The organism is Kitasatospora sp. MAA19, from assembly GCF_029894125.1.
Lineage (GTDB): Bacteria > Actinomycetota > Actinomycetes > Streptomycetales > Streptomycetaceae > Kitasatospora.
In genome coordinates, this window is sequence record NZ_JARXYZ010000012.1 from 115344 (window position 1) to 172245 (window position 56902).

General features: G+C 74.3%; 46 protein-coding genes and 4 pseudogenes (2 of these 50 only partly in view). 29 read left to right on the forward strand and 21 right to left on the reverse strand.

Going from position 1 to position 56902, the window contains the following annotated elements; all coding sequences use genetic code 11:
* Window positions 1-1483, reverse strand: the 5' portion of a protein-coding gene (locus tag P3T27_RS20010) for an FAD-dependent oxidoreductase (RefSeq protein WP_280680446.1). 128 nt of this gene lie to the left of the window's left edge; only the first 1483 of its 1611 coding nucleotides appear in the window; the start codon lies at window positions 1481-1483; the stop codon falls past the left edge of the window.
* A 108-nt stretch (window positions 1484-1591) separates the two neighbouring features.
* Between P3T27_RS20010 and P3T27_RS20015 the strand changes: the two genes are divergently transcribed.
* Window positions 1592-2212, forward strand: a complete 621-nt coding sequence (locus P3T27_RS20015; RefSeq protein ID WP_280680447.1) for a TetR/AcrR family transcriptional regulator — start codon at window positions 1592-1594, stop codon at window positions 2210-2212.
* 154 nt (window positions 2213-2366) lie between these two features.
* On the opposite strand, the gene P3T27_RS20020 is transcribed toward P3T27_RS20015, so the two are convergent.
* Together P3T27_RS20020 and P3T27_RS20025 are read right to left on the reverse strand one after the other, a co-directional pair.
* On the reverse strand, window positions 2367-2648 hold the full coding sequence (locus P3T27_RS20020; protein ID WP_280680448.1) for a metal-sensitive transcriptional regulator: 282 nt from the start codon (window positions 2646-2648) through the stop codon (window positions 2367-2369).
* Window positions 2649-2804: 156 nt separating this feature from the next.
* Window positions 2805-3128, reverse strand: coding sequence for a cation transporter (locus P3T27_RS20025; protein WP_280680449.1), 324 nt, complete (start codon window positions 3126-3128; stop codon window positions 2805-2807).
* 251 nt (window positions 3129-3379) lie between these two features.
* Between P3T27_RS20025 and metF the strand changes: the two genes are divergently transcribed.
* The 3 genes from metF (at window position 3380) to P3T27_RS20040 (ending at window position 8128) form a co-directional block, all read left to right on the forward strand.
* A complete protein-coding gene (metF, locus tag P3T27_RS20030; RefSeq protein ID WP_280680450.1) occupies window positions 3380-4387 on the forward strand; it encodes a methylenetetrahydrofolate reductase [NAD(P)H] in 1008 nt (335 codons plus the stop codon).
* Between the two features lie 120 nt (window positions 4388-4507).
* A complete protein-coding gene (locus P3T27_RS20035; RefSeq protein ID WP_280680451.1) occupies window positions 4508-5677 on the forward strand; it encodes a permease in 1170 nt (389 codons plus the stop codon).
* A 210-nt stretch (window positions 5678-5887) separates the two neighbouring features.
* Complete coding sequence (locus P3T27_RS20040) at window positions 5888-8128, forward strand: heavy metal translocating P-type ATPase (RefSeq protein WP_280680452.1); 2241 nt, start codon at window positions 5888-5890, stop codon at window positions 8126-8128.
* 89 nt (window positions 8129-8217) lie between these two features.
* Here P3T27_RS20040 and P3T27_RS20045 read toward each other — a convergent pair whose 3' ends face one another.
* A complete protein-coding gene (locus P3T27_RS20045) occupies window positions 8218-10008 on the reverse strand; it encodes a protein kinase (RefSeq protein ID WP_280680453.1) in 1791 nt (596 codons plus the stop codon).
* 288 nt (window positions 10009-10296) lie between these two features.
* Between P3T27_RS20045 and P3T27_RS20050 the strand changes: the two genes are divergently transcribed.
* The 7 genes from P3T27_RS20050 (at window position 10297) to P3T27_RS20080 (ending at window position 20743) form a co-directional block, all read left to right on the forward strand.
* On the forward strand, window positions 10297-14415 hold the full coding sequence (locus tag P3T27_RS20050) for a hypothetical protein (protein ID WP_280680454.1): 4119 nt from the start codon (window positions 10297-10299) through the stop codon (window positions 14413-14415).
* An 85-nt stretch (window positions 14416-14500) separates the two neighbouring features.
* Window positions 14501-14926, forward strand: a complete 426-nt coding sequence (locus P3T27_RS20055) for a hypothetical protein (protein ID WP_280680455.1) — start codon at window positions 14501-14503, stop codon at window positions 14924-14926.
* Window positions 14923-15678 (forward strand): nucleotide exchange factor GrpE, encoded by a 756-nt coding sequence (gene grpE / locus P3T27_RS20060; protein ID WP_280680456.1) that lies wholly within the window; start codon window positions 14923-14925, stop codon window positions 15676-15678. The genes P3T27_RS20055 and grpE overlap by 4 nt, the downstream gene beginning before the upstream one ends.
* 31 nt (window positions 15679-15709) lie before the next feature.
* Window positions 15710-18277 carry an Hsp70 family protein gene (locus P3T27_RS20065; RefSeq protein WP_280680457.1) on the forward strand — a complete coding sequence of 856 codons (2568 nt, stop codon included), beginning with the start codon at window positions 15710-15712 and terminating at the stop codon, window positions 18275-18277.
* Window positions 18274-18624: a hypothetical protein gene (locus P3T27_RS20070; RefSeq protein WP_280680458.1), complete on the forward strand. Its 351-nt coding sequence runs from the start codon at window positions 18274-18276 to the stop codon at window positions 18622-18624. Before P3T27_RS20065 ends, P3T27_RS20070 begins: the two co-directional genes overlap by 4 nt.
* Before the next feature lie 91 nt (window positions 18625-18715).
* The gene (locus P3T27_RS20075; RefSeq protein WP_280680459.1) at window positions 18716-18955 is read left to right on the forward strand and encodes a chaplin; all 240 of its coding nucleotides are present in this window, start codon (window positions 18716-18718) and stop codon (window positions 18953-18955) included.
* A 165-nt stretch (window positions 18956-19120) separates the two neighbouring features.
* Entirely contained in the window at window positions 19121-20743 is a 1623-nt protein-coding gene (locus P3T27_RS20080) for an AMP-binding protein (RefSeq protein ID WP_280680544.1), read from the forward strand.
* A gap of 138 nt (window positions 20744-20881) precedes the next feature.
* On the opposite strand, the gene P3T27_RS20085 is transcribed toward P3T27_RS20080, so the two are convergent.
* Together P3T27_RS20085 and P3T27_RS20090 are read right to left on the reverse strand one after the other, a co-directional pair.
* Window positions 20882-21886 (reverse strand): alpha/beta hydrolase, encoded by a 1005-nt coding sequence (locus tag P3T27_RS20085; protein ID WP_280680460.1) that lies wholly within the window; start codon window positions 21884-21886, stop codon window positions 20882-20884.
* A gap of 90 nt (window positions 21887-21976) precedes the next feature.
* Window positions 21977-23005 (reverse strand): LysR family transcriptional regulator, encoded by a 1029-nt coding sequence (locus P3T27_RS20090; protein WP_280680461.1) that lies wholly within the window; start codon window positions 23003-23005, stop codon window positions 21977-21979.
* A 144-nt stretch (window positions 23006-23149) separates the two neighbouring features.
* Here P3T27_RS20090 and P3T27_RS20095 point away from each other — a divergent pair, with 144 nt between their 5' ends.
* Window positions 23150-24241, forward strand: a complete 1092-nt coding sequence (locus tag P3T27_RS20095; RefSeq protein ID WP_280680462.1) for a YncE family protein — start codon at window positions 23150-23152, stop codon at window positions 24239-24241.
* An 80-nt stretch (window positions 24242-24321) separates the two neighbouring features.
* On the opposite strand, the gene P3T27_RS20100 is transcribed toward P3T27_RS20095, so the two are convergent.
* Window positions 24322-25017, reverse strand: a complete 696-nt coding sequence (locus tag P3T27_RS20100) for an SDR family NAD(P)-dependent oxidoreductase (RefSeq protein WP_280680463.1) — start codon at window positions 25015-25017, stop codon at window positions 24322-24324.
* Window positions 25018-25106: 89 nt separating this feature from the next.
* Between P3T27_RS20100 and P3T27_RS20105 the strand changes: the two are divergent.
* Window positions 25107-25250 (forward strand): annotated as a pseudogene (locus P3T27_RS20105) (TetR family transcriptional regulator); the annotation flags it as partial.
* A 144-nt stretch (window positions 25251-25394) separates the two neighbouring features.
* Here the strand turns inward: P3T27_RS20105 and P3T27_RS20110 are convergent.
* The gene (locus P3T27_RS20110) at window positions 25395-25796 is read right to left on the reverse strand and encodes a YccF domain-containing protein (protein ID WP_280680464.1); all 402 of its coding nucleotides are present in this window, start codon (window positions 25794-25796) and stop codon (window positions 25395-25397) included.
* A 74-nt stretch (window positions 25797-25870) separates the two neighbouring features.
* Window positions 25871-26062 carry a hypothetical protein gene (locus tag P3T27_RS20115; protein ID WP_280680465.1) on the reverse strand — a complete coding sequence of 64 codons (192 nt, stop codon included), beginning with the start codon at window positions 26060-26062 and terminating at the stop codon, window positions 25871-25873.
* Between the two features lie 193 nt (window positions 26063-26255).
* On the opposite strand from P3T27_RS20115, the gene P3T27_RS20120 reads away from it, so the two are divergent.
* From P3T27_RS20120 to P3T27_RS20130, 3 genes are all read left to right on the forward strand, one after another.
* Complete coding sequence (locus P3T27_RS20120) at window positions 26256-26654, forward strand: DUF6153 family protein (protein WP_280680466.1); 399 nt, start codon at window positions 26256-26258, stop codon at window positions 26652-26654.
* A gap of 97 nt (window positions 26655-26751) precedes the next feature.
* Window positions 26752-28404, forward strand: coding sequence for a multicopper oxidase family protein (locus P3T27_RS20125; protein WP_280680467.1), 1653 nt, complete (start codon window positions 26752-26754; stop codon window positions 28402-28404).
* 442 nt (window positions 28405-28846) lie between these two features.
* Window positions 28847-30658 carry an amino acid transporter gene (locus P3T27_RS20130; RefSeq protein ID WP_280680545.1) on the forward strand — a complete coding sequence of 604 codons (1812 nt, stop codon included), beginning with the start codon at window positions 28847-28849 and terminating at the stop codon, window positions 30656-30658.
* Window positions 30659-30753: 95 nt separating this feature from the next.
* Here the strand turns inward: P3T27_RS20130 and P3T27_RS20135 are convergent, their stop codons facing one another.
* Entirely contained in the window at window positions 30754-31428 is a 675-nt protein-coding gene (locus tag P3T27_RS20135) for a transglycosylase family protein (protein ID WP_280680468.1), read from the reverse strand.
* Window positions 31429-31679: 251 nt separating this feature from the next.
* On the opposite strand from P3T27_RS20135, the gene P3T27_RS20140 reads away from it, so the two are divergent.
* The gene (locus P3T27_RS20140) at window positions 31680-32543 is read left to right on the forward strand and encodes an S-methyl-5'-thioadenosine phosphorylase (protein ID WP_280680469.1); all 864 of its coding nucleotides are present in this window, start codon (window positions 31680-31682) and stop codon (window positions 32541-32543) included.
* Here P3T27_RS20140 and P3T27_RS20145 read toward each other — a convergent pair.
* The gene (locus P3T27_RS20145) at window positions 32506-33015 is read right to left on the reverse strand and encodes a hypothetical protein (protein WP_280680470.1); all 510 of its coding nucleotides are present in this window, start codon (window positions 33013-33015) and stop codon (window positions 32506-32508) included. The two genes, P3T27_RS20140 and P3T27_RS20145, sit on opposite strands and share 38 nt — an antisense overlap.
* Window positions 33015-34118: a molybdopterin-dependent oxidoreductase gene (locus tag P3T27_RS20150; RefSeq protein WP_280680471.1), complete on the reverse strand. Its 1104-nt coding sequence runs from the start codon at window positions 34116-34118 to the stop codon at window positions 33015-33017. Before P3T27_RS20150 ends, P3T27_RS20145 begins: the two co-directional genes overlap by 1 nt.
* A gap of 113 nt (window positions 34119-34231) precedes the next feature.
* Here P3T27_RS20150 and P3T27_RS20155 point away from each other — a divergent pair, with 113 nt between their 5' ends.
* A complete protein-coding gene (locus P3T27_RS20155; protein ID WP_280680472.1) occupies window positions 34232-35593 on the forward strand; it encodes a glycosyltransferase 87 family protein in 1362 nt (453 codons plus the stop codon).
* Between the two features lie 22 nt (window positions 35594-35615).
* Here P3T27_RS20155 and P3T27_RS20160 read toward each other — a convergent pair whose 3' ends face one another.
* From P3T27_RS20160 to P3T27_RS20170, 3 genes and pseudogenes are all read right to left on the reverse strand, one after another.
* On the reverse strand, window positions 35616-37988 hold the full coding sequence (locus P3T27_RS20160; protein ID WP_280680473.1) for an ATP-binding domain-containing protein: 2373 nt from the start codon (window positions 37986-37988) through the stop codon (window positions 35616-35618).
* A 147-nt stretch (window positions 37989-38135) separates the two neighbouring features.
* Window positions 38136-38300: pseudogene (locus P3T27_RS20165) on the reverse strand (glycosyltransferase); the annotation flags it as partial.
* Window positions 38301-38586: 286 nt separating this feature from the next.
* Window positions 38587-39084 (reverse strand): hypothetical protein, encoded by a 498-nt coding sequence (locus P3T27_RS20170; RefSeq protein ID WP_280680474.1) that lies wholly within the window; start codon window positions 39082-39084, stop codon window positions 38587-38589.
* A 240-nt stretch (window positions 39085-39324) separates the two neighbouring features.
* Between P3T27_RS20170 and P3T27_RS20175 the strand changes: the two genes are divergently transcribed.
* Together P3T27_RS20175 and P3T27_RS20180 are read left to right on the forward strand one after the other, a co-directional pair.
* Window positions 39325-40038: a molybdopterin-dependent oxidoreductase gene (locus P3T27_RS20175; RefSeq protein WP_280680475.1), complete on the forward strand. Its 714-nt coding sequence runs from the start codon at window positions 39325-39327 to the stop codon at window positions 40036-40038.
* Entirely contained in the window at window positions 40022-40630 is a 609-nt protein-coding gene (locus tag P3T27_RS20180) for a cytochrome b/b6 domain-containing protein (RefSeq protein ID WP_280680476.1), read from the forward strand. Before P3T27_RS20175 ends, P3T27_RS20180 begins: the two co-directional genes overlap by 17 nt.
* Window positions 40631-40937: 307 nt before the next feature.
* Here P3T27_RS20180 and P3T27_RS20185 read toward each other — a convergent pair whose 3' ends face one another.
* The 3 genes and pseudogenes from P3T27_RS20185 to P3T27_RS20195 all read right to left on the reverse strand — a co-directional run.
* A complete protein-coding gene (locus tag P3T27_RS20185) occupies window positions 40938-41627 on the reverse strand; it encodes a class I SAM-dependent methyltransferase (RefSeq protein ID WP_280680477.1) in 690 nt (229 codons plus the stop codon).
* Complete coding sequence (locus tag P3T27_RS20190; RefSeq protein WP_348534115.1) at window positions 41624-42313, reverse strand: DUF2064 domain-containing protein; 690 nt, start codon at window positions 42311-42313, stop codon at window positions 41624-41626. Before P3T27_RS20190 ends, P3T27_RS20185 begins: the two co-directional genes overlap by 4 nt.
* Window positions 42287-42964, reverse strand: a pseudogene (locus tag P3T27_RS20195) (glycosyltransferase family 2 protein); the annotation flags it as partial. The gene P3T27_RS20190 and the pseudogene P3T27_RS20195, both read right to left, overlap by 27 nt.
* Window positions 42965-43165: 201 nt before the next feature.
* On the opposite strand from P3T27_RS20195, the gene P3T27_RS20200 reads away from it, so the two are divergent.
* Window positions 43166-43915 carry a response regulator transcription factor gene (locus tag P3T27_RS20200; protein ID WP_280680478.1) on the forward strand — a complete coding sequence of 250 codons (750 nt, stop codon included), beginning with the start codon at window positions 43166-43168 and terminating at the stop codon, window positions 43913-43915.
* On the forward strand, window positions 43912-45069 hold the full coding sequence (locus tag P3T27_RS20205) for a HAMP domain-containing sensor histidine kinase (protein ID WP_280680479.1): 1158 nt from the start codon (window positions 43912-43914) through the stop codon (window positions 45067-45069). Before P3T27_RS20200 ends, P3T27_RS20205 begins: the two co-directional genes overlap by 4 nt.
* A 68-nt stretch (window positions 45070-45137) precedes the next feature.
* Here P3T27_RS20205 and P3T27_RS20210 read toward each other — a convergent pair whose 3' ends face one another.
* Both P3T27_RS20210 and P3T27_RS20215 read right to left on the reverse strand, forming a co-directional pair.
* Window positions 45138-46709, reverse strand: coding sequence for an AMP-binding protein (locus tag P3T27_RS20210; protein ID WP_280680480.1), 1572 nt, complete (start codon window positions 46707-46709; stop codon window positions 45138-45140).
* Between the two features lie 63 nt (window positions 46710-46772).
* Complete coding sequence (locus P3T27_RS20215) at window positions 46773-47840, reverse strand: NAD-dependent epimerase/dehydratase family protein (protein WP_280680481.1); 1068 nt, start codon at window positions 47838-47840, stop codon at window positions 46773-46775.
* Between the two features lie 289 nt (window positions 47841-48129).
* Between P3T27_RS20215 and P3T27_RS20220 the strand changes: the two genes are divergently transcribed.
* The 4 genes from P3T27_RS20220 (at window position 48130) to P3T27_RS20235 (ending at window position 53648) form a co-directional block, all read left to right on the forward strand.
* Window positions 48130-49644, forward strand: coding sequence for a metallophosphoesterase family protein (locus P3T27_RS20220; RefSeq protein WP_280680482.1), 1515 nt, complete (start codon window positions 48130-48132; stop codon window positions 49642-49644).
* Window positions 49645-50059: 415 nt separating this feature from the next.
* Window positions 50060-50530: a hypothetical protein gene (locus P3T27_RS20225; RefSeq protein WP_280680483.1), complete on the forward strand. Its 471-nt coding sequence runs from the start codon at window positions 50060-50062 to the stop codon at window positions 50528-50530.
* A 135-nt stretch (window positions 50531-50665) separates the two neighbouring features.
* Window positions 50666-51283, forward strand: a complete 618-nt coding sequence (locus tag P3T27_RS20230; protein WP_280680484.1) for a hypothetical protein — start codon at window positions 50666-50668, stop codon at window positions 51281-51283.
* Between the two features lie 382 nt (window positions 51284-51665).
* Entirely contained in the window at window positions 51666-53648 is a 1983-nt protein-coding gene (locus tag P3T27_RS20235; RefSeq protein ID WP_280680485.1) for a putative Ig domain-containing protein, read from the forward strand.
* A gap of 59 nt (window positions 53649-53707) precedes the next feature.
* On the opposite strand, the gene P3T27_RS20240 is transcribed toward P3T27_RS20235, so the two are convergent.
* Complete coding sequence (locus P3T27_RS20240) at window positions 53708-54187, reverse strand: hypothetical protein (RefSeq protein ID WP_280680486.1); 480 nt, start codon at window positions 54185-54187, stop codon at window positions 53708-53710.
* 533 nt (window positions 54188-54720) lie between these two features.
* Here P3T27_RS20240 and P3T27_RS20245 point away from each other — a divergent pair.
* The 3 genes and pseudogenes from P3T27_RS20245 to P3T27_RS20255 all read left to right on the forward strand — a co-directional run.
* Window positions 54721-55383, forward strand: a pseudogene (locus tag P3T27_RS20245) (FAD binding domain-containing protein); the annotation flags it as partial.
* A 65-nt stretch (window positions 55384-55448) separates the two neighbouring features.
* Window positions 55449-56576, forward strand: coding sequence for a molybdopterin cofactor-binding domain-containing protein (locus tag P3T27_RS20250; RefSeq protein WP_348534116.1), 1128 nt, complete (start codon window positions 55449-55451; stop codon window positions 56574-56576).
* An 84-nt stretch (window positions 56577-56660) separates the two neighbouring features.
* A protein-coding gene (locus P3T27_RS20255; protein ID WP_280680488.1) for an alpha/beta hydrolase-fold protein crosses the window boundary here: on the forward strand, window positions 56661-56902 show its beginning. Its footprint extends 934 nt past the window's final position; 242 of the gene's 1176 nt are visible here — the first part of the coding sequence; the start codon lies at window positions 56661-56663; its stop codon lies beyond the right edge, outside the window.

Below are 56902 nucleotides of genomic sequence, written 5' to 3' on the forward strand. Positions count from 1 at the left end.
GGGCGTCCCCGCTGATCCCGTAGGCGCGGTGGGCGTGGCCGTCGGGGTCGAGGACATCGGCCCGGCGCACGCCCGGGAGTTCGGGCAGGGATGCCAGGGCGGGGTGCTCGCCGAAGGCCAGCAGGGTGGCGTGCGGGCCGCGGAGGAGGTCGAACAGGCGGGTGGGGGTGCCGTCGGCGGTGCGGCAGGGGGCGTCCGGGGCGCGGTCCCCGGCGCGGATGCCGGTGGCGTCGTCGAGGTCGCGGCCGAGCGGCCCGCCCCGGTAGTGGACGGACAGTCCGGTGAGGTCGCCGCCGGCCGAGTCGGTCAGGCTGCGGAACTGGTCGGCCAGGGCCTGGCCCCCACTGCCGCTGCTGAACAGCGCCCGGTGCTGGGTGGAGGAGGCGGCGAGGGAGGCGCGGGCGACCGGCAGCCGCTCGGCCTGGTAGCTGTCGAGGAGTCGCTCGGGGGCGCCCTGCAGCACGGCCGCCAGTTTCCAGCCCAGGTTGTGCGCGTCCTGGATGCCGGTGTTCATGCCCTGGCCGCCGGCCGCGGACTGGCAGTGGGCGGAGTCTCCGGCGAGGAGGACGCGGCCGTCGCGGTAGCGCTCGACCAGGCGGACGGTCGGCCGCCAGACGGTGGACCAGGTCGGCGCGTGCAGCCGGACGCCGGGCAGGCCGGCCCGTTCGGCGAACAGCCGCTGGAAGGTGTCCAGGGTGGGGGCGGGGAGCCGGCCGTGCTCGTCCGGGCTGACGGCGGCGTGGACGGCCCAGGTCCCGTCCTGGCGCAGCGGGACCAACACCAGGGCGCCGACGCCGAGTTGTGGGTGGTTCCAGACGTGCATGCAGTCCGGGTCGACCCCGTCGATGCGCATCGTGGCCATCAGGAACCGCTCCTCCTCCCAGGTCTCGCCGAGGAACGGGATGCCGGCGCGCTTGCGGACGGTGCTGCGGCCGCCGTCGCAGCCGACCAGGTAGCGGGCGCCGATCCGTTCGGTGCGCTCCCCGCCGCGGACGGTCCCGCCCGGGCCGGCCTCGGTGGGCTCCCCGCGCCGGACGGTGGTGAGGACGCCGTCCGCGTCCTGGGTGTAGTCGAGGAGTTCGGTGGCCGGCTCGACCGTGACGCCGTGGTCGGCGAGCCGGTCGCGCAGCACGGCCTCCGTCTGGTGCTGGGCGAGCAGCAGCATGCCGGCGTACGGGCGGTCGGTGGTCGGGGCGTTGGCGGGACCCGGGTCGACCTCCTGGACGAGCCGGGCGCCCTCGTAGCTGCGGACCCTGAGGTTGACGTCGCCGCGGGCGAGGATCTCGTCGACCACGCCGAGGTCGTCGAACACCTCCAGCGTCCGGGGGTTGACGCCCTTGCCGCGGACGCCGCGGTCGCGGAACTGCGGATCCCGTTCGATGATCCGGCAGTCGACCCCCGCGCGGGCCAGCCCGAGGGCGAGCGTCAGACCGACCGGGCCGGCGCCGACCACGAGGACGTCGGTCGTACGGGCAGTGCTCATGAGGGGTCCCCTCCCGAAATAAGATACGTCGCGTTTCTTGGTCTCGACTGTAGACTCGCCCTAATAAGAAACGCAACGTATCTACGAGAATCTGGTGCGGCACTCGTGATGACCGGCAGAGCGGCGGAAGACGGACCGGCGGGCGCCAAGGCCTCGCGTCGGCGCGGTGACGAACTGGAGCGGGCGATCCTCGACGCCGTCTGGGCCGAACTCGCCGAACACGGCTACGACCGACTCACCATGGACGGCGTCGCCGCCCGCGCCCGGACCAGCAAGCCGGTGCTCTACCGCCGCTGGTCCAACCGCGCCGCACTGGTGATCGCCGCCCTCGACCGCAACGCCCCCGACTACCGGGAGCCGCCCGACACCGGCGAGTTGCGGGCCGACCTGGCGCTCTTCCTGCGCAGCCTGCTGCACCGCTTCGACGATCTGCCGCCGGACGCCGTGCACGGCCTCCTGATCGACCTGATGCGAGACCCCGAACTGCGCGAGCACTTCCGCGGACTGGCCCTGCGGGGCCCGGTGGACGGCCTGACGGCGATGCTGCGCCGGGCCGCCGACCGGGGCGAGATCAACCCCGCGCGGCTGACCCCGCGCACCTGCTCCCTCCCGCTCGACCTGCTGCGCGAGTCCTTCCTGCTCGGCGGGGGCGTCCCGCCCGACCACGTCGTCGACGAGATCCTCGACGACATCGTCCTTCCGCTGCTCAGGGCGCCGTCCGCGGGCTGAACGGCGAGGCATACCCCCACCCCGTACATCCGGCCTGGCCTTGCGCCCCCCGCGCGCATACCCCCACCCCGTAGCCGAAAGCCCCTGACGCCGCTCACCAAGTGCCGGACGGGACCCAGGGCCCGCCCGGTCGTCAGGGACTTTCGGCGGCCGGTCAGGAGCGGACGAGGCGGGCGATGGCCTGGTTGGCTTCTCTGACCCTGGTGCCGGCCTGCTGGCCGCCCTCGGCGATGGCGTCGCGGACGCAGCATTCGATGTGCTCGTCGAGCAGCCGGAGGGCGAAGGACTGAAGGGCGCGGCTGGCGGCGGAGACCTGGGTGAGGACGTCGATGCAGTAGGTGTCCTGTTCGACCATGCGCTGCAGGCCGCGGATCTGGCCCTCGATGCGGCGCAGCCGCTTGAGGAAGTCGTCCTTGTGGGGGCTGTGGCTGGCCATGGCCGACTCCGGTTCCTGCGCGGTCCGGGGAGGCCCGGGGCGCGGCGCCTCCGGGCGGGGGTTCCCCACTCTACCGGGGTGCGCCGGACGGGCTTTCGGCCCGGACGGGCGGAGCCGTCCGGGCCGATGGGGGCAGGCGGGTGGTCGGGTGGCCGGTCAGCCGTCGAGGCGGCCGACCAGGTCGTAGCCGGCCTCGTCGATGGCGGCGGCGACGGCGCTGTCGGCGAGCGGCAGGGTGCTGTCGACGGTGACCGTGCCGGTGGCGAGGTCCACGGCGACGTCGGTGACGCCGTCGATCTTCTTCAGCTCGGCGGTCACCGAGGTGACGCAGTGGCCGCAGGTCATGCCCTTCACCTGGAAGGCGGCCCGTCCGGCGATCCCGGCGTCGGGGGTCGCGGTGGCGCCGGTGCCGCACGAGCCGCAGCAGGAGGTGGCGGTCTCGGTGGCGGCGGACTCGACGGTGACGGCGGTCTCGGTCATGGGTGTGCTCCTGTCGTCAGTGCCCGGCGCCGGCCGCAGGTGCGGTCGGCTGCTTCGACCGAGAACATACCATACCCCCCTAGGGTAATCTGGAGTCCGAATCCGAACACCTCCGGACGGTCTTGGCCGATCGTCAACCAGCCCTTGTGGCGCTCTCGTTGCGCCCTGCCGGGCAGGGTGGACGCGGCCGCCCGCGTCCCGGGCGGCCGGCCCTGACCGGCGACCGACCCCACCACCCGAGGTGACACCCCATGGACCACACCACCCGCCCCGGAGCACGTGGCCCGCGCGGCCTGCGCGAGATCCTGGCGGCCGGCGAACGGACGTACTCCTTCGAGTTCTTCCCCGCCAAGGACGACGCCGGCGAGCGCGCACTGTGGGCCGCGATCCGGCGGGTGGAGGCGGTCGCGCCGACCTTCGTCTCCGTCACCTACGGTGCGGGCGGCTCCTCGCGCGACCGCACCATCGAGACCACCGAGCGGATCGCCGCCCAGACCACCCTGCGGCCGGTGGCCCACCTCACCGCCGTCGGCCACTCCACCGCCGAGCTCCAGGCCGTCCTGCGGCGCTATGCGGACGTCGGGATCCGTGACGTCCTCGCCCTGCGCGGCGACCCGCCGGGCAATCCGAACGGCGCCTGGGAGCCGCATCCCCGGGGCCTGCGGCACGCCGCCGAACTGGTCGAACTGGTCAAGGACTGCGGCGCGTTCACGGTCGGGGTGGCGGCCTTCCCGGAGCGCCACCCGCGCTCGGCGGACTGGGCGGACGACATCCGGCACTTCGTCGCCAAGTGCCGGGCCGGCGCCGACTACGCCGTCACCCAGATGTTCTTCGAGGTCGAGCACTACCTGCGGCTGCGCGACCGGCTCGCCGAGGCCGGCTGTGACACCCCGGTCATCCCGGAGATCATGCCGGCCACCGACGTCCGCCAGATCGCCCGCTTCGCCGAACTCAGCGGTGCCTCCTTCCCGGCGGGCCTGGCGGCACGGCTGGAGGCGGCCCGCGGGGACCGGGTGGCGGCCCACCGCATCGGCGTGGACCACGCCACCCGGATGGCCGAACGTCTGCTCCAGGAGGGCGCGCCCGGCCTGCACTTCATCACGCTGAACCGCTCCACCGCCGCCCTGGAGATCCACCGCAACCTCGGGCTGGACCGCTCCGGGCCGCGACCCGTCCCGCGCCCGTCCCCGTCGGCCGTCCCCGCGTCGCAGGCCGTCGCGACGGCGGCGGCCCGGCCACTGATCGGCGGCCGGGCCTGACGAGGGGCCGGCCTGACGGGGGAGCGTCCGGCCCGGCGGGGCGCGGTAGGTTCATACCCCGTATGGGTATATGGTCCTCGGCGCTGGCGAACCCGTGGCACCAGGGAAGGCGGACCCACCATGCACGCGATCCTGCACGCGCTGTCCATCGCCGGATCGATGACCTGGGAGATCACCTGGGCGCTGATCCTCGGCTTCCTGCTCTCCGCCGTCGTCCAGGCCGTCGTCCGCAAGTCCACCGTCGTCCGGCTGCTCGGCGACGACCGCCCCCGCACCCTCGCCGTGGCCTCCCTGCTCGGTGCGGCCTCCTCCTCCTGCTCGTACGCGGCCGTCGCGCTCGCCCGCTCGCTGTTCCGCAAGGGCGCGAACTTCACCGCCGCGATGGCCTTCGAGATCGCCTCGACCAACCTGGTCGTCGAACTCGGCGTCATCCTGGCCCTGTTGCTGGGCTGGCAGTTCACGGCGGCCGAGTTCATCGGCGGTCCGGTGATGATCCTCGTCCTCGCCCTGCTCTTCCGGCTCCTGCTGCGCGACGGACTGCTCCGCGAGGCCCGCGAACAGGCCGGCCGCGGCCGGGCCGGCTCGATGGAGGGCCACGCGGCGATGGACATGTCCGTCGCCGGGGAGGGCTCCTTCGCCCGCCGGCTGCTGTCCCGGCAGGGCGTCACGTCCGTCTCGCACGTGTTCGTGATGGAGTGGGCGGCCATCCTCAAGGACCTCGTCCTCGGGCTGCTCATCGCCGGTGCCATCGCCGCCTGGGTGCCGGACTCCTTCTGGCGGGCCTTCTTCTTCGCCGACCACCCGCTGGCCGGCAAGCTGTGGGGCCCGCTGATCGGCCCGCTGGTGGCGATCGCGTCCTTCGTCTGCTCGATCGGCAACGTGCCGCTCGCCGTGGTGCTGTGGAAGGGCGGGATCAGCTTCGGCGGGGTCGTCGCGTTCATCTTCGCGGACCTGCTGATCCTGCCGATCCTGAACATCTACCGGAAGTACTACGGCCGCCGCACGGCCCTCTTCCTGCTCGGCACCTTCTACGCGGCCATGGTGGTGGCCGGCTACGTCGTCGAGTTCCTCTTCGGCGGCCTCGGGCTGGTCCCCGACCAGCGCGATGCCGAGATCCCGATGTCGGGCATCGAGTGGAACTACACCGCCTGGCTGAACCTCGCCTTCCTCCTGCTCGCCGCGGCCCTCCTCGCCCGCTTCCTCCGCACCGGCGGCCGCGACATGCTCCGCATGATGGGCGGTTCGCCTGACGCCGCCGCCGCGGACGGACACGGGAACGGCCACCACTGACGCGGTGCCGGGCGACCCGCCGGGGATCGCCCGGCGCCGGGTGGCCGCAGGGCCCGGGTGGTCATCGACGCTTGCCCTGTATACCCCTAGGGGGTATAAATGAACTCAGCGCCGCAGGATACCCCTCCCGGGTATGGTGCCGAGCACGACGGCGTGGACCCGCGGACACCCTCCGCACGCCCTGCACGACGACTGTCACGAGGAGCAACGATGACCACCCAGGCACCCGCCTCCACCGAGGTGGAACTCTCGATCGGCGGCATGACCTGCGCCTCGTGCGCGGCCCGGATCGAGAAGAAGCTGAACCGGATGGACGGCGTCTCGGCGAGCGTCAACTACGCCACCGAGAAGGCCAAGGTCGCCTTCGACGAGGGCGTCGACGTCGCCGACCTGATCGCCACCGTCGAGGCCACCGGCTACACCGCCGCGCTGCCGAAGCCACCGGTCGCCGACGCCCCGGCCGGGCAGGGCGAGCCGCCCGACGAACTGGTCCCGCTGCGCCAGCGGCTGTTCACGGCGGTCGCCCTCGCGGTGCCGGTGATCGCGATGGCGATGGTGCCGGCCCTGCAGTTCGACAACTGGCAGTGGCTGTCCCTGGTGCTGGCCGCGCCCGTGGTCACGTACGCCGCCTGGCCGTTCCACAAGGCCGCGTTCACCAACGCCCGGCACGGCGCCGCCACCATGGACACCCTGGTCTCGCTCGGCACCGGCGCCGCGTTCCTCTGGTCCGTGTGGGCCCTGTTCCTCGGCGACGCCGGGATGCCGGGCATGCGGCACGGCTTCGAGCTGACCATCGCCCGCAGCGACGGCTCGTCGAACATCTACCTGGAGGCGGCGGCCGGCGTCACCGCCTTCATCCTGGCCGGCCGCTACTTCGAGGCCCGCTCCAAGCGGACCGCGGGGGCCGCGCTCAAGGCCCTGCTGGAGCTGGGCGCCAAGGACGTGTCCGTCCTCCGGCGGGGCCGCGAGGTCCGGATCCCGATCGGGGATCTGGCCGTGGGCGACCGGTTCGTGGTGCGGCCGGGCGAGAAGATCGCCACCGACGGTCTGGTGGTCGAGGGCGCCTCGGCGGTGGACGCGTCGATGCTCACCGGGGAGTCGGTGCCGGTGGAGGTCTCCGTCGGCGACGGCGTCACCGGTGCCACCGTCAACGCGGGCGGCCGCCTGGTCGTCGAGGCGACCAAGGTCGGCGCGGACACCCAGCTGTCCCGGATGGCCCGGCTGGTCGAGGACGCGCAGAACGGCAAGGCCGCCGCGCAGCGCCTCGCGGACCGGATATCCGCCGTCTTCGTCCCGATCGTGATCATCCTGGCGGTGGCCACCCTCGGCTACTGGCTGGGCACCGGCGAGGGCTGGACCGCCGCCTTCACCGCCGCCGTGGCCGTGCTGATCATCGCCTGCCCGTGCGCCCTGGGCCTGGCCACCCCGACCGCGCTCATGGTCGGCACCGGCCGCGGCGCCCAGCTGGGCATCCTGATCAAGGGCCCGGAGGTGCTGGAGTCCACCCGCAAGGTCGACACCATCGTCCTGGACAAGACCGGCACCGTCACCACCGGCCGGATGACCCTGCTCGCGGTGCACACCGCCGAGGGCGTGGCCGAGGCCGAGGTGCTGCGCCTGGCCGGCGCCCTGGAGCACGCCTCCGAGCACCCGATCGCCCGGGCGATCGCCACCGCCGCCGCCAAGGCCGGCGAACTGCCCGCGGTCGAGGGCTTCGAGAACGTGCCGGGCCTGGGCGTCCAGGGCGTGGTGGACGGCCACGCGGTGATCGCCGGCCGGGAGGCGCTGCTGAACGACTGGTCGCAGTACCTGCCGCAGGGCCTGGCCGAGGCCAAGCGCACCGCCGAGGCGGCCGGCCGTACCGCGATCGCGGTGGGCTGGGACGGCGAGGCCCGGGCCGTCCTGGAGGTGGCGGACGCGGTCAAACCGACCAGCGCCGAGGCGATCGCCCGGCTGCGCGGCCTGGGCCTGACCCCGGTGCTGCTGACCGGCGACAACCGGCTGGTCGCCGAGGCCGTCGCGGCCGAGGTCGGCATCGCCCCGGAGGACGTGATCGCCGAGGTCATGCCGCAGGACAAGGTCGCCACCGTCAAGCGGCTGCAGGCCGAGGGCAGGGTCGTGGCCATGGTCGGCGACGGCGTCAACGACGCGGCCGCGCTCGCCCAGGCCGACCTGGGCCTGGCGATGGGCACCGGCACCGACGCCGCGATCGAGGCGGGCGACCTCACCCTGGTCCGCGGCGACCTGCTGGCGGCGGCCGACGCGATCCGGCTCTCCCGTCGCACCCTGGCCACCATCAAGGGCAACCTGTGCTGGGCGTTCGGCTACAACGTCGCCGCCCTGCCGCTGGCCGCGGCCGGGATGCTCAACCCGATGATCGCGGGGGCCGCGATGGCCTTCTCCTCGGTCTTCGTGGTCGGCAACAGCCTGCGGCTGCGCCGCTTCCGCTGAGCCGCCACCCCGTGAGCCGTATCCGCTGAGCCCGCGCCGACACCCCGAGGCCCTGGAACCGAACCCGGTTCCAGGGCCTCGGCGTCACGTCAGCCCTGCTCGGGCAGCCCCACTGCCTGCCACCGGTACGCCGCGTCCTCCTGCCAGCACTGCAACTCGCCCTCCACCACCGCGGCCAGGCACAGCCGCCAGTCCTCGCCCATCGCGAGTGCGACCCGGGTGGCCGGGCGCAGCGTCGGCCGCCACCAGCGCGGCCGCCGGGAGGCGCCGCCGGCCGGCAGCCGCAGCCGGACGCCGCCCGCGCCGGCCAGCGCCACGGTCGGGCCGCCCCGGTGGCCGGCCATCGCGATGCCGAGGGAGGGTTCGCCGTCGCCGATCTCGGGCGCCGGTCCGGCCGTGCCGAGGGTGTGCAACTGGACGGAGCCGTCCGGCCGCAGCGTGGCGGCCTGTGGACCGGCGGAGGTCCGGGCCAGCGCCCCGGCGCGCAGCGCGCCGGGCGGCCCCAGCGGGACGGGGCGCTCGGCCGTGCCCGGCCGCCAGCTCAGCACCCGCTCGCGGTGCTCGACCAGGACCAGCCAGGACCCGGCCCGCTCCTCCAGCGCGGCGAGCACCCGGTCGGCCGGGCAGCCGGGCAGCTCCTGGCCGGTGAGGGTGAGGCCGGGCGCCCAGCGGTAGGAGCGCAGCGCGCCGCCGGCCGCCGTCCAGACCGTCATCTCCCCGGCGGAGTTGACCGCCCCCGCGAGCCCGCTGACCCCGCGCGCGGCCTCCCACCAGCCGGCCGCGGTGCCGACCCAGAGCGTGCCGCCGCGGTCCTCGGCGCAGACCACCAGCTCGCCCGCGCGCCCGGCCCAGCCGGCCACCAGCTCCCGTACCGCGCCGGGCCCCTGACCGGCCGGCAAGCGCTGCCCGCCGTGCCCGGGGCCGGCCAGTGCCGTGCCGTCGGCGCCGCCGGTGACCAGCAGCGGCCGGCCGGCCCGGTCGGGCAGCACGGCCAGGCCCGCGGTCCGCGCCACCGGCCGGTGGGAGCGCAGGAGTTCGCGGCCGCGCGCGACCCACGGGCCGAGCGGGGAGGGGCGGCGGTCCGGGTCGCGGGCCAGCGGCTCGCAGGCCCAGCGCGCCAGCTCCTCGCCGTAGCCGGCGGCGAGCAGTTCGGCGCGGGCCTGCTCGGCGGCCAGCCGGTGGTCGAGCCGGCCGTGGTCGGGCAGCAGCAGGGCGCGGGCGAGGGTGCCGACCGCGAACAGGTCCTTGGCGGTGGTCGGGAAGCCGCCGACCTGCTCGGCCTCCGGCGGGACGTGCCCGGGGGTGAACACCGCGACGGTGAGGGTGTGGTCGAGCGGGGCCAGGAAGGTCAGGTCGATCAGCTTGACCTGGCCCTGCGCGTCCACCAGGACGTTGGCGGGGGAGATGTCCCGGTGCACCCAGCGCTTGCGGTGCAGCTCGTCGACGATCCGGCAGAGCCGGGCCAGCACCTCGGCCACCGCCGCCGGCCCGCCACGCTGGGTGCGGCCCCAGGTGTGCAGCGGCACGCCCTCGACCCAGGGGGAGATCTGGTAGCCGAGCAGCCCGCCGGAGGGCGCGGCGCCGGGCCGGTGCGGGGAGGGCCCGAGCAGGAAGCTGGGCACCACCAGGTCGGTCACGCCCAGGCGGTGGGCATTGTGCGAGACGTCGTCCCAACGCCCGAGCCAGCGACGCACTTCGGAGGGGTCTCGCTCCAGCATGATCTTCGCGGCGACCAGCTCCTTGAGCCCGCTGTGGCCGGTCCGCACCGCTCGCCACACCTCGGCCTCGCCGCCCCGGTGGTGGAACTCCAGGAGTTCGTACTGCTCGGGGTCGAACTCCGGTCCGAACCGGAGCCCGGGCACCCAACGCGACTCGGACACACAACCCCCGACTGACCCCTGTTGGCTTGTCACCGACGCTGGGCCGGTCCTGACGCGCTGCTGTGCTGCTTCGTACGTGCTGCTTCGTGCGAGTGGCCTCGTACGTCGTGCGTCCTGCGTGCTGTTTCCCGTGCGCTGCCCAGGATAGTGCTCCTTTCTGTTCGTCTGACCGGTGGAGGGCCTATTCTGATGGGCGCCCGAGCAACATCACGACACGACGTCAACTCATGATCGTCCGAAGCTTGTTGATCATGACGGGGGCGAACTCGACGCGCAGGGGGACGGTGCATGGCGCAGCTCGCGGTGCTGTTGATCGTGGTGGCACTGGCCGGTGCGGCAGCCGTCGTACTGGTCCGCCGCCGACAGGCCCTGGACGCCGAGGCGGTGGCCAAGGCGCTGGCCGCGGCGGCCGAACGGCTCGCCGCCGGCAAGGCCCCGCAGGCCCGGCGCCGGTACGAGCGCCTCGCCCGCCGACTCGCCGCCGGCCCCGCGGAGCTGGGCCCACAGCGCGGTCTCGCCCTGCTCGGCCAGGCCGAGGCCACCATCCCCACCGGCGACCGGCCGTCCACCCTCGCCCTGCACCGCGAGGCCTTCCCGCTGCTCGCGGACCCGGCCCGGCAGGTACCCCGGTGGAGCCTGCGCCACCTCGCCGAGGAGCGGATATCCGCCCCGGACGGCGACCTCGGGCCGCTGCTCGCCTTCCTCCAGGCCGTCGCCGACGGCGCCGAACCCGGCGAGGAGGCCGCGGCGGCAGCCCGCGCCGTGGACTGGCTGCAGCGGCTCTGCCGCGAGGGCACCCCCGAGCAGCGCGAGAGCGCCACCACCCGGACCCTGGCCGCGCTGCCCGGCCGGGACTGGCCGGTGCTGGCCCGCTCCGCCCTGCTGCGCGGCACCGACCGCGCCGCCGAGGCCGAGGCCCTGCTCGCCGCGGCCGCGCCCGGCGGCAGCGGCGAACTCTGGTTCCGCTGGGGCGCCCAGCTGTTCACCCTGCACCGGGACGAACCCGCCGTCGCCGCCTTCGACGAGGCGCTGCGGCGCGGCCCCGGCGAGCCCTCCCCGTGGGTGCGCGGCCCGGCGCTGCGCACCGACAGCCTGCTCTTCCGCGGCCTGGCCCGGCAGCGGCTCGGCGCCACCGACGCCGCGTGGGCCGACCTCGCGGCCGCCGCCACCGAGACCCCCGGCGACCCCCGCCCCCGCTACGCCCTCGGCCGGCTCGCCCTGCTGCTCGGCGCCGACGACCAGGCCCGGGAGCAGTTCACCGCCGCCCTGACCGTCCAACCCTCCTTCGCCCCGGCCCGGTTCGGCCTCGCCCTGGTGCACGAGCGGGCCGCGCGCCCCGCCGAGGCGGCCGCCGACTACCGCACCGGCCTGGGCCTGGCCCCCGACTGGCGCCCCGCCCGGGTCCGGCTCGGGGCGGCCCTGCTCGCCGCCGGCGAGGCGGCCGAGGCCGAGCCCGTCCTCGGCGCCGAGGCCGACACCGAACCGGACTCCCGCTGGGCCCGGATCGCCGCCTTCCACCACGGTCTCGCCCTGGCCCGTACCGACGACCCGGCCGGCGCCCTGGCCCGCTGGGAGCCGCTGCGCGACGAGGAGCTGCGCGAGCGGCTCGCCCTGGCCCGCGACCGGCTCGCCCGCACCCGGCTGGCCGCCGACCCGGTGGCCGCCCGGGAGCTCTGGCAGCAGGCCGCCGCCGACCACCCGGCCGCCCCCGGCTACCGGGCCGCGCTGCGCGAGGCCGCCCTGCGCGAGGCCGCGCACCTGCTGGTCACCGGCCGCGACCACCCCGAACCGCGCGAGCGGGCCGCCGCCGCCCTCGCCCTCGCCGACGCCCTGCCCGGCGCCGTCACCCACCGGCAGGCCCGGCTGCGCGCCGCGCTCGCTCTGGCCGAGGGCTCGACGGAACCGCCGGCGACCCTGCTCGACCCCGCCACCGGGCCGCGCGACCGCTACCACCTGGCCGCCGTCGCCCTGCTGACCGGCCGTCCGGTCCAGACCATCGCCCTGCTCGCCCCGCTCGCCCCCGACCCGGCCGGCGACCCCGCCCTGGCCCGGCTGCGGGCGCTGCTCGCCGAACGGGCCGGCAACTGGGCCACCGCGCTGGACTGGTACCGCCACTTCCTGACCGCCGGTACCGCCCCCGAGCCGCCGCAGCCGCTTCCCGAGACCGCCGAGTGCGGGGTCTGCGCGGGCCCCGCCACCGACGCCTGCGCCGGCTGCGGCCGGGAGGCCTGCGCCGCCCACCTGCACCGCCCCGCCGACGCCGCCTCGCCGCGCTGCGTGCGCTGCGCCGCGCCCGCACTGCGCGCCGTCCTGGACTGCGCCCGCCGGGCCGGGGTGCCCGAACAGGCCGAGCCCGTCCTCGCCGCCTGGACGCAGGCGCTCGGCGACAGCCCCGCCGCCGCGCCCGTACGGCTGGACCTCGCCCTGCTGCGCGCCGAACTCGGCCGGCTGGACGAGGCCCTGGCCGACCTGCCGGAGGACCACGGCGCCGCGCGCAGCGCCGTCCTGCTCCGCCGGGCCGGCGCCGCCCTGGACGCCGGGGAGCCCGGCCGCGCGGCCGGCGACCTGCGCCGGGTGCTCACCCTCGCCCCGGGCCACCCGCAGGCCGCCGCCGCGCTCGTCCTGCTCGCCGAGCACGAGGCCCACCAGCACGCCGTCGAGGGCCGCCACCGCGAAGCCTGGAACGGCTACCACGCGTTGCTGCTCACGGACCCGGCCCACCCCCGGCTGCTGCACGCCCTCGGCCTGGCCGGCTACCGGCTGGCCGTCTCCACCCAGGAGGAGGCGGCGCCCGACGAGCGGATCTGGGCCTGGACGCTCGGCTGCCTGGTCGCCGCCCTGCACCAGCCCGACCTGTGGGCGGAGTCCGCCCGGATCACCGGCCGCCCGGTCGAACCGCCGCGGATGTCCGCCGCCCGCAGCGCGCTCACCGACCGCCTCCGCGAGGACCTGCGCGCGCTGGACCGGGCCGCCGGCCGCAGCGGCGACGAGGTCACCGCCTGGACGCTGCTCCTCGGCATGGAGGCGCACAGCGCGGACGCCTTCGCCCAGGAGGACGTCCGGATCACCCTGCCCGGCCGCCCGGCCCGACGCCTGGCGCTCGGCCCCGCCCTCGACCGACTGCTCCGCCAGGAGCCCGAACTCGCCGCCTGGGCCGCCGGGTTCGACGAGGCGGTGCGGGCCTGGCGGCGGCCGGAGAGCCCCGACGGGCACCCGCTGACCCGGGCCCTCGGCCTGTTCGGCGACCTCGGCCCGCAGCGCTACCTGCTCCTCCAGGGCCGCCAGGCCGCCGCCGTCGGCGCCCTGGACGCGGTGCCCGAGGCCGAACGCGGCGCCGGCTGGCAGGGCCTGCTCGGCGAGAGCCTGGTCAGCCAGGCCCGCGAGCACCACCGCAACCAGGACTGGCGCGAGGCCCTGGACTGCCTCACCCGGGCCCGCACCGTGCCCGGCACCGTACTGCCCGCCGACGCGCCCGCGATCGCCGCCGAATCCGGCGTACGAGCCGCCCGCGCCCTGCTCAAGAGCAGCGACGACGACCAGGCGGGCGCCACCGAACTCCTGGAGAAGGCCCTCGCGCTGGCCCCCGACCACCCCGAGGTGCGCGGCGACCTCGGCGCCACCTACGCCCAGTGGGCCCGCAAGATCAACAACGAGGACAAGGACTACCCCCGCGCCCTGGTCCTGCTGCGCAAGAGCCTCGAACTCGCCCCCGGCGAGCCGACCGCCCGGCACTTCCTGGAGGCCGCCCTCGGCAACCGGGCCAGCCAGCTCAGCCGCCCCGACGCCACCGACGCGGAGCTGGAGGAGGCCGCCGAGGCGTGGCGGGAACTGATCACGCTCAACCCGGACCCGGACCACCGGCACGGCCTCGCCTTCGTGCTGCGCCACCTCGCCCGCTCCGCCGCCTTCGCCGACCACCGGGCCCTCGCCGTCGGCCGGATGGCGGACGCCCTGCGGGCCGACCCGGAGTGGGACGGCGACGTCGAGCAGGAGGCCCCGCGCCGGGTCGCCGTGATGCTCGCCAACCACATGCTGGACAACCTGCAGGACCGCCCGTTCACGACCCAGGCCGCCATGCTGCAGAAGGCCAGGGCCTACGACGACTCGCCCGACATCCGCCGCCTGATGGTCAGTGTCTGGCGCGGCGAGGCCATCGGCCACTACGAGGCCCACCGCTACCCCGAGGCGACCCGGCTGCTGGAGGAGGCGCTCAACCTGGCCCGCACGCCGGAGGACGTCACCAAGCTGCACATCGAACTGAGCGTCGTCTACAGCTCCTACGCCGTCAACCGGGCCAACCTGCGCCAGTTCAGGGAGGCCCGCCAGCTGATCCGCCAGGCCGTCGAGCACAACCCGGACGACCGCGACCTGCGCGCCCTGCAGCGCAGGATCGGCGCGCTGCGCTGACCGCAACCGCAGAGCGGCCACCGTCGTCGTAGGTCCTGCGCCATCCCTGAGCCACCGTCAGCCGTGAGGAGAGAAGCCGCCCGCCATGCCACTGCACGAACCGTCGCCGTACGAGGTCCTGGGCGTTGCGCTCACGGCCGGCGTGCGCGAGATCAACCTCGCCGTCGGCCCGGCGATGCGGGCGGGCCGGTACACCCGCCAGCAGATCCAGGACGCCGCCGCACTGCTGCGAAACCCGGACCGGCGGCTGGAGTCGGACCTCCAGCGCCCGCTGCCGCCGGAGCCCGTCGACCAGGCGGCCGACCTGCTGGCGCCCGCTCTCGCCGAACCGCTGCTGGTCATCGAACGCCCGCCGCTGCCGCCCGCCGCCTCCCTGCTGGCGCTGCACCGGGCCGAGTCGGCGGCCGACTTCGCCGAACCCGCCCCCGGCGGCGCCGATCCCGAACCGCCCGTCCCTGCCCGCTACGCCGCCGACCTGTCCGTGCTGCCGCAGATCGAGGTACCGGAATGACCGACGCACCGCCCGCCCCCTCCTACGAGGGCCACCAGCCGCTGGAGATCCCGCAGCGCGCCCTGGAGGTCGACCTCGACCAGGCGTTCAGCCAACTGCTCTACCGGGCCTCCCTGTTGCAGCGCCTGCGGGCCGATGAGGCGCAGACCGCCCGGGCCACCCAGCGGGACCTGCTGGGCATCCTGGTCGAGGTGGACGACGCCCTCGCCGCGCTCGGCCTGGACCGTGAACTGGTGCTGCTCGGGCGCGGCGCCGGGATCGAGGCCACCCGCCGACGGCTGCTCGGACGGCTCGCCAAGGCGGGGGTGCGCCCGATGCGACTGGAGGGCCTGGCGGCGGACCCGGCGCTGACCGAGATCGTCGGCACCGAACCGCGGTTCGGGGTGGCGCCGGAGACGGTCGTGCAGACGGTGGTCACCGGGTTCTTCTGGGGGGAGGAGGTGCTGCGCCGCGCCCAGGTCGTCGTCGCCGCGCCCGCCCCGGAACCGGAGCCGGTGTTCGCCGAGGACGTCGAGCGCGCGCTCGCCCCGGAGCCCGAGCCGGGGGCGGCGCCGGACCGGCCGGGGGAGCCCGGGCCCGAACCGGCACCCGGGTCCGCGGCCGTGACACCGGAGCCCGCGGCCGTGACACCGGAGCCCGAACCCGAACCCGAAGCCGCCGCGCCGGTGAACCCCGCCCGGGCCACGACGGCCCCGCCCCGGGCCCGCCGGAAGGGAGCGGCCACGGGCGGCCGGCGCAAGCGGAAGAAGTAGTCAGGACCACGAGGGGCAAGAGGGGAACGACATGTACCGCACACTCGGCATCGACCTGGGAACCACCAACTCCGTGGTGGCCCACCTGCGCCGGGGCGAGCCGGAGATCATCTTCAACCGGCAGAACCAGGAGGCCACGCCCTCCGTGGTCGGCAGCGGCCGCAAGGGCGAGCTGCTGGTCGGCTCGACCGCGCGCAGCCGGGTCGCCATCGACGGCGCCAACGTGATCCGCTCGGTCAAGCGCTTCATGGGCCGCAAGTTCAAGGACCCGCAGGTCCAGGCCGCCCTCAAGGAGGTCGACTACAAGGTCACGGCGGGCACCGACGGCGACGTGAACGTCTGGTTCAACGGCCGCTCCTACACCCCGATCGAGATCTCCGCGATCATCCTGCACCGCCTGAAGGAGGACGCCGAGCAGCGCTTCGGCGAGCCCTTCCACCGGGCCGTCATCACCGTCCCCGCGTACTTCGGCGAGCGGCAGGTCGCGGCCACCCAGGAGGCGGGCCGGCTGGCCGGCCTGCACGTGCTGCGGATCATCAACGAGCCGACCGCCGCCGCGCTCGCCTACGGGATCACCGCCGAGGCCGGCGACGAGGGCCGGACAGTCCTGGTCTACGACCTCGGCGGCGGCACCTTCGACATCTCCATCCTGCTGCTGGTGCCCGGCTCGGTCTCGGTGCTCGGCATCGAGGGCGACAACCTGCTCGGCGGCGACGACTTCGACCGCGCCATCACCACCGCGCTGCTGGAGGACATCCGGGAGGAGTACGGTGCCGACTACCAGCCCGACCTGCGGGACCGGCCGAAGATCGCCTCCACCGCCGAGACCATCAAGATCGAGCTCTCCCACCAGGAGGCCTCCGAGGTGATCCTGCCCGGCCTCGGCGCCGGCCAGCTGGTGCTGGAGACGGAGTTCGAGCGGGCCCGCTTCGAGGAGCTGATCGAGGCCCAGATCGAGCGCACCATCGAGCTGACCCACAAGGCCATCATGCAGGCCAACCTCACCGTCGGGGACATCGACGAGGTGGTGCTGGTCGGCGGCTCCACCGCGATCCCGCTGGTGGCCCGGCGGCTCGGCGAGGTCTTCGGGCCGCGCCGGATCCGGCGCGGCGTCAACCCGATGCAGTGCGTGGCGCTCGGCGCGGCCGTCCAGTCCGCGCTGGTCGGCGAGGTGGAGTGCCCCGAGTGCCGGGCCCCCGGCGACCTCTCCGCCTCCAACTGCGCCAACTGCGCCACCTCGCTGCTCGGCGGGCCCCGGGTCTCCTGCACCGGCTGCCACATCCCGGTCGACGCCGAGGCTGCCTCCTGCCCCAAGTGCGGCCAGGAGGCGGGCGCTTCGGCCACCGGAGCGGGCATCCCGGCGCAGTCCCAGGCGGCCACCGTCGTGCGCAGCGACAACTGCCCGCGCTGCGGCACCCCGGCCGCCCCCGGCGTCACCGCCTGCGAGCTGTGCGGCGAGGCGCTCAACTCCGCCGCCCCCGGCGGGACCAGGGTGGCCTCGACCGCCGCCGAGGACGTCGGCCTGCGCTGCGCCGCCTGCGGTGTGGTCAACCCGCCCGGCAGCGAGGTCTGCCAGGGCTGCGGCGAGCTGATGCAGGTCACCAACCCGTTCGACATCACCCCGAAGAACCTCGGCATCGAGCTCAATGACGGCCGGCTGGCCGTCATCATCCCCAAGAACACCAGCTACCCGACCGGTTCGCCGGTCAGCCGCGAGTTCGTGGTCTCCGGCAGCGGCCGCCAGCGGCTGGAGATCGCGGTCTACGAGGGCGAGCACGAGATCGCCCAGCAGAACGAGCTGATCGGCCACCTGACCCTGCGCCTGCCCGCCGGACTCGGCGGCCGCACCCCGGTGGAGGTGTCCTTCGGTCTCGACCGGGACCGCACCATCACCCTGTCGGTGCGGATCCAGGGCGGCGGCGAGAAGACCGTCAAGCTGGAGCGCGTCACCCTCGACCCCGAGCTCAAGGTCCAGGTCGAGGAGCAGCAGCGGCAGATCGAGACCTTCACCGACCGCTGGGGCGGCGAGCTCACCGAGGCCGAGATGCGCGAGGCGCAGCGGCTCATGGACAGCCTGGACGACCTGGCCGCCGGCCAGACCCGTGGCCAGTCGGTGGACGAGGCGCTGGAGCGGGCCCAGCGCCAGCTCAAGGCGCAGCGCTGGGTACGAGGCTCGGAGGCGTACCTGAGCCTGTTCCTCCACTACTGCGAGAAGCACCTCGACCCGAGCGACCTCGACCGGCTGCGGTCGGTGGCCGCCGAGCTGCGGCTGCGCCGCGAGGCGGCCGACTGGGAGGGCGCGATGCGCGCCGCCCAGCGGGCCGACGAGCTGTGCGACTCGCTCGGGCACACCTTCCGGATGCTCACCATGTGCAACGTCTACGTCAACCAGAACATGGTCTCGCCGGCGCTGGCGCAGCGGATCATGGCCGAGCTGCGCGGGCTGGACGAGGCGGTGGAGTCGGCCAACATGGAGGCCGCCAACCAGCACAGCTCGGCCCTGCTGGCGCTGTACGCGCAGGCGCAGCGGGAGCTGGGCAGTGAGCCGCTCGCGGAGTCGCTCGGCCCCGTCCGCCCGGAGGAGGCCGGTCCGCGATGAGCTCCGACGTGACTCCGATCGGCGGGCCGGCTGCCGACGTGCCGCCGATCGAGGTGCTCTGCCCGCAATGCGCCGTCCCGGCGGACCCGCAGGGCCTGCGCTGCCCGTCCTGCCGGGAGGACCTGGCCGCGCTGGTCCGGCTGCGTTACGCCGCTCGGATCGACTACAACCGGGCGCTGGACGCGCTGGCGGCCGGCGACGGGGCGTTCGCGCTCGGGTTGCTGCACCGCGCGGTGGCGGCCGAACCGGGGCTTGAACCGGCCCGGGACCTGCTGGAATCACTGAGCGTGTCCGGGTCCTGCGGGCCGCGGTCGGGGGAGCGGGAGGGCGACACGCCCGCTGAGTGACCAATTCGGGCTTCCCGGCCTGCCGTCGAGTTCGATCGGTGCGAGTGTGATCGTCACATGGAAGTTCGCCACCCTCCCAAGGAGTGACGCAATGCGTCTTCGTACCACCCTCGCCGCCACCGCGCTCGCCGCGGTGGCCGTCCTGGCCGGTGCCGGCACCGCTGCCGCGGGCGACGCGACCGCGAACGGTCTCGCCTTCGGCTCCCCCGGCGTGCTCTCCGGCAACCAGATCCAGATCCCGATCAACTTCGAGGCCAACGTCTGCGGCAACTCGATCGGCATCATCGGCATCCTCAACCCGGCCATCGCCAACACCTGCGTCAACGGCTGACCCGACTGCTGGGGCTGATCCGACTGCTGGGGCCGTCCGTCGAACCCGACGGGCGGCCCCAGCGCCGTGTCCGCACCCCCGTTCGGGGGTGGCGGCGCGGGCGCGGGACCGCGACCATGGTCCCCGACCCGCACGCGCCCACCCAGGAGTCACACCGTGCCGATCATGCCGACCCCGCGCAGCTACTCCTCCGGCGCCTCGGACGTCCCGCTGCTCGGGGACACCATCGGGGAGAACCTCGACCGCGCGGTGCGCGCCTTCCCCGAGCGGGACGCCCTGGTCGACCGGGCCACCGCCCGCCGCTGGACGTACGCCGAACTCGCCGCCGACGTCGAGGCGCTGGCCCTCGGCCTGCTCGACCTCGGGCTCGCCAAGGGCGACCGGGTCGGCATCTGGGCGCCCAATTGCGCCGAGTGGACGCTCACCCAGTACGCCACCGCCAGGCTCGGCGCGATCCTGGTCACCGTCAACCCGGCCTACCGCTCGCACGAGTTGGAGTACGTGCTGAACCAGGCCGGTGTCCGCCTGCTGGTCGCGGCCGAGCGCTTCAAGACCTCCGACTACGCCGGGATGATCCGGGAAGTGCGGCCCCGCTGCCCGGAGTTGGACCGGGTGGTGCTGCTCGGCGGTCCGGACTGGGAGGCGCTGCTCGCCGCCGGGCGCGGCGCCGACCCGGCCCGTCTCGCCGAGCGCGAGCGGGAGTTGTCGCCCGACGACCCGATCAACATCCAGTACACCTCCGGCACCACCGGCTTCCCCAAGGGTGCGACGCTGTCGCACCACAACATCCTCAACAACGGTTACTTCGTCGGCGAGTTGCTCAGGTACACCGATCAGGACCGGATCTGCGTCCCGGTGCCCTTCTACCACTGCTTCGGCATGGTGATGGGAAACCTCGCCGCCACCTCCCACGGCGCCTGCACGGTGATCCCCGCCCCCTCCTTCGAGCCGGGCGCCACCCTGGCCGCCGTCGCCGCCGAGCGCTGCACCTCGTTGTACGGGGTGCCCGCCATGTTCATCGCCGAACTCGCCGACCCCGACTTCGCGCGCTACGACCTCGGCAGCCTGCGCACCGGCATCATGGCGGGCGCGCCCTGCCCGGCCGAGGTGATGAAGGACGTCATGGGCCGGATGGGCATGACCGAGGTGGCCATCTGCTACGGCATGACCGAGACCTCGCCCGTCTCCACCCAGACCCGCGCCGACGACTCGGTCGACCGCCGGGTGTCCACCGTCGGCCGGGTCGGCCCGCACCTGGAGGTCAAGGTGGTCGACCCGGCCACCGGCCGTACCGTCCCGCGCGGTGAGCCCGGCGAACTCTGCACCCGCGGCTACTCGGTGATGCTCGGCTACTGGGGCGAGCCCGAGCGCACCGCCGAGGCCGTCGACGCCGCCCGCTGGATGCACACCGGCGATCTCGCCGTGATGGACGAGGACGGCTACCTCGCCATCACCGGACGGATCAAGGACATGGTCATCCGCGGCGGCGAGAACCTCTACCCGCGCGAGATCGAGGAGTTCCTCCACACCCACCCCGACATCCTCGACGTGCAGGTCGTCGGCGTGCCCGACGCCGCGTACGGCGAGGAGCTGATGGCCTGGGTCCGGATGCGCGAGGGTGCCGAGCCGCTCACCGCCGAGGCCGTCCGCGCCTACTGCACCGGCCGCCTCGCCCACGTGAAGATCCCGCGCTACGTGCACGTGGCCGAGGAGTTCCCGATGACCGTCACCGGCAAGGTCCGCAAGGTCGAGATGCGGGAGGCGGCCGCGCGCATCCTCGGGCTGTAGGGCTTGTCCCGCCATGCGCGTCGCATCAGCGCGCGGCGGGAACGGTGGGACAAGCCCTACGGCGCACGGTCCTGGCATGACCACGCACACCTTCGGCCGCGGCCTCGCCGCGGACTCCGTCCTCGCCGGTGGTGCGGGTCAGCGGGGCAGTGCGTCCAGCCAGTCGATGAGCAGTCGGTTGACCTCGGCGGGGCGCTCCTGCTGGATCCAGTGACCGCAGCCGTCGAGGAGGTGGGAGGAGAGCAGGCCCGGGAGGGTGACGGGGTAGGCCTCGATCGCGTCGGCCAGCCAGGTGGTGGAGGCGTCCCGGGTGCCGCCGAGGAACAGGGCGGGCTGGGTGACCGGGGCGCCGTCGAAGGCGGCGAGGTCCGCCCAGTCCCGGTCCATGTTCCGGTAGCGGTTCAGCGCACCGGTCAGACCGGTGCGCTCGAACTCCCCGGCGTAGACGTCGAGGTCGCGTTCGCCGAGCCAGCCGGGCAGTGGACCGGTGGGGAAGCGCTCGCGCAACGTGCCGCCCCGGCGGACGAAGTGCGGGTCGGGCGCGTCGGGCCCGGGCATGGTGTCGGCGGACAGCGCGGCGTAGAAGCCCGCGAGCCAGCCGCGGACGTCGGGTTCGATCTCGGCCTCGGCCCGGCCCGGCTCCTGGAAGTAGGACACGTAGAACTCCTCGGCACCGCCCATCGCGGCGAAGAGCTCGCCGGGCCGGGGACCGCCCCGCGGCGTGTAGGGGACGCTGAGCAGGCCCACCGCGCGGAACACCTCCGGCCGGAGCAGCGCGCTGTTGGCGGCGATCGTCGCGCCCCAGTCGTGACCGACCACCACCGCCCGTTCCTCGCCCTCTCCCTGGCCCTGTTCCCGGCCCAGGGCGCGCACCACCGCGGCGTTGTCCTCGACCAGGTCGAGCATCCGGTAGGCCTCCGGGGCGGCGGGCCGGGAGGAGCGGCCGTAGCCGCGTACGTCCAGCGCGACCGCGCGGTAGCCCGCCGCGGCGAGCGCCGGGAGCTGGTGGCGCCAGGAGTACCAGGACTCCGGGAAGCCGTGCACCAGCAGCACCAGCGGCCCGCTGCCCTGCTCCACCAGGTGGATCCGGCCCCCGGGTGAGGGGACCAGCCGGTGCCTGGGCTCCGTGTCGTGCCGTGTCATGCGTCCTCCTGAACCGTCGGTCTGCCGTGCGCCGGTCTCGCCGCGTGCTGCTCGTCCCGTGTGCTCGCCGCGTGCTGCTCGCCGCGCCGATCACATCGCGTGGTGCTCATCCGTGGCGCCACCGGCCTCCCGTCGATCGTGGGGGACGGCCCGCGCGGCGGGCGAGAAACTTTGCCGTTTCGGCAAAACACCGGACTGCCGTTCCGGGTCCCCCGCGCCTCGGGCAGGCCTCGACGGGTCGAGGACGGCCGCCGCCAGGTGTTCGCGGAACCAGCGGTGTCCCGGGTCGGCCGCGTTGCGGGGGTGCCAGGCCATGCCGAGATCGAGCGGCGCCAGGTCGAGGGGGATCGGGAAGGTGCGCAGGCCCAGGGCGGCGATCGTGTCGGGCAGCCAGTCGGCCAGGCTGAGCGCGATCAGGTCGGTGTCCCGGGCGAGCATCATCGCGCTGGTGTGGCTGGGGACGACGGCCGCGACCCGGCGCCGCAGCCCCAGCTCGGCGAGCGCGGTGTCGATCGGTCCGAGCCGCTTGCCGAGCCGGGAGACGCCGATGTGGTCGGCCGCGGCGAACCGGCGGGCGGTGATCCGCCCGTCGAAGAGCGGATGGTCGCTGCGCGCGACGCCGACCAGCGGCCCCCGGGTGAGCGGCCGGGTCCGGATCTCCGGGTCCAGGTGCCCGAGGACGCCCAGTTCGACGTCGACCCAACCCTGCCGCAGCGCGGGGCCGCCCTCCATGGCCTCCGGCAGGAAGACCACATCCACGTGCGGGGCCTCGGCGTGGATCCGCTCCGTCAACGCCCCGGCCAGCCCGACCAGCAGCAGATCGGCGGCCTGGACGGTGAAGGTGCGCTGGAGGTGCACGGCGTCGAAACCGGCCCCCGGCCGCAGGACGTTGTCGCAGCCGCGCAGCAACGCGCCGACCTCGTCCCGGAGTTCGACGGCGCGCGGGGTCGGCACCAGCCCTTGGCCCGCGCGGACCAGCAGCGGGTCGCCGACGGCGCGGCGGAGCCGGGCCAGGCTGCGGCTGACCGCCGCGGGGGAGGTGCCGAGCCGCTCGGCGGCGCGGGTCACGCTGTTCTCCTGGAGCAGGGCGTCCAGGACGCGTAGCAGGTTGAGGTCCATGGTGGGGGCTCCTGAACTGCAGTTTTGCGTCTGGGGCAAGGATCTTCTGCCAATCCTTGCATTGCTGCGGCACCGTCGTGCGCGGAGAGTGGAACTGCCCGCAGATCGCGCGGCAACCACCACCTCCCGGGCAAGGAGTCCGCTGTGCAGCAGTCCCCCCTCGATCCGCCCCGGGCCAGCCGGGAAGGCGATGTCCTCGCCGTCGTCAGCCAGACCGGGCCGACCGTCTCCTTCTTCGACGCGGCCTCCGACCGGCACCTCGGCACCCTCGAAGTCCTCGCCGAGCCGCACGAGTTGTGCTTCGACCCGACCCAGCGCCTGCTGTGGTGCGCCACGGCCTACCACTCCGGCTACTACCACGCGAACACCGGCCGCCGCACCGAACTGACCGTCATCGATCCCGACACCCGCCGGATCGTCGAGGTCGTCGACCTCGCCCCCGAACACGGGCCGCACGGACTGGCGTTGGACGCGGCACGCCGCCGCCTCTACGTCAGCGTGGAGGGTTCGGCGGACCGCCCCGGCGGCGTCGTGGTCATCGACACCGAGACCCGCCGGCCGATCGGCCGGATCGACACCGACGCGCCCGGCCCGCACTGGTTCGCCATCGACCCGGCCGGGCGGATCGGCTACGCCACCAACAAGGAGGCGCCGTTCGTCTCGATCGTCGACCTCGAACGGGGCGTCCTCACCGCGAAGGTCGAGGTGCCGGGCAGTGAAGGGCTCGCCGTCTCGGCCGACGGCACCCACGCCTTCGTCGCCGCGCCCTACGCCGGCTCCGCCATCGCCTCCTCCGGCTCCGACGCCGATGCCCCTGACCACGACCGACCGGTCACCGGGATCCGGGTCGTCGACGCCCGGACGGCGGCCGTCGTCGACACCCTGCCCACCCGGGACATCGTCCTGCCGGTGCACCTGACGTCCACCGGAAAACTGCTCGTCGGCGAGGTGCGGATGGCCCCCGACCCGGCGTCCGGGCTCGGCCGCCAGACGCCCGGGCGGCTCACCGTCTTCGCGGCCGACACCCGTCGGCGCCTCGGCCAACTCGACGTGGGGCTCTTCCCGTTGACCATCACCTCGTCCCCCGACGGCCGGCTCGCCTACGTGTCCAACCTCGTCTCCTCCACCGTCGACATCGTCGACCTGGAGACCTTCCAGGGCCTCGGCCGACTGGACATCGCCAAGCGCGGAGAAGCCGGCGCCCACGGCCTCGCCTACATCCCCCGCCCGTCCTGATCCCCGCACCCACCCCGCGGCCTCGCGCCGGCGCCCCTCCGCCGGCGCGAGGCCGTCCTCCGGTGCTCAGACCCGGAGCCCTACCACGGGACGGTCTCGCCATGGAGATCCAGGAACTGCAGGCCGGGGGCGCCGGCCTGCGCTTCGAGGACGTCGACGACGGCCGGGATGCTCTCCTCGGGCGCGAGTGGTGCGTCCGGTCCGCCGAGCTCGGTCCGGTTGTGGCCGGGGTCGATGAGCAGCTTGGTCTGTCCGTCGCCGGCGTGGCGGGCGGCGTAACTGCGCATCAGCTGGTTGAGCGCGGACTTGCTGGCCCGGTAGAGCTCGTAGCCGCCCTGGGTGTTCCGCGAAATGCTGCCCTGCGAGGAGGACATGACCGCGACGGTTCCGCCGGGCACGACGAGTCCACGGAGGGCTTCGAGGACGCGCAGCGGACTCAACGCATTGGTGACCATGACCTCGGTGAACATGTCGGTCGGGACCTCGCCGATGGGCTGGTTGCCCAGGTTGATCGCGGCGTTGACGAAGAGCAGGTCGAGTCGACGGCCGTCCAGGCGCTCGCGCAGCGCGGCCAACTGTTCGGAGCTCGTCATCTCCAGTGACTCGACCTCCAGTCGTCCCTTCCAGGCATCGGCACGAGCGTGCAGCTCGCCGCCGCCCCGGCGGGCCGTGGCGATGACGTGCCAGTCGCGTCGAGCGAGTTCGTCGGCGAGGACGAGCCCCAGCCCGCGCGAGGCACCGATGACCAGAGCTCGGCGGTCGGTCGTGGTGGACACATGAACTCCTTGGCGGTGGGGGACTTTGTCTAGACGAGCCGTTGCGTCTGGATAATCGCACGGAACTGCTGACGGGTACTGTGTTTCGCATGCCCGCCACGAGATCCCAGCCCCGCAGGCCGCACTCCGGCAGCCGACGCGACGAGGTCGCACGTCTGGCCGTGCTGCATGCCGCTGACGATCTGCTCGCCGAGCACGGCTTCGGCGACCTGACCGGGTCGACGATCTCCCGCGACCTGGTGGACGCCCTGGTCGACGACCTGCTCAGGCCCCGCCCGAATTGAGCGCCCGCTCGACGCCGAGGTCGGCGCGAGCCGTGCGGACGACGACGGCCGGCGAGGGTTTCTCCCCTCGCCGGCCGTCGGTGTTCACGGAAGTCAGCGGGCGCCCCAAGCCTGGTCGGTGGGAACGACCTCGCGGCCGAGCGGCATCAGCGAGATCGGGATCATCTTGAGGTTGGCCCAGCCGAAGGGGATGCCGATGATCGACAGGAACAGCGGGATGCTGGTGATCAGGTGCGCGATCGCCAACCACCACCCGGCGAAGATCAGCCAGATGACGTTCCCGATGCACGACGCCGCTCCGGCGCCCGGCTTCTCCACCGTGGTCCGGCCGAACGGCCAGAGGATGAACCCGGCGATCCGGAAAGAGGCGATGCCGAATGGAATGGTAATGACGAGCAGGCAGCAGATAATTCCTGCAACTGTATAAGCAATTGCCATCCAGATGCCGCAGAAAAGCAGCCAAATGACATTGAGAATGAATTTGAGCACCGTCATGGATGGTACCTTCTCACGTTTGGCGGCCTGCAGCTACGTCTGTGCCATGCCCGGCCGCACGCGCGTCTACTCCCTTAGGGGACGTTCCTCAGGGTGCCGTCCGGGTCGGGGCGCCTGGTCGGGGGCGGTTCGGCGGCTCGACTCCCGATGCGGAGGGCAGGGTGGGCGGCGGCCGACTCGGACAGGTTGTCGAGTGTTGCCTTCCCCTTCGCGGTGGTGCTGAACGAAGGCGTGCCGATGATGCCGTTCGCGGTGTAGCCGGCCATTCCCAGGGTGAGCAGACGCGGCCGTTCGGGGGCGGAATGGTCGGCGCCGTCGATTCGCGACCCGCCGCCGGCCTTTTGATCTTCGGCGGTCGGGAGGGCATGGCGCGCCCGGCCCTCCCCGGCGCGGCCGGGGGTTGCAGCTCGGGATACCCTGTGGGGGTACGTGGTGGCGGGATCGGTCGGGAGGTGGACCATGGTGGAGCCGCGTCCGGCCGTCCCCCGGGCCCTGCGACTGCTCCTGCTCGCCGCGCTGCTGTTCGGCGTCGTGACGATGCACACGCTCGGCCATCCGACCGCGGGCGGGCACGGAACGGACCACGGGCCGGCCCGGCACGCCGTGAGTGCCGGTCACCTGGTGGGTGCCGAGGAGATGGCGCACACCGCGGCGGCCGACGGCATGGACCCGATGGCGGTCTGCCTCGCCGTCCTCGCCGGCTGGACGCTGCTGCTGCTCGTCGCCGGCCCCCTGCTGCGCCACAACGGCGATGCCGCCGCCGAGGTCAGGGCCCGGCTGCTGCGGGCCGTTCGCGCGCTGCCCCCGCCCGAAGGCGGGCGGATACTCCTCACCCGGCTGTCGGTGCTGCGTCAGTAGGCGCGCGCCCGCCGTCCCCGGTCCGCGCCCGGCGCGGACGGGACGGCCGTCGCGACGTCCTGCTCATCCACACCCACCGCACGAGGTGCACTCCGTCATGCGCACACCCACCCGTCGCACCGTGCTCGGCGCGGCGCTCGCCGCCGCCGGCACCGGTCTGCTCGCCGCCTGCTCCGCCGATCCCATGAAGGGCATGGACCACCGGGGGGCCGCCCCCACCACCCCGGGCGGCTTCGTCGCCCCCGGCGGCCCCGAGGTCGCCGCCGCCGAGGCGCGGCGCACCCCCGGTCCGGAGCGCAAGGTCGCGCTCACCGCCACCGAGACCACCCTCGACCTCGGCGGCCGCACCGTCCGCAGCTGGGCGTACGGCGACCGCCTGCCCGGCCAGGAGGTGCGCGCCACCGTCGGCGAGACGCTCGCCGTCAGCCTCGCCAACCACCTGCCGCAGCCCACCTCGCTGCACTGGCACGGCCTCGCGCTGCGCAACGACATGGACGGCGTGCCGGGCGTGACCCAGGCCGCCGTCAAGGCCGGGGCCTCCTTCGACTACCGCTTCGCGCTCGCCCACCCGGGCACGTACTGGTTCCATCCGCACTCCGGCGTCCAGCAGGACCGCGGCCTGTACGCGCCGTTGATCGTCGAGGACCCGAAGGAGCCGCTGCGCTACGACAAGGAGTGGGTCGTCGTCCTGGACGACTGGCTGGACGGCATCGACGGCAGCACCCCGGACGCCGTCCTCGCCGAACTCGCCCAGGGCATGGGCGGGATGGACCACTCCGCGACGGACCGACCCACGACGGACCGACCCACGACGGGCCACTCCACGATGGACCACTCCACGATGGACCACTCCACGATGGGCCACGACATGTCCGGGATGCCGGGCATGGCCGGCGGCGGCACCCCGAGCGGTGCCGCCGGCCCGTCCCGGATGCTGATGGGCGCCCGCAGCGCCCTGCTCGGCGGCGACGCGGGCGACGTCGGTCACCCGTTCCACCTGGTCAACGGCCGCCTCGCGACCGCACCCGAGACCTTCACCGCCAAGCCCGGCGACCGGGTCCGGATCCGGTTGATCAACGCGGGCGGCGACACCGCCTACCGGGTCGCGCTCGGCGGCCACGAGCTGACCGTCACCCACACCGACGGCTTCCCGGTCGAGCAGGCCACCACCCAGGCGCTGCTGCTCGGCATGGGCGAGCGCTACGACGTCCTGGTCACCGTCAAGGACGGCGTGTTCCCGCTGACCGCGCTCGCCGAGGGCAAGAACGCCACCGCACTGGCCCTGCTGCGCACCGGCGGCGGCGCCGCGCCGGACGCCTCGGTGCGCCCGGCCGAGCTGGACGGCAGGCTGCTCGGCGCGGCGCAGCTCAAGGCCGACCCGGGCGTGCGGCTGCCCGCCAAGGCGCCGGACCGGACGGTGACACTGGAGCTCACCGGCGGCATGGCGAAGGCCGACTGGGCGTTCAACGGCCGCACGTACGACCCGGCGCAGCGCCATCCGGTGGCGGCGGGGGAGCGGGTGCGGCTGGAGTTCCGCAACAGCACGAGCATGTGGCACCCCGTCCACCTGCACGGCCACACCTTCGCGCTGGCCGGTGACGGGCCGCGCAAGGACACCGCGATCGTGCTGCCGGGCGCGACCCTGGCCGTCGACTTCGACGCCGACAACCCGGGCCTGTGGATGGTGCATTGCCACAACGTCTACCACGCGGAGACGGGCATGATGACCGTTCTCGGCTACCGGGCCTGACCCCGGAGGCCCTGAGGTGCCGGGCCGCGCCCCGGCCCGGCACCCGGCCTCCGCTCCCGCCCGCCGTGCCACCCGCCGTGCCACCCGCCGTGCCACCCGCCGCGACCTGCGGAGCAATGACGTTTTCTTAACGCGGGGCGATGACGTGTCCTTAACGCCGGTCGCATAGCCTGTCGCACTGCCGTCGCCCGACGGCGCTTTTACGGGGTCTTTAAACAAGAGGTGCAAGGTGGTTTCGTCGGGTTCGACGGACGCGACGACGGCGGAACCGTCGTCGGCGCGAATACGGTTGCGCGGCTGGTTGCTGGAGGACGTGTCGGCGGCCAAGCCCGCCGGTGCGGAGGGCGCCGAGGGCGCCGAGGGCGCGGAGCCGGGGGACGCCGGGGCGAACGGTGCGCAGGGGGCGAACGGTGCGCACCAGGGTCAGCGCTGGTGGCGGGTGATGTGCCTGACCGGCCTCGACTACTTCTCCACGCTCGGCTACCAGCCGGGTATCGCGGCGTTGGCGGCGGGTGTGCTGTCGCCGATCGCGACGATCGTGCTGGTGATCGTGACGCTGCTGGGTGCGCTGCCGGTGTACCGGCGGGTCGCGCAGGAGAGTCCGCGCGGTGAGGGCTCGATCGCGATGCTGGAGCGGCTGCTGTCGTTCTGGAAGGGCAAGCTGTTCGTCCTGGCGCTGCTGGGCTTCGCGGCCACCGACTTCCTGATCACCATCACCCTGTCCGCGGCCGATGCCAGTGCCCACCTGGTGGAGAACCCGCACCTGACCGGCGTGCTGGGCGGCAAGCAGGTCCTGATCACCCTGATCCTGGTCGCGCTGCTCGGCGCGGTCTTCCTCAAGGGCTTCAGTGAGGCCATCGGCCTAGCCGTCGTGCTGGTCGCCGTCTACCTGGTGCTCAACGTCGTCGTCGTCGCCGTCGGCATCTGGAAGATCATCCAGGCGCCGCACGTGGTCACCGACTGGACCAGCGCCCTCACGGCCCAGCACGGCAACCCGGTCATCATGGTGGGCGTCGCCCTCGTCGTCTTCCCCAAGCTGGCCCTGGGCCTGTCCGGCTTCGAGACCGGTGTGGCGGTCATGCCCCACATCCAGGGCGACCCGGACGACACCGAGGCCAACCCCACCGGCCGCATCCGCGGCACCCGCAAGCTGCTGACCACCGCGGCCGTGATCATGAGCTGCTTCCTGATCACCACCAGCTTCATCACCACGCTGCTGATCCCGGCGGACCAGTTCAAGCCCGGCGGCGACGCCAACGGCCGTGCGCTGGCCTACCTCGCCCACCAGTACCTGGGCGGCGGGTTCGGCAGTGTCTACGACCTGTCCACGATCGCGATCCTGTGGTTCGCCGGCGCCTCGGCGATGGCGGGCATGCTCAACCTGCTGCCGCGCTACCTGCCCCGGTACGGGATGGCGCCGCACTGGGCGCGCGCGGTGCGGCCGATGGTCATCGTGCTGACCCTGATCGGCTTCCTGGTGACCTGGCTGTTCGACGCGGACGTGGACGCCCAGGGCGGTGCGTACGCCACGGGTGTGCTGGTGCTGATCAGCTCGGCCGCCATTGCGGTGACCATCGCCGCGTACAAGGCCAAGCAGCGCGGTTGGACCACGGCCTTCGCGATCATCGCGGCGATCTTCCTCTACACCACCGTGCTGAACGTCGCCGAGCGCCCGGACGGCGTCAAGATCGGCGCCTGCTTCATCGCGGGCATCATCCTGGTGTCGCTGCTCTCCCGGCTCAAGCGGGCCTTCGAACTGCGCGTCACCGACGTGGTGCTGGACGACGTGGCGGAACGATTCGTCAGGGACTACGCGCACCGCCCGCTGCGGCTGATCGCCAACGAGCCGACCAACCGGGACGTCGCCGAGTACCGCGACAAGATCCGCCAGATCCGCGCCGACAACGACATCCCCGGCGAGGACGACCTCGTCTTCGTCGAGGTCACCGTCCGCGACGCGTCCGACTTCGAGGCCGAGCTGACCGTGCGCGGCGAGGTGCTGCACGGCCGTTACCGGGTGCTGACGCTGGAGAGCTCCAGCATCCCGAACGCGCTCGCTGCGCTGGCCCTCACCATCCGGGACCGCACCGGGCAGCAGCCGCACCTCTACTTCGAGTGGACCGAGGGCAACCCCTTCGCCCAGTTCCTGCGGTTCTTCCTGTTCGGCCAGGGCGAGGTGGCCCCGGTCACCCGCGAGGTGCTGCGGGAGGCCGAACCCGACCGCAGCCGTCGTCCGCGCGTCCACGTCGGCTGACCCCCGCCGTACCGCTCGCCCAGTGCCGCCAGGCCCGCCCGATCGCAACGGATCGGACGGGCCTGGCGGCGTTCTGAGCGGGCGGCGCGGGTGGGTCAGGACGGCAGGCGCAGGACCGCACCCGGCTGGATGAGGTCCGGGTCGTCGCCGATGGCGTCGCGGTTGAGCGCGTAGAGGGCGGGCCAGCCGCCGGGGACGCGCAGGGTGTCGGCGAGGTCGGCCAGGGTGTCGTTCTCGCGGACCGTCCACTCGCCGGCGGCGCCCCCGCTGGTGGTCGGGGGCGCGGCCGGTGGCGGCAGGGCGACGTCCCGGTCCCGGTCCCGGCCGTGGTCCCGGCCGTGCTCGTGGTCGTGGCCGTGCTCGTGGTCGTGGCCGTGGTCGTGGCCGCGGGCGGCGCGGGCGCCGCAGACCGGCCAGGGGGAGAGACCACGCCGCTCGGCGAGGTGCCGGGCCACCGCGATCTGCTCCTCGCGGCTGGCGAGGTCGGGGCGCGGGGCGTAGGCGAGCCCGCCGTGCTCGCGCCAGGTGGGGGCGTCGAACTGGAGGCCGCCGAAGTAGCCGTTGCCGCTGTTGACGCGCCAGTTGCCGTTGCTCTCGCAGGCCGCCACGCGGTCCCAGTCGTACCTCCCGCCGTCGGGTCCCCCGCCGGGGTCGGAGCCGGTGGCGCGACCCGGGGGCGCGGCCTGGGCCGCGGGGGCGGCGAGGGCCACGGTGAGCGCGCACAGGGCGGCGGCGGGGACGAGGCGGCGTAGACGAGCGGTGGCAGGCATGGGCGGCTCTCAGATTCGGGAACAGAGCGTGCACCGCCCGGAGGCGGCGCACACCCACCGACGCACGCCGGGTGGGGCGCACCACTGCCGACACGTCCGAAAGGTCACCCGCTCGGCCGCCGTGGACCACCCGGGTGGCCCGCGGCCATCCGGCCCCGCCCGCCGTTCCGGAACCGTAAGGCCGGGCGTCGCCGCTGCGGGCCCGGCGGCTCCTACAGTGGCCGGGACGTCTCCGAGGAAGGGTACGAACGATGACGATCGATCAGGGAGCCGGCGCTCAGCGCGCCGAACTGGGCGTGATCGGTGGCTCAGGGCTCTACGCACTGCTCGACGACGTGACCGAACTGCGCGTCGACACGCCGTACGGGCCGCCCAGCGACGCGGTGTTCCTGGGCGAGGTGGCCGGCCGCCGGGTCGCCTTCCTCCCCCGGCACGGGCGCGGCCACGGCCTGCCGCCGCACCGGATCAACTACCGGGCCAACCTGTGGGCGCTGCACTCCCTGGGGGTGCGCCAGGTGCTCGCGCCGTGCGCCGTCGGCGGGCTGCGCCCGGAGTACGGGCCCGGCACGCTGCTGGTGCCGGACCAGTTCGTCGACCGCACCTCCGGCCGGGTGCAGACCTACTACGACGGCCTGCTGCTGCCGGACGGCGCGCTGCCCGAGGTGGTGCACGTCTCGATGGCCGACCCGTACTGCCCGGCCGGGCGGCCGGCCGCGCTGGACGCCGCCCGGGACGCGGCCTGGGAACCGGTCGACGGCGGCACCCTGGTGGTGATCGAGGGCCCGCGCTTCTCCACCCGCGCCGAGTCCCGCTGGTTCAGCGCGAACGGCTGGTCGGTGGTCGGCATGACCGGCCACCCGGAGGCCGTCCTGGCCCGCGAACTCGGGCTCTGCTACACCTCGTTGGCGCTGGTCACCGACCTCGACGCGGGCGTGGAGAGCGGCCAGGGCGTCACCCACACGGAGGTGCTGGAGGTCTTCGCCGGGAACGTCGACCGGCTGCGCACCGTGCTGTTCAAGGCGCTGGAGAGCCTGCCCGTCGCCCGGGACTGCGGCTGCTCGCGCGCCCTGGACGGGCTCACGACGGGTCTGCCGGGCGTTTCGTCGGGCGCCTGAGCCCCGGCCGCCCGCCCCCCGGTCGCCCGCCCCCCGGTCGCCCGGCCCCTGGGCGGCCGCCCGCCGGGTGCCCGCCCCTCGGCCGGTGCCGCCACCGCCGGGCCAGCGCGAACAGCAGCGCCGGCCCGGCGGTGACGGCCAGCACCAGCAGCCAGTTGCGCAGGTACGGCAGTGGCAGGACGGAGGCGTTGCCGTGGTTCTCGCCGTCCCGCAGCACCGCCGGCAGCGCGACCGCGCTCACCGCCGCCGCGACGACCAGCCAGCCGCGCAGCACCCACCCCCGCGCCAGGGCCGCACCGACCAGGCAGACCAGCGGCACCCAGAACCCGTCGTGCAGCAGCACCGCGCCCACCGCCCAGACCAGCACCCCCCACGGGTCGGTGATGTAGGAGTCGGTGAGCAGCCCGGCCAGGCCGTAGCCGATCAGGGCGAGCCCGCCGAGCAGCAGGACCGCGCGCAGCCACCGGGACATCAGATCACCTCCAGACGCGCGACCCACTTGGTCTGCAGCACACCCGGCCGGTTGGGCGCGATGATCCGCGCCGGGAAGCCGTGGTCCGCCGCCAGCACCTCGCCGTTCACCCGCAGGGCGAGCAGCGTGAGCGGGTCGACGGCGTACTCGGCGGGCATCTGCGTCACCCGGTAGGGGCCCTCGACCTCCAGCGAGGTGACCCGCAGGCCCGAGCCGGCCGGGGCGCCGGCCCGCACCAGCAGATCGGCGACCCGGACCCCGGTCCAGCGCGCCGAGGCGCTCCAGCCCTCCACACAGGCGATCGGCAACTCGACCTCGTACTGCGGGAGTTGGTGCAGCTCGGCGAGGGACAGCTGGTACGGCTGCGGGCCGTCCACCCGGAGCTGCCAGTCAGCGGGCACGGTGACCGTCCCGGCCTGTGCGGCGGTCCGGTTGACCGGCAGCCCCTGCGGGCCGATGTCGGGGCGGCGCGCGGCGAGCAGGTCCAGCCGGCGCAGGAAGGGGACGGTCTGCCCGGCCGTGGTGAGCGTGACCGCGCCGACCGCGGCCGTCACGGCGGCCAGGAACGCCCGCCGCTGCGGCAGCCCGGCCGCCGGGCGACGCCAGTGCCGCGCGATCAGCGGGCCCTTGGCCGCGACGTGGACGAGCAGGCCGCCGGTCGCCAGCCAGCCCAGCCAGAAGTGCGTCTGGCGGAACGGGAACGGCCACGGGTACCACTGCAGGGTGTCGAGCAGCCCGGTGAACAGCTCCATCAGCATCGTCGCGACGAGCACGAAGATCCCGAGCCGTTCCAGCGCGTGCGCCGCGTTGCGCACCGGCGGCCACTCGAACAGCCGGGGGTAGACCGTCCACAGCTTCGCCCCGAGCAGCGGTACGGCGGCCAGGCCGCTGATCACGTGCAGCCCCTGGGTGACCCGGTAGCCGTTCACCGGGCGGCTCTGCAGGTGCGGGGTCAGCCAGTCGGGTGGGTCCTGCAGAGCGTGGCTGATCAGCCCGGTCAGGAAGCACACCAGCAGCGCCGCGCCCAACCAGCGGCCGAGCACCACGGTCGTGCGGGGATCGTGCAGCGGTGAGCGGAATCGCGGAAGGAAGTTCGGAGTCACGTGTTCATGGAACCGCCGGGCCGGCGCTTCGCGGTGCTGAGACGTGCTTACGGAATCCGAACGGTGCCACGCCGGTGCGGCCGGGCGCCGTGCTCCGGTGGCAGGGTGGGCGCGTGCCCACCCCTCTCCACCCCCTCCGTGCCCCCCTGTCGTACTGCCTGCTCGCACTCGCCGCCCTGGTCGCCGCGCTCGCCCTCACCGTCACCGGCGGCGGCACGCTCGGCCACCGCGCTCCGCTCTACGCGTGGTACACCGCGGACGCGCTCCTGTTCGCGTTCGCCCTGCTGGCGCTGCGGCGGGTGAGTGGCCGTCAGGTCGTGCCCCTGGTCCTGGCCGGGAGCATCGCCGTCGCCGCCGTCGGGCTGCTCGCCCCGCCGCGCACCAGCGACGACGCCTACCGCTACGTCTGGGACGGCCGCGTCCAGGCCGCCGGCATCTCCCCGTACGCGCACACCCCGGACGACCCGGCGCTCGCCCGGCTGCGCTCCGCCGACCTCTGGCCGGTGGACGGCGCCTGCGCGGGCTGGGACGAGCGGCGCACGGCCGCCGGGGACTGCACCCGCATCAACCGGCCCGCCGTGCACACCATCTACCCGCCGGTCGCGGAGGCCTGGTTCCTCGCCCTGCACCCCTCCGGGGGAGGCGTGCGCGGCGTCCAGGCCGCCGGCGCGCTGCTCGCGGTGGCGACGACGGGGGTGCTGCTCGTGGTCGGGCGGGGCAGCCGACGGGCCGCGCTGTGGGGGTGGTGCCCGGGCGTGGCGGTGTGGTCGGTCAACGACGCGCACGTGGACACGCTGGGGGCACTGCTGCTGGTCGCGGGGCTCGGATGCGCGGCGCGGCGTCGGGTGACGGGCGCGGGCGCGCTGCTCGGCGCGGCGGTGGCGGTCAAGCTGATCCCCGGGCTCGCCCTGCCGGGGGCGCTGTCCCGCCGGTCCGTACGGGAGAGCGCCCTGCTGCTGGGCACGGCGCTCGGGGCGTTCGCCCTCGCCTATCTGCCGTACCTCGCCGCCTCCGGCACCGGGGTGCTCGGCTACCTGCCCGGCTACCTGAAGGAGGAGGGGTACGAGCAGGGGCACCTCGACCGCTTCGGGCTGCTCGCCCTCCTCCTGCCGGACGCGCTGCTGCCGTGGGCCGCCGGGGCGGTGCTGGCCGCCGTGGCCCTGTGGGTGCTCCGGCGCGGCGACCCGGCCCGCCCCTGGGACGGCGCGCTGCTCGTCACCGGCACGGCGCTGATCGTCGTGGCGCCCGCCTACCCGTGGTACGGCCTGCTGGTGGTCGCCCTGGTCGGGCTCAGCGGCCGCTGGGAGTGGCTCGCCGTCCCGGCCGCCGCCCAGTACCTCTACCTGGCGGGCGGCATGGAGGCCCAACAGGCCGCCTACGGCGCCGCGTTGGCGTGCGTCACGGTCGGCTCCCTGCTGCGCGGCCAGGCGGGACGGCGGGTGCGCGGCAGGGTGCCGACCTACGCCGAGGGGTAGGGCCGGTGGCCGCCCCGGCGGGTCAGCGCGGGTCGAGGCCGGTCAGCATCTCCGGCAGCTCCCCACGGTGGACGACCCCGAGGCTCCTCGTCGCGCGGGTGAGGGCCACATAGAGGTCGTTCGCGCCGTGCGTGTGCGCCGCGAGGATCTCCGCGGGCTCCACGACGAGGGCCACGTCGAACTCGAGCCCCTTGGACTGGGCGGCGGTCAGCAGGACGACCGGCGAGTCCAGCGCCGACGGACCGTCGGTGAAGGCGGCGACGCCCGCCAACCCGGCCAGCGCGTCGAACAGTTCGGCCGGAGGGTGCGGGGCGTGGATGACCGCCATCCGGCCGCCGTCCAGCGCCGCGAGCTCCTGTTCGACGGCGTCGCGCAGCGCCGCTCCCCGGCCCTCCTCGGGCACCCGCAGGCTCCACGGGCGGATGCCGCCGCTGCGCACCGCGGTGGGCGCGGTGAGCGCCGGGTCGACCGCCCGCAGGACTCCCCCGGTGACCGCCATGATCTCGGCCGGGGTGCGGTAGTTGATGGTGAGTTCCACCGTGCGCCAGCGCCCCGCGGTGTACTCGTCGAGCGCCTCGCCCCAGGAGCTCAGCCCGGCCGGTGCGCCGGTCTGCGCCAGGTCGCCGACGATCGTCATGGAACGACCGGGGCAGCGGCGGGCCAGCAGCCGCCAGGCCATGGGGGACAGTTCCTGCGCCTCGTCCACGATCACGTGTCCGAAGCCCCAGGTCCGGTCCTCGGTCGCGCGCTCGGCCAGCGGGCGGAGCGACTCCTCGCCGCGGTACTGCCGCGCCAGCATCTGCGCGTCCATCTCGACCAGCCCCACGCCGAAGTCGTCGAGGACGAGCTTCGCGAACTCCAGCTCCGCGGCCTCGGCGGCGTCGGCCCGGCGGGCGACGGCGCCGCCGGGGAGCGGGCCGAGCAGTTCGGCGGCCTCGTCGAGCAGCGGAACGTCGTCGGTGGTCCAGCCGGTCGTCCCGTCGGTCGTCCGGGGGACGGCCTGCCGATCCGGGGCCGGCTGCGCGCGCAGGAGTGCGGCGCGCTCGGCCTCGGAGAAGTCCGGCATCGCCGTGGCCAGCAGCTCCGGGGAGCCGTACAGGGCCGTGAGCAGCCGCTCCGGGCTCAGCAGCGGCCACAGCCGCTCGGCCAGGGCCTGGAACTCGGGCTCGCCGACGAGCGCGTCGGCGAGGTCCGCGACGTCGTCCAGGTCCATGTCTCCGCCCCGGTCCCGGGCGATCCGCAGGGCCAGCTCCGAGGAGCGCCGCTCGACCAGCTCGGCGCGGGCCGCGTTGTGGGGCTTGCCGCTGCGGTGTGCGGCGGCGTGGGCCCGCTCGCAGAGCGCCCGGCCGATCTGGAGCTCCACGTGGTAGGGCGAGGTCCGGCCCACGGTGATGGTCCAGGACGTCTCCGGCAGCTGCCGCAGCCCCTCCAGCGCGGTGGCGAGGACCCGCGCCATCCGGGCGTCGCCCTTGACGGCGGCGGCCTCGGGCGTCTCCGTGTCCGTCCCGGTCACGCCCGGGTAGAGCGCGCCGATGCTGCTCAGCACGACCTCGCTCTCGCCGAGCGCGGGGAGCACCTGGTCGATGTAGCGCAGGAAGGTCGTGTTCGGCCCGATGACCAGCACGCCGCGCTTGGCCAGCCGGTCGCGGTGGGTGTAGAGCAGGTACGCGGCGCGGTGCAGGGCGACCACGGTCTTGCCGGTGCCCGGACCGCCCTGCACCACCAGCACGCCGCTGAGTGCGGAGCGGATGATCTGGTCCTGCTCGGCCTGGATGGTGGAGACGATGTCGCCCATCCGACCGGTCCGGGCCGCAGTCAGCGAGGCGAGCAGGGCGCCCTCCCCGCTGAGTTCGGCGCCGTCCCGGCCCTGCGGGGAGCCCACGCCGAAGGCGTCGTCGTCGAAGTCGACGACGGTCCGGCCCTTGGCCCGCAGGTGGCGGCGCCCCACCACCGCGCCGGGCGCGGCGGGCGTCGCCCGGTAGAACGGCTCCGCGGCCGACGCCCGCCAGTCGGTGAGGACCGGCTCGTGGTCCTCGTCCGACAGGGCGATCCGGCCGATGTACTGCCGCTCGCCGTCGGCGCTCTCGATCCGGCCGAAGCAGAGCCCGTACTCGGCGGCGTGCAGTTCCGCCAGCCGCCGGGTGTGGTGGATCTCCAGGGTGTCGCGTTCCATGCGGGACTGGGCCGTTCCGCCCTTGTCCCGGAGGTGGACCTCGCGCAGCCGGGTCGTCGCGAGTTCGCGCTGGGCTTCGAGGCGGTCGTACAGCTTGCCGACGTACTCGTTCTCCGCGCGCAGTTCCTCGGCCCGCCAGCCGGCGGTGGCGGCGGAGTCGAGTGCGGGCGAGGACGAGGGCGAGGGCGAGGGCACGGACGGTGAGGCGGGGGAGAGGGGCAAAGCTGACTCCATCGGTTCTGGATCTCGGGTGGTTCACACGGGCGCGGGAGCCCGCTACCGGCCTCGGCCGACCGCGTCGAGCAGGAGCCTCGCGGCCGTCGTCGTGGTGCCCGCTCCGCCGTGGTGCACGACGGCGGCCACCCGGCAGACCGGCACCAGCGGTACGCCGACACCGGCCAGCCGCTGCGCGAAGTCCTCGTCCGGCGGCGCGCACACCCGAACCTCCGTGCCGAGCTCGCGCAACCGCGCCGCGAGCCCCACCAGCGGTTCGACGTCCCCGCGCGATCCGTACGTCGACAACAGCACACGCATTCAGTGACTTCCATTTCCGCGGATTCCGGCCTGGGCCGATGATTCTGCGCCACCACCAGGGCCTTGCCGCAAGCCCCCCCGTGCGCTATACGTTAGGAGTGGCCAGGAGAGGGTTTTCCTTCTGTGCCCTTCTCGTCCGGTGTCACGGACAACCTCCTCGCGAAGCGGCGCCGCGCCGCACGGTCTCGTCGGTACCGTCGGAGCACGGCGACGGCGTCGCCGGACACAGGGCAACGCGCGGGCCCCGGCCGGGGTTTCGGCCGGGGCCCGCGCGATGTTCCGGGGATCAGGCCCGTATGGTGAGCCAGGCGCCGAGGCCGTTGCAGCCGCGGGCGTCATAGGTGGTGCTGCGGTAGCCGGCCGGGATCGGCGAGTACGGGCAGGTCCAGATGCCGTTGCGGACCAGCTCGTGGAACCAGGCGCCGACACCGCTGCAGCCCTGGGGGTTGTAGTTCGTCAGGACGTATCCGGAGACGATCGGCGAGCCCGAACAGGTCCACAGTCGGTCCTGGGCGGGTGCCTGGAACCAGGAACCGTGTCCGTTGCAGCCGCCGCTGTTGAACATGGTGATGACGTACCCCGGGGGCACGGGCGTGCCGGGGCAGGTCCATCCGCCCACCGAGGCCGCCGCCGCGGGCGCGGCCGGGGCGGCGGTGGCTGTTCCGGCCGCCGTGCCGGTGAGGGCGGCCGCGAACAGCGCGACCGTCGCGACCGTCCGGACGAGTCGGCTGAGCAGGGCCTTTGCGCGGGTGGCAGGCCGTAGGTGACGCAGGGTCACGGTCACGGGGCACCGATCCGATCGGTAGGTCCTCGGCTGTCGGGTCGGCCGAGGGGGGCGTAACAGCGGGGACGCGTCGCACCCTAGTGGGCGCGGGCAGTGCTCGGGTGGGATGTTCCGACGACCGTGACCGGAACGCGATCCGGTCCCGCCCGGGCGGGAGGGACGACGCCGGAGAGATGACGAAAGGCTGACGTATCGGGGCCGGGCCTCGTCCTCCCGGCTCCGGACTGGTGCAATCGGGGTGTGGACGGAACAGACGAAGAAGGCCGGGGCACGCCGGTGGGGCGGCGGGTGGTGCTCGGGCTGCTCGGGCTCGGCGCGGTCGGGGTCGCGGCCGGGCCGTACCTGCAGCGGGTCGAGTCGGGGCTGGCCGAGCGGGATCCGAGCGGGCTGAGCGGGCTGCTGCCGGGGAACAACGGGTTCCGGTACTACTCGGTGGTCTCCTCGGTCCCGGCGCGGGATGCGAACAGCTACACGCTCACGGTGGACGGCCTGGTGGACCGCCCGACGACGCACCGCCTGGCGGACCTGCAGGCGATGCCGCAGCGGCGGCTGGTGCGGGACGTGCAGTGCGTCACCGGATGGCGGGTGCCGAACACCCCGTTCGAGGGGGTGCCGCTCGCCCATCTGCTGGACTCCGCCGGGGTGCGGCCGGGCGCCACGGCCGTCCGGTTCAGTTGCTTCGACGGCGAGTACACCGAGAGCCTCACCCTCGACCAGGCCCGGCGCGATGACGTGCTGGTCGCGCTCAGGATGCAGGACGACCCGATCTCCCACACCCATGGCGGCCCGGTGCGGCTGTACGTCGCGCCGATGTACTTCTACAAGTCCGCCAAGTGGCTCTCCGGGATCACCGTGACCGGCTCGGTGGAGCCGGGCTACTGGGAACGCAACGGGTACGACGTCGACGCCTGGGTCGGCCGGTCGAACGGACGTGGCGATGCGCCGACGAGCTGAACTCCGCCACCGCTTCACCCTCGCCGAGCGCTGGGTGCACCGGACGACCGCCGTGCTGATGGGCGTCTGCCTGGCCACGGCCGCCTGCCTCTACCTCGCGCCGCTCGCCGAACTGGTCGGCGACCGGCCGCTGGTGGTGACGGTGCACGTGTGGTGCGGCCTGGCACTGCCCGTGCCGCTGCTGCTCGGGCTCGCCTCGCGGGCGCTGCGGGCGGACGCCGCCCGGCTGAGCCGCTTCACCCCGGCGGACCGGCAGTGGCTGCGCGCGGTCCGGACGAGATCGACGGGCCGGCCGGTGGGCAAGTTCAACGCCGGGCAGAAGCTGTACGCGCAGTGGACGCTCGGGACGATGCTGGTGATCGTCGGCACCGGGCTGCTCATGTGGCTGACCGGCCTCACCCCGCCCGCCTGGCGGGTCGGGGCGACCTTCGTGCACGACTGGCTGGCCGCCGGCATCGCCGTGGTGGTGGTCGGGCACGTCCGGATGGCCTGGCGGGACCCGGAGGCGCGGCTCGGGATGCGGACCGGGTGGGTGGATCGCCGGTGGGCCGAGCGCGAGCACCCGCAGTGGCGGTCGATGGGCCCGGAGTAGGGGGTGGGCCGGATGTCTTGTCGCAGCCCGGGGCATGTGGCAGGCTCGGCCGGGACGCCTCGAAGGGTGCCGCCGGGGCACCCCTGACCGTGGGGCCAAGAGGCGGTTGGGCGACAGCCGCACGCGTGGTGCACGATCGGCATCCTGCAAGGCTCCTTGGACCCCGGCCCAACTTCATTCTGCGCCTGGGCTGTCGGGCCTCGCCGGGGCCGTGCCGCGGGCTCCTGGGCGCCCGCGCCTCACCTTGTGCACATCGGTGGGTGCTTCGTTTTGTGTGCCTCACCGCTGGTGCTTCACCGTTGGTGCTTCACCGCTTGCGCATCGCGAGGAAGTGGCGGCCGTGCGAGGTCCAGCGCTCCGCCTCGACCAGTCCGGCGGCGGCGCGGGCCCGCCGCAGGGCGGCGGCCGTACCGAGCCGGGCCCAGGGGAAGCGCGCCCCTAGCCGGCCGTCCGGGCCCTCGACCTGGACGGTGACCCGCTCGTCCAGCTCCACCGGCTCCACCTCGACCAGCAACAGCCCGTCCGGCGCGATGAGTTCGGCGCCCCGCCGGAGCAGTGCGTCCGGGTCGCCGCCGATGCCGAGGTTGCCGTCGGCGAGCAGCGCGGCGCCCCAGCGGCCTTCGGCGGGCAGCCGGTCGAAGACCGAGCGGCAGAGCGCCGGACCGCCCAGCCGGACCGTGCGGGCGACGGCCGCCCTGGTCACGTCGACGCCCAGGGCCGGGACGCCGAGGGCGACCAGCGCGGCGACCAGCCGTCCGGGGCCGCAGCCGAGGTCGAGGACGGGCGCGGCCAGGCGGGTGCAGCGCAGCAGCAGGCTGTGGTCCGCGCCGGCCGCCGGGGCGCACCAGCGTTCGATGTCCAGCCGATGCCGGTGGCCGTCCGCGCGGCGCAGCCAGAGCGGGCCGTGCCCGGTGCGGACGGCCTCGGCATAGGGATCCCGGTCCCCCCAGCCGGAGGCCGGGCGGGGGTCGCCGACCCGGGGTGCGGTGATCGTCAACTCGCCACCTCCGGGCTGAGGTCGAGGTGCCTCAGTTGTGCGGCGAAGCGGCTGCCCGGCGCCTCGGCGGCGACTCGGTGGGCGTCCTCGATGGTGTCCACGTCGGTGAGCGGTGGAAGGTGACGGATCGTCAAGTTCGCTGCGGTGAGGCGTTCGAGGAGGGCCGCACCGGTCCCCGGGGTGGACATCGGCACGCCGTGCAACAGGTGCGCGGCCAGGTCGGCCGTCGGCCGGGCCAGGCCCAGGGCCCAGAAGCCGCCGTCCGCCGCCGGGCCGTACCAGGCGTCCACGCCCGCCCGCCGGGCGGCCGACAGCGGTTCGGCCAGGGCGGCGGCGCTCAGCTGCGGGGTGTCCATCCCGACCAGCAGCGCCGGTACGTCCGGGGCCACCCGGGCCGCGTGGGCGAAGGCGGCGGCCAGCCGTTCGTCCAGCCCGCCGCCGCTCTGCGCGACGACCTCCCAGCCGGCGGGCGGCCGATCGGCCGGTTCGCCCTCCAGGACGAGCAGGCGGCGCCCGGCCGGCATCGTGCCCAGGGTGTGCAGGGTGTCGGCGAGGGCGGCCGCGGCCAGGGCGGCGGCCTGTTCGGGCGTGCAGGGCGGGGTGAGCCGGGTCTTCACCCGGCCGGGGACGGGCGCCTTGGCGATCACCAGCAGGGTCGGCGGGGGCGCGGCCAGCACGGTCCGCATGTCGCGGACGGCCTGGCGGGTGCCGCGCAGGGTGCCGGTGACCTTGGAGCGGCCCGCGCGCGGCAGGTAGTCGACGGGCGTCTCGGCGATCCGCAGACCGGCGGCCGAGGCCGCCAGGACCATCTCCAGCGGGTAGCCGGAGCGCCGGTCGCCGAGGCCCAGGGCCAGCAGGTGCTCCCGGCGGGCGGCCCGCATCGGGCCGAGGTCGTGCAGGGCCGCGCCGGTGCGGGCGCGCAGCCGGCGGGCCAGGACGGTGTTGGCGAGGCGGGCGTGCAGCGGCCAGGCCCCGGCGGTGGCCGGGCGGCGGCGTCCGAGCACCAAGTCGGCGGCGCCGGCCTGCACCGGGCCGGTGACCCGGGGGAGTTGGGCGGGGTCGAGGGAACCGTCGCAGTCCAGGAAGCAGACCAGGTCGGCGGTGGCGGCGCGCAGCCCGGCGTGGCAGGCGGCGCCGAACCCGCGCCGGGGCTCCTCGACCACGGTCGCGCCCAGGGAGCGGGCGAGGTCGGCGGAGCCGTCCCGGGAGCCGTTGTCGACGACGATCGCCCGCCAGCCGTCCGGGATCCGCCCCAGCACCCAGGGCAGCGCGGCGGCCTCGTCGAGGCAGGGCAGCACGACGTCGACGGCTGCAACGGTGGAGGTGGGTGAGGTCACGCGGGCCACGCTAACCGCGGCCGGGCGGCCTGCGGTGGCGACGCAGCCTTACGGAAGTCGGACGTCGCGGCGGCTGACCCGTCCGGCGGATCACGGTCTGTCGGAGCGGGCCCGGCGGAGCGGGCCCGGCGGATGTTACGGAACTCGAACGCGCGCCCGTCCGGTCCGCACCCGCCGCCGCGACCTCCTATCCTCGGCGAGGTGAACGACACCCCGCACATCCTGGTGGTCGACGACGACCCGACCGTCTCCGAGGTCGTCGCCGGCTACCTCGCCCGCGCCGGGTACCACGTGGACCGGGCCGCCGACGGCGCGCGCGGACTCGACCTCGCCGAGCGCACCCGCCCCGACCTGCTGGTCCTGGACCTCATGCTGCCCGGACTGGACGGCCTGGAGGTGCTGCGCCGGCTGCGGGCCTCCGCCGAGGGCGCCGCGCTGCCGGTGGTGCTGCTCACCGCCAAGGGCGACGAGGCGGACCGGATCCTCGGCCTGGAGCTGGGTGCGGACGACTACGTCACCAAGCCGTTCAGCCCGCGCGAGCTGGTGCTGCGGGTGCAGTCGGTGCTGCGCCGCGCCCGGGCCGGGGCGGCCATGATGGCGGGCGGCGCGGCGGACGGCACGGCGGCGGGCGGGGCGTTGCGCTCGGGGGACGTCACGCTCGACCCGAAGGCCCGCCGGGCCCACCGGGGTGGGCGTGAACTCGCCCTCACCCTCAGGGAATTCGACCTGTTGGCATTCCTGCTCCGGCATCCCGGCACGGTGTTCTCCCGGCAGGACCTGATGCAGCGGGTCTGGGGCTGGGACTTCGGTGACCTCTCCACCGTCACCGTCCACGTGCGGCGGCTGCGCGAGAAGATCGAGGACGACCCGGCCGCGCCCGCCCTGATCAGCACCGTCTGGGGCGTCGGCTACCGCTACGACCCGACCCGCCCGCAGGGCGGTGCGGCGTGAAGGACCTGTTGCTGATCGCCCTGTTCGCCGCCCTCGGCGCGGGCGGGGCGGGCCTGCTCGGCTGGGCGGCGATCCGGCTGCTGCGCCGCCGTTCGGTCGCCCTGTCGCTGTTCTGCGTGGCGGCCGTGACCGTCCTCGCGGTGACCTCCGGGACGTTCGCGGTGGCGCAGGCGATGTTCCTGTCCACCCACGACCTCGGTGTGGTCATCACGGTGCTCGGCATGGCCGCGGTCGTCTCGCTGGTCACCGCCGCGCTGCTCGGCCGCCAGGTGGTGGCCGGCAGCCGGGCGCTGGCCGAGGCGGCCCGGACGGTCGGCAGCGACGCCGGGTTCACCGCGCCGGTCCACCCGCTCGGCGCCGAACTGGCGTCGCTGAGCGAGGAGTTGGCCGCCACCAGCGCCAGGCTGGCGGAGTCCCGGGCGCGTGAGCAGGCCCTGGAACACTCCCGCCGGGAGCTGATCGCGTGGATCTCGCACGACCTGCGCACCCCGTTGGCCGGTCTACGGGCGATGGCCGAGGCGCTGGAGGACGGAGTCGCCGAGGAGCCCGAGCGCTACCTGGTGCGGATCCGCGCCGAGGTCGAGCGGCTGACCGGGATGGTGGACGACCTGTTCGAGCTCTCCCGGATCCAGGCCGGGGCGCTCTCCCTCTCGCTCACCCGGGTGTCGGTGTACGACCTGGTGGATGACGCGTTGGCCGGGGCGTACCCGCTGGCCAGGCGGCGTGGCGTCCGGCTGGAGGGGCGGCAGGTGGCGGCGGAGCCGGTGGAAGTGGACAGCCAGGAGATCACCCGGGTGCTCGGCAACCTGCTGGTCAACGCGATCCGCTCGACCCCCGAGGACGGCGTGGTGGCGGTGGCCGCCCGGCGGGAGGCGGACGAGGTGGTGCTGTCGGTGACCGACGGCTGCGGCGGCATTCCGGACCAGGACCTGCCCCGGGTGTTCGAGACCGGCTGGCGCGGCGGCTCCGCCCGCACCCCGCGCCGCGACGACGGCCGGGCGGCCGGCGAGCCGGGGGAGAACGGCGCCGGGCTCGGGCTGGCCATCGTGCGCGGCATCGTCGAGGCGCACGCCGGGCGGGCCCGGGTGCACAACGTCGACGGGGGCTGCTGCTTCGAGATCACCCTGCCGGCGCCTCGGGCCGAGGCCCGCTAGGTGTTCTGTCCCGTGGGGTCGGGGATGCGGCCGGCGGGTGGGTGGCCTCTGGGTGCGGTGTGTCCGGCCTACTCGGCCACGGCCGCGCGCAGCCGCTTCTTGTCCGGCTTGCCGACCGACGTCAGCGGGATCTCGGCCACCAGGTGCAGGGCCTCCGGTGCGTAGATCCGCCCCTTGCGGGCCGTGACGAACGCCTGGATGTCCGCCAGCTCGGGCTGCTGCCCCGGAGCGGGAACGACGGCGACGTGGACGTGCTCCGCCTCCTGCGCGTCGCGGACGCCGAAGACCGCGCAGCGGGCGATCGCCGGGTGGGTGAAAAGCAGGTCCTCCACCTCGGAGGGGTAGACGTGCCCGCCGACCACGATGATCAGGTCCTTGACCCGGTCGGACAGGTAGAGGTAGCCGTCCGCGTCGAGGTGGCCGACGTCGCCGGTGTGCAGCCAGCCGTCGCGCAGCACCTCGGCGGTCAGGTCGGGCCGCTTCCAGTAGCCGGCCATGAGGCCGGCCGAGCGGATGTGGACCGCGCCCTGTTCTCCGGCGGGCAGCGCGGTGCCGTCCTCGGCGCGGATCTCCACCTCGACACCCGGGAAGGGGCGGCCGACCGGGACCTGGCCGCCCTGGGCGATCCGGTCGTGCTCCTCCGGGCTGAGGAGGGAGATGAGCTGGGCCTCGGACATCCCGTAGACGCCCACCAGGACCGGCCCGAACACCTTGAGCGCCTCCCGGATCCGGGTCGGCGAGGCGGCGCAGCCCCCGTACCAGATCTGCCGCAGGCTGGACAGGTCGGTGCGGCCGATCGCCGGGTGGTCGAGCAGCTGGTAGAGCAGCGGTGGCAGTACCCAGAGGGCGGTGATCCGCTCGCGCTCGACGGCGGCCAGGACCTCGCCGGGGTCGAAGGTGCGCTGGAGGACCACCGTGCCGCCGTGGTGGAGCGTCAGGTCGGAGAAGATCCCGGCGAGGTGGGCGAGCGAGGTGGCGGCGAGGAAGCGGGGCGGCTCGTCGGTGCTGCCGCCGCGGCCGAACGGGACGTCGAAGACGCCGCGGTAGGTGCCGTGCCGGCTGACGATGCCCTTCGGGATTCCGGTGGTGCCGCCGGTGTGGCGGATGCCGAGGTCGTCGTCCGGGCCGATCCGGACGGCGGGCGGTTCGGCGGGGCGGTGCGCGGCGGCGGCGATCACGTCCTCGCCGACGGCCGCCGGGCCGGGGCCGAGGCGGAGGACCGTCGGCACGTCGATCAGGGGCAGCAACTCGGCGGCTCCGGCGAACCGTTCGGCGTCCACGAGGAGAACGGTGGTGTCGACGCTCGCCACGATCTCGGCCAGGACCGGGGTGCTCATGCCCTCGTACAGGTTGACCACCCGCGCACCTGCGAGGCCCGCCGCGTAGCGGGCGCTCAGCGCCTCGGCGGTGTTGCCGGTGAGCAGGGTGACGGTGTCCCCGCGGGTGACGCCCCGGGCGATGAGCTCGTGGGCGAGACGGTAGCTCGCGGCGGCGAAGTCGCCGGCGGTGATCTCGACGCCGTCGGGGGTGATGACGGCCGGTCGGCCGGGGTCGGCGGAGAGGGACCGGAGGATCAGGGCGGGTGTGCTGACGAATTCCTGGTCGTTCACGGCCACTTCTTCCTTGTAGTCTGCAACCATATCGACAGGCTAACCCCATCCTCCGCTCTCCACCGGGGAGTTCCGGCCAGATCGGACGGAGCGTCAGTCGTGGTGCCCGACCCGCATCGGAACGGCGGCGAACTCGGCCATCCCGGTGTGGAACGGCACCCGCGGGCGCCAGCCGAGTTCGACGCGCAGCCGGGAGGAGTCGGCGGTGACGTGCCGGACGTCGCCCAGGCGGTACTCGCCGGTCACCAGCGGCGCCGGGCCGCCGTACGCCGCCGCCAGCGCCTCGGCCATCTCGCCGACCGTCCGGACCTCGCCGCTGCCCACGTTGTAGGTGCGGGAGCCGCCCGGCGGGCAGGCGTCGAGGGCGGTCAGGGCGGCCAGGTTGGCGGCGGCGACGTCCTCGACGTGGACGAAGTCGCGGCGCTGGCCGCCGTCCTCGAACACCCGGGGGGCCTCGCCCCGGGCCAGCGCCGAGCGGAACAGCGAGGCGACCCCCGCGTACGGGGTGTCGCGCGGCATGCCCGGGCCGTACACGTTGTGATAGCGGAGCGTCAGGACGGTGCCCTGGCAGGCGCGGGCCCAGGCGGACGCCAGGTGCTCCTGGGCGAGTTTGGTGGCCGCGTACACGTTGCGCGGATCGGCCGGGGCGTCCTCGGTGACCAGGTGGGGGCTCAGGGCGTGGCCGCACACCGGGCAGGGTGGCTCGAAACGGCCGGCGTCCAGGTCGGCCGGGCGGCGCGGGCCCGGGGCGACGTCGCCGTGCGCCGGGCAGCGGTAGCGGCCCTCCCCGTACACCACCATCGAGCCGGCCAGGGCGAGTCGGCGGACGCCGGTGCGGGCCATGGCGGCGAGCAGGACGGCGGTGCCGAGGTCGTTGCAGCCGGCGTAGGCGGGGGCGTCGTCCAGGTCGAGCCCGAGGCCGACCATCGCCGCCTGGTGGCAGACCGCGTCCACCCCGGCGAGCGCCCGCCGTACGGCCTCGGCGTCGCGGACGTCCCCGTGCCGGAAGGCGACGCCGGCGGGCAGGTCGGGCGCCCGCCCGGAGGGGTGGACGGCGGGCAGCAGCGCGTCCAGCACTCGAACCCCGTGCCCGGCCGCGACCAGCGCGCGGACCACGGCCGACCCGATGAACCCGGCGCCGCCGGTGACCAGAATCTCCATGCCGCCGACGCTAGCCGCGCCCGGGCCCGGTACGGGTGCAGGTGGGCGGAGCGTCAGGGTTCGGTAATCCGTCCGGGCCAGTACGATCGCCTCGCCCAAGCCGGGACAGCGTTCAACTTCCGTTCGCCGAACACACCTTCGCCGGTGGCCCGGCCGCCCGGTGCGACTGGCACTCTCCAGGGCGTTTCTCGGAGCCCAGGAGGCGGCAGTGTCACATCCCTCGCGTAGAACGGTCCTTCGGACGGGTACGGCGGCCGGTGCGCTCGCCGCGCTGCCCGGGTCCACCCTGTTGTGGACGCAGCCGGCGCTGGCCGGCACCCCCGGCCCGGAGCAGATCCACCTGCAGTGGGGCAACGAGCCGTCCCGGGAGATGACGGTCTCCTGGGCGACGGCGGGCAGTGTGCGCCGTCCCCGGGTCCGGGTCGGCACCCCGCGCGGTGGCGCCGGGCACACCGTGGACGCCGCGACCCGCAGCTACGTCGACGGGCTCAACAAGGTCGAGACGTACACCCACCACGTCCGCCTGGACGGCCTGCGGCCGGACACCACGTACGTGTACGAGGTGCTGCACGACGGCGCCGACGCGGTGCGCGGCACCTTCCGCACCGCGCCCCCGCGCGGCCGGGCCGCGTTCCGTTTCACCAGCTTCGGCGACCTGGGCACCGGCGACAACGTGTTCAGCAAGTCCTCGATCCACGGTGCCGCCGCCGTCCGCCAGGTGGAGCAGTTCGCTCCGCTGTTCCACCTGCTCAACGGCGACCTCGCGTACGCCAACAACAACCCGCAGCGCCAGCCGCAGTGTTGGAACGCCTTCATGAACAACCTCGCCACGTCGGCCGCCCACCGCCCGTGGATGCCCGCGCCCGGCAACCACGAGGTCGAGGCCGGCGGCGGGGACCTCGGGTACGCCTCCTACCTGACCCGCTTCGAGCTGCCCGACAACGGGACGCGCGACTACTGCGGCAACTGGTACGGCTTCCAGGTCGGTTCGGTGCTCTTCGTGAGCCTGGACGGCAACGAGATCGCGGTCGAGGACGACGCCAGCCTCGACCCGGCCACCGGCCGGTCGATCTACCTCAGCGACTACAGCGAGGGCGCCCAACTCCGCTGGCTGGAACGCACCCTGTCGCGTGCCCGGCGCGGCGGCGAAGTCGATTGGATCGTCGTCAACCTGCACCAGTTCGCGATGTCCTCCTCCGCCGCCAGTCACGGCGGTGACATGGGCATCCGGGAGAAGCTGCTGCCGCTGCTCGACCGCTACTCCGTGGACCTCGTCCTGGCCGGCCACGACCACGACTACGAGCGCACCCACCCCGTCCGCGGCACCGAACCGGGCGGGCTGCTCACCCCGGCCGTCGCCGACGACGACCTGCGGCAGATCGACACCTCGCAGGGCACCGTCCACCTGATCCTCGGTGGCGGCGGCACCGCCGGGCACGACGACGTCTACCTGCCCGCCGACGCGGACGGCGTCCGCCAGGCCTCCGTCCGCACCCAGCGGCTCACCTTCAAAGCCGACCCGGACGCCAAGGAGAAGGCCCACTGGTCCGCGGTCACCGACCCCGACACCGACTTCCCGTACGGCGTCGCGGTCTTCGACGTCGACCCGGGCCACGTCCCCGGCGGCCGCACCACCATCACGGTCAGCTACTACCACTCGCCCTCCGCGACCGCCGCCAACCCCGTCCCGACCCCGGTGCTGTACGACCGCTTCACCCTCTACCGCGACCGCAGCGACGGCTGGGGCGACGACCAGGGCGAGAACGAGAACGAGGATGCCGAGGTGGCGGCCGGCCGCCGGTAATCCGCTCTTTCGGGGCCCGCCGCGCCGGTTGCGCGGCGGGCCCCTGCACGTGCGGGCGCGCTCAGGCGCGGTGGGGGAGGAGTCGGCCGAGGTGGTGGTGCAGGACGGTGGTCGCCTCCTCGGTCAGGCGCCCCGCCGACCGTGCGAGCGTCGACGGAGGGCCACACTGATCGCTCGATCATGCGGGGCGCTTCCGCCGGCGCGATCTCCTGGAGCCAGACCGGCCGATTGTCGAGGCGGCCCTCGTCCGGACCGGCGAGGCGGCCGCGGGGCTGTCCGGGGGTCGAGCCGTTGGCGACGCCGGGTCGGCGCCGGGCTGGGCTGTCCGTGCGACGGGTGGACCGCTCGGCGCGCGGGCCACCGGCGGGGCGGTTAGCGTCGGCCGCAACACGTCCGCAGCCCCGGGAGGTCGGCAGTGCAGCGGTGGATCATAGCGACGGCTCTCACCTCGGCCCTCAGCGGCCTCACGGCGCCCGCCCTGGCCGCCGATCCCGGACCGGATCCCGGCCCGGCCCCGGAAACGGCCTCGGCGCCCGTCACGGCCATCGCCCTCGGTGAGGTCCGGATCGACCCGAAGCTCCCCGGCCGGGTCCGGGTGAACGTCGGCTACCTCTGCGGGGTCGCCGACGAGTCCCGGTCGCTCACCGTCTCGGTGGAGCAGCGGGACCCGGAGGACTCCTCCAGCGTCGCCTTCGGTTCCAGCCGGACGGCCGAGGCGGACGTGATCTGCGACGGCGCGCAGCAGGAGCGCCAACTCGTCGTCCAGTCCAAGACGGTCAACTGGATCCCGGGCGCCGACGCCGTGCTGATCGCCACGGTCGCCAACCTCGGCGCCACCCCGCCCGCCTCGTCGGACGCCCGGCGGGTACCGCTCACCGTCTCCTGACGCCCCCGCCGGCCCGGGCCGTGGCCCGGGTCACCCCCCTGACCTCCCGATCCCACAGGTGAACGGGGCTGCTCCTGTGCGCTCTCATGTTCTACAGTTCTGTAGAACTGGGTGAAGAGTGAACGGGGGCATCTCATGGACAGGCCGCTTCGACTGCCGCAGCAGGATCGGGCCGACTTCGAGACGGAGTTGGGTAGGGCGCTGGCCGGGCCGCGGGTACTGGCGGCGTTGCGGGCGGCGGGGGACGAGGGGCGGGGGGTGGAGCGGTTGCGGCGGTGCGCGCGGGAGAACGCGGAGTTCGTGCTGGCGGCGGCCGCGCCGGAGTACGAGCGGTACGTGGCCGTGCGGGCGGATCAGGATGCGGTGGCGCGGTTGCCGGTGGACGAGCCGGGGCGGGAGCGGGTGTCGGGCTGGTGGGGCGTGGTGGGGGTGATCGTGCCGATCGTCGCCGGGGCGGCGGCCGCGATCTTCCTGCTGCTGGGGTACGTGCTGGGGCTGGCGGAGGACGTGGACGTGCTGGGGCACGCGCTGGTCGGCGCCGGGTGGGTGGCGGCCGGGGTGGCGGCGGTGAGTCTGCTGGTGGGCGGGCTGGGGCTGCTCGGGGCGGCGTCTCGGTCGCGGTCCGCGGAGGCCGGCGGGGAGGCCGTCGTGGGGGAGTTGGGGCTGGCGCGGGACGCCTGGCGGTCGGCGCTGGCGGAGCGCGGCCTGGTGCCGTTCCTGCTGGCGCAGGCGGGCGCCGGCCGGAGAGTTTGACGGCGCCCTCGGCGGCCGGAGTCCCAAGGCGGGGTTGAAGCGGGTAAGGAGCCGTTAAAATCCCCGCCCGGTCGTGGAGTTGGCGGGCCGGCGGTGGCCGCGCCGGTTCGGGGGCGATCGGGCCGGGTGGGGGTGGGCGCGGTGGCGTGCCGGGGTGTGGCCGCGCGGCGTGTCGGCGGGCGGGTGGCGCTGTCGCGCGTCGCGCAGGGGGCCTTGTGCGCGACGGTCGGTGAAATATCATATGGCGCATTGCACAGCGGTCCGGGGTGAGAACCGGTTCCCCGTCCTCCCGCCGCAGTCCTGTTGACGATCAGTCAGCTCCGTGCGCGTGCCGCAACGCGCATCCCCTCCCCCCCACGTCACGAGAGACGGAACCCGACCCGTGATCAGATTCCGATCCCGCCTGTTCCAACGCGGCCGACGGACCGCCCTGGTGGCGCTCGCCGCCGCCCTGGCCGGCGCCGCGCTCAGCAGCCCGCTGTCCGCCGTGGCCGACCCCCATGCGCCGGAGACCGCCACCGTGGCCGTCCAGCCGGGCACCCCGAAGACCGTCACCACCCCGCAGAAGTCCGGCCCGCACCGGGCCAAGGCCGCCAGGACGGGGCCGGCCGCCAGCGCGAACGCCGGCGCCGGGAAGACCCCCCAGCTGGTGGACGGTGCCGACCCGGGCACCGGCAAGGACGGCGACGGCTCGGTCGCCAACGAGTACGACCTCCAGGTCACCTACAAGGGCGGCCAGGAGTCGACCGGCGTGGTGATCGGCGCGCCCAAGGTCTACCTGGTCCTGTGGGGCTCCCAGTGGGGCACCCCCTCGACGAACTCGACCGGCGACATCGTGGCGTCCGGCGACCCGGACCAGGCCGCCCCGTACCAGCAGGACTTCTTCAAGGCTCTCGGCAGCGCCGGCGACAACTGGAGTGCCGTCCTGACCCAGTACTGCGAGGGCATCGCCGCCGGCGGCATCCAGTGCCCGGCCGGGTCCGCGCACATCCCTTACCCGCAGGCGGGGAGCGTGCTCGCGGGTGTCTGGGTGGACAACGCCGCCCCCGCGCCGCAGGCCGCGACCGAGCCGCAGATCGGGGCCGAGGCGCTGGCCGCCGCCAAGCACTTCGGCAACCTGACCGAGGCGCAGAACCGCAACGTCCAGTACGTCATCGACTCGCCGCAGGGCACCGATCCGGACAAGTGGAAGGAACTGGGCTACTGCGCCTGGCACGACTTCCAGCGCTCGCCGTACGGCCAACTCGCCTACACCAACATGCCGTACCTGACGGACGTGGCCGGCTGCGGCACCAACTGGTTCCATGAGAACACCCCGCGCGGCCGGCTGGACGGCTACGGGATCATCGGCGGCCACGAGTACGCGGAGACGGTGACCGACCCGAACACCCCGGGCGGTTGGACCGACGCCACCGGTCAGGAGATCGGCGACAAGTGCGCCTGGATCCCGTACGGCGCCAACGGCGGGCTGTTCTTCGAGAACCTGTCGACGGGCAGTTTCCCGTTGCAGACCCTGTGGTCCAACGCCGACCACCTGTGCGTGGGTTCCGACCCGGTGGTGGCCAGTCCGCCGGTCTCCCTGAGCACGATGTGCGACCGGGTGGACCCGGCCGCGCGGCCGATGTCGATCCCGGCGGTCGGCGTGTCCAGCAGCGGTTCGGCCCTCACCTACAGCGCCAACGGGCTGCCGCAGGGCCTGTCCATCGACGCGCACAGCGGGGTGATCTCCGGCGCCGCCGCCGCGACCAACGGCTACCAGCGGATCACCGTGACGGCGACGGACGGCGCGGGCAAGACCGCCTCCACCGGCTTCTGGGAGAACGTCGGCGCCACCGGTCAGCCGGGCTGCGGTGCGATCGAGCAGCTCACGAACCCCGGCTTCGAGAACGGTTCGGCGAACGTCAACCACACGGTGATGACGGACTCCTGGAGCCCGTCGGGGTACAACATCGTCACCCCGTCGAGCCTGCACGCGGCGCACTCGGGCACCTGGTACGCCTGGCTCGGCCAGGACGCCGGGACGGACGACTCCGTCACCACCTACCTGAACACCTACCCGGGCTACGGGTCGGCGAGCTTCTCCTTCTGGCTGGACGTCGAGTCGACCAACACCTCCGCCACCGCGCCCGACACGCTGTCGCTGGTGGCGATCAACCAGTACACCGGGCAGCCGATCGGCACGGTGAAGACCTGGACCAGTCAGAACCCGACCAGCGGCTACCAGTACCAGTCGGTGGACCTCAGCCCGGTCATCGGGCAGGTCGGCTGGGGCACCACCATCGGCCTCAAGCTCGTCTCCCACGAGGCCGGTACGACCCCGACCACCGCGTTCCTGATCGACGACGCCTCGGCCCGCGAGAGCTGACCATCCGCACGATCACCGGCCCCGGCACCGCAGCGCGCGGTGCCGGGGCCGGCGCCGGGTCAGCCGCCGGCCTGGTGGCCCGGTCGGGTGGCGGCGCGTGCGCGGGCGGCGTCGACGAGGAGGTGGGCGGCGTCCAGGGGGATGGCGAGTCGGCGGGCGATCCACGGGGCCGGGCGGCCGGCCCGGGCGAGCATCCAGGCGGAGTACAGCTGGCCCAACTGCGGTGCCTGGTGGGCGAGGAGGAGTGGGCGGACGGCGTCCATCGGGAAGTCCGCCAGGGCGCGGGCGCTGTACTCGCGGCCGTTGGGGCCGGGCGGGGGTAACGGGAGCGGGCGGCGGGTGTCGAGCCAGCGGCCGAGGAGGACCGCGCCGACCGCCAGCAGGCCGGAGCCGGAGGCCCCGATCAGGACGGCGTTGATGACCGGGCGGTCCTCCTCCTCGGCCAGGCCGAGGGCGAGCTCCTCGGCGACGAGGAGGGCGAGGACGGTGAGCAGCACCGCGGCCTCGGCGGGGCGCGGGTAGGGCCGGGACGTCGTCATGGGGTACCTCTTCCTCGGCGGGGGGCGCCGGGGTGGGTGAAGGGGACGCGGACGGCGGTGGCGGCAGGGCCGACGGGACTGACGTGGCGTCAGAAAGCCTGAGTGACGGGTGTGTTCACCGTCTGCCGGAGGCGGACCGGGGCATGCGGGAGCGGAGGTGGGGGAGGGTGCGGCCCGGACTGCTGCTGTCCATCTGTCTCGCCTCCTTCCGGTCGGGCGCACCGTGCCGGTGCGTTCGTCGACGGGGCAAGGGGGGGCTCGTCCTCGGATCTCGGGACAGCATAGCCCGGCCCCTAAGGCAACTTCGACACGCTTGTCGAAGTTGGCGCGGACAGGCGCGGGCGAGACGCGGGCCAGACGCGGACACGCGCGGGCAGGACGCGGGCACCAGGTGAGGGAGCCGGCCCCGCCGCTGGACGATCGACCAGGTCGGGGCGGGCGCGCCTGGTGTGCGGACCCACTCGCGCCCGGCCCGCCGCCGCGGCTTCAATCGCCGTACCGAAGGAACGATTCCGGCCGGGCGATGGAGCGACATGGATCTGAACACGGTGGCCGAGATGCGCGACGCCCGCCGGGGCGGCACCTGGCGGCCCGGGGACGCCTGGCTCGGCGGTGGCACGTACCTGTTCTCCGAGCCGCAGCCGCACATCCGCCGACTGATCGACCTCGGCCGGATGGGCTGGGAACCGCTGACCCCGACCCCCGACGGAGACCTGGAGATCGCCGCGACCTGTACGGTCGCCCAGCTCTCGCGCTTCCCCAAGCCCGCCGCCTGGGCGGCGGCGGCGCTGTTCGAGCAGTGCTGCCGGGCGTTCCTCGCGTCCTGGAAGATCTGGAACATGGCCACCGTGGGCGGCAACCTCTGCAACGGCCTGCCCGCCGGTCCGATGATCTCGCTGACCGCCGCCCTGGACGGCGTCTGCCTGTTGCGCGCCCCGTCGGGGGAGCAACGCCGGGTCCCGGTCGTCGAGTTCGTCGCCGGCGCCGGCGTCAAGGACCTGCGGCCGGGCGAACTGCTGCGCTCGATCACCCTGCCGGCCCGCGCCCTGGCGGCCCGGACGGCGTTCCGCCAGGCCTCGCTGTACGGGCTGGGCCGCTCCGGCGCCCTGCTGATCGGCACCCTCGACCCGGTGGACGGCTCGCTGACCATCACCGTCACCGCCGCCACCGTCCGCCCGATCCGGTTCTGGTTCCCGCCGGGGCCTTTCGGGGCTACGGGCTCGGGCAGGTCACCTTCGCGGTGGAGTCGGCGATGGACGAACTGGCCCGCCGGCTGGGGATCGACCCGCTGGAGTTCCGGGAGCGCAACGTCATCGGCCCCGGCGAGCACATGCTCAGCCCCGGTGGCGAGGAGGAGGACCTGCAGATCGCCAGCTACGGCCTCGACCAGTGCCTCCAGGTGGTCCGCGACGCGCTCGCGAACGACCGCAGCGCGGCGGACGCCCCCGCGGGCTGGCTGGTCGGGCAGGGCTTCGCGATGGCGATGATCGCCACCGGCCCGCCGGGCGGGCACTTCGCCGACGTCACCGTCGCCCTGCTGGAGGACGGCGGCTACGACGTCGCCGTCGGCACGGCCGAGTTCGGCAACGGGACGACCACCGTGCACCAGCAGATCACCGCGGGCGCACTCGGCACGACCGTCGACCGGATCGCGATCCGCCAGTCCGACACCGACGTGGTCCGGCACGACACCGGCGCCTTCGGCTCGGCGGGCACGGTGGTCTCGGGCAAGGCGGTGATGCGGGCCGCGAACGCGCTCGCCGAGCGGCTGACCGCCTTCGCCGCCGAGTACGCGCGGGCCCCGCGCAGCCTGGTCCGGCTCGGCGCCGAGGCCGTCGACTGCGACGGGCGGAGCGTCCCGCTGAAGGAGCTGTACGCGGCGGCGCGCGAACGCGGCGTCGACCTCGCGGGCACCGGGCACTGGGGCGGCTCGCCGCGCTCGGTGGCGTTCAACTCGCAGTGGTTCCGCCTCGCCGTCGACCCGGACACCGGGGAGATCCGGATCCTGCGCAGCGTGCACGGCGCGGACGCCGGGCGGGTGATGAACCCGATGCAGTGCCGCGGGCAGGTCGAGGGCGGCGTCGCCCAGGCGCTCGGCGCGACGCTGTTCGAACGGGTGCTGCTGGACGACCGGGGCGAGGTCACCACGGCCGCGTTCCGCCGCTACCGCCTCCCCGCGTACGCCGACGTCCCGCGCACCGAGGTGCACTTCTCGACCACCTCGGACGCGATCGGCCCGCTCGGCGCCAAGTCGATGAGCGAGAGCCCGTTCAACCCGGTCGCCCCCGCCTTCGCCAACGCCCTGCGCGACGCCACCGGCATCCGCTTCACCGACCCGCCGTTCCTGCGCGACCAGGTCTGGCAGGCCCTCGCCGACCGGCGGGAATGACGCTCCGCCCGTGGATGGCTACCCTGGGTACGGGGCGCGCCGGCCCCGGCCGGTGGTCCACAGTGGTAGGGGAGGCCGGGACGGATGGGACTCACCAGTCACAAGCTGTTGGCGCTCGTGGGGCTGCTCGCGGTGTTCACGGTGCTCGGCACACTCTGGGTCTGGCCCCGGCTGGCCGTCCGCAGCTGGCCCGCGATGTTCCTGCGGCTCGGCACCATCGCCCTCACCCAGCTCGCCCTGCTGGCCACCCTCGGGCTCGCCGTCAACGACTACTTCGTGTTCTACAGCAGCTGGGCGGACCTGCTGGGCCACAACCACGGCAGGGC

What these genes read in the sequence shown, in the direction of transcription:
- P3T27_RS20015 (WP_280680447.1), top strand. Translation starts at nt 1,592, where the DNA reads ATGACCGGCAGAGCGGCGGAAGACGGACCGGCGGGCGCCAAGGCCTCG.
- P3T27_RS20020 (WP_280680448.1), bottom strand. Translation starts at nt 2,648, where the DNA reads ATGGCCAGCCACAGCCCCCACAAGGACGACTTCCTCAAGCGGCTGCGC.
- P3T27_RS20025 (WP_280680449.1), bottom strand. Translation starts at nt 3,128, where the DNA reads ATGACCGAGACCGCCGTCACCGTCGAGTCCGCCGCCACCGAGACCGCC.
- metF (WP_280680450.1), top strand. Translation starts at nt 3,380, where the DNA reads ATGGACCACACCACCCGCCCCGGAGCACGTGGCCCGCGCGGCCTGCGC.
- P3T27_RS20035 (WP_280680451.1), top strand. Translation starts at nt 4,508, where the DNA reads ATGCACGCGATCCTGCACGCGCTGTCCATCGCCGGATCGATGACCTGG.
- P3T27_RS20040 (WP_280680452.1), top strand. Translation starts at nt 5,888, where the DNA reads ATGACCACCCAGGCACCCGCCTCCACCGAGGTGGAACTCTCGATCGGC.
- P3T27_RS20050 (WP_280680454.1), top strand. Translation starts at nt 10,297, where the DNA reads ATGGCGCAGCTCGCGGTGCTGTTGATCGTGGTGGCACTGGCCGGTGCG.
- P3T27_RS20055 (WP_280680455.1), top strand. Translation starts at nt 14,501, where the DNA reads ATGCCACTGCACGAACCGTCGCCGTACGAGGTCCTGGGCGTTGCGCTC.
- grpE (WP_280680456.1), top strand. Translation starts at nt 14,923, where the DNA reads ATGACCGACGCACCGCCCGCCCCCTCCTACGAGGGCCACCAGCCGCTG.
- P3T27_RS20065 (WP_280680457.1), top strand. Translation starts at nt 15,710, where the DNA reads ATGTACCGCACACTCGGCATCGACCTGGGAACCACCAACTCCGTGGTG.
- P3T27_RS20070 (WP_280680458.1), top strand. Translation starts at nt 18,274, where the DNA reads ATGAGCTCCGACGTGACTCCGATCGGCGGGCCGGCTGCCGACGTGCCG.
- P3T27_RS20075 (WP_280680459.1), top strand. Translation starts at nt 18,716, where the DNA reads ATGCGTCTTCGTACCACCCTCGCCGCCACCGCGCTCGCCGCGGTGGCC.
- P3T27_RS20080 (WP_280680544.1), top strand. Translation starts at nt 19,121, where the DNA reads ATGCCGACCCCGCGCAGCTACTCCTCCGGCGCCTCGGACGTCCCGCTG.
- P3T27_RS20085 (WP_280680460.1), bottom strand. Translation starts at nt 21,886, where the DNA reads ATGACACGGCACGACACGGAGCCCAGGCACCGGCTGGTCCCCTCACCC.
- P3T27_RS20090 (WP_280680461.1), bottom strand. Translation starts at nt 23,005, where the DNA reads ATGGACCTCAACCTGCTACGCGTCCTGGACGCCCTGCTCCAGGAGAAC.
- P3T27_RS20110 (WP_280680464.1), bottom strand. Translation starts at nt 25,796, where the DNA reads ATGACGGTGCTCAAATTCATTCTCAATGTCATTTGGCTGCTTTTCTGC.
- P3T27_RS20115 (WP_280680465.1), bottom strand. Translation starts at nt 26,062, where the DNA reads ATGGCCGGCTACACCGCGAACGGCATCATCGGCACGCCTTCGTTCAGC.
- P3T27_RS20120 (WP_280680466.1), top strand. Translation starts at nt 26,256, where the DNA reads ATGGTGGAGCCGCGTCCGGCCGTCCCCCGGGCCCTGCGACTGCTCCTG.
- P3T27_RS20125 (WP_280680467.1), top strand. Translation starts at nt 26,752, where the DNA reads ATGCGCACACCCACCCGTCGCACCGTGCTCGGCGCGGCGCTCGCCGCC.
- P3T27_RS20130 (WP_280680545.1), top strand. Translation starts at nt 28,847, where the DNA reads ATGTGCCTGACCGGCCTCGACTACTTCTCCACGCTCGGCTACCAGCCG.
- P3T27_RS20135 (WP_280680468.1), bottom strand. Translation starts at nt 31,428, where the DNA reads ATGCCTGCCACCGCTCGTCTACGCCGCCTCGTCCCCGCCGCCGCCCTG.
- P3T27_RS20140 (WP_280680469.1), top strand. Translation starts at nt 31,680, where the DNA reads ATGACGATCGATCAGGGAGCCGGCGCTCAGCGCGCCGAACTGGGCGTG.
- P3T27_RS20145 (WP_280680470.1), bottom strand. Translation starts at nt 33,015, where the DNA reads ATGTCCCGGTGGCTGCGCGCGGTCCTGCTGCTCGGCGGGCTCGCCCTG.
- P3T27_RS20180 (WP_280680476.1), top strand. Translation starts at nt 40,022, where the DNA reads ATGCGCCGACGAGCTGAACTCCGCCACCGCTTCACCCTCGCCGAGCGC.
- P3T27_RS20190 (WP_348534115.1), bottom strand. Translation starts at nt 42,313, where the DNA reads ATGCGGACCGTGCTGGCCGCGCCCCCGCCGACCCTGCTGGTGATCGCC.
- P3T27_RS20210 (WP_280680480.1), bottom strand. Translation starts at nt 46,709, where the DNA reads ATGGTTGCAGACTACAAGGAAGAAGTGGCCGTGAACGACCAGGAATTC.
- P3T27_RS20215 (WP_280680481.1), bottom strand. Translation starts at nt 47,840, where the DNA reads ATGGAGATTCTGGTCACCGGCGGCGCCGGGTTCATCGGGTCGGCCGTG.
- P3T27_RS20230 (WP_280680484.1), top strand. Translation starts at nt 50,666, where the DNA reads ATGGACAGGCCGCTTCGACTGCCGCAGCAGGATCGGGCCGACTTCGAG.
- P3T27_RS20240 (WP_280680486.1), bottom strand. Translation starts at nt 54,187, where the DNA reads ATGACGACGTCCCGGCCCTACCCGCGCCCCGCCGAGGCCGCGGTGCTG.